We start from the raw sequence: 56,388 nt of genomic DNA, 5'->3' as shown, positions 1-56,388 counted from the left end.
CCTAGTCTGCGTCTGCGACAGAAAACCCGAGCTCGGAAGAGTGGAGACGTCCCTTTGACGCACACCGACCCCATCGATGTGAGTGTGTTCGGCGACCTGCACCAAGGCACGCTCTCGGACCGGATGGGCATCCAGTTCCTCGAGGCGGCGCCGGAGCGGGTCGTGGGCCGGATGCCGGTCGCGGGGAACACGCAGCCGTACGGGCTGCTGCACGGCGGGGCGTCCGCGGTGCTCGCCGAGACGCTGGGCTCCGTGGGGGCGGCCCTGCACGCCGGTTCCGGCCGCATCGCCGTGGGCATCGAGCTGAACGCCACCCATCACCGCTCCGCGACCTCCGGCTGGGTCACGGGCGTGGCGACCCGGGTGCACGGGGGCCGGACGCTGGCGACGTACGAGATCGAGATCACCGACGAACAGGGGCGGCGCGTGTGCACCTCCCGTCTCACCTGCATGTTGCGTGACCGCTGACCCTTCGTCACATCCGTCACTTTCGCCGACCCTTTGCGCATGGCCCCCGTGGGTCGATACGGTGGTCTGAACAGAGCCCGCGGGGTGGCCCAGTAGAAAACGTGTTCGGCCCCCACGTACGCGGGGGTGCTTCCGTGTCCGCCAGGGAGCCGTTCATGGCCCCAAAGGCCACCCCCGCGGGCTCGTCAACTTCTTCCACGCGATCGTTATCGATCCGTTTTCTCCCGACGCCAGGCGTCAAGCCTCATTTAGCCCCTGACCTGGCTTGTTGGTTCCTCACATGAGTGACACACACATGTCACTAATTGGTGACGAACGATACTGAACCGGGCGTAGCCGGAATAAGCTCCCGCCATTGCATCCCAGTTGTGCCTGTGATGCGCGCGTGTCGAGATGGAGGGGTCCTGACCCCGCCTTTGACTTACTTTTGAGGGAGCACCATTGCGCAGAGCCGTGATCGCGTTCACGGCCTTCCTGGGTGGACTCATCTTCCTGCTGGCAGGTCCCGCCCAAGCGGGCCCTGTCGATTGCCAGGGATTGAGGGGAACACTCAAACTCCAAGGCCAGGCAGTGAACGGCGCAAAGATCGCTGTGACCACCGAGGACGGCCAAGCCGTCGAGGAGGTCACGACAAACGCGGAAGGCTCCTGGACGGTTCAAGTCGACAAACCAGGCAAGTACAAGGTCACGCTGGATGTCAGCAGCCTTCCGCAGAATGCCGAGGTGCGCGGCGGCAGCAATGTCCGCACGCCGACGGTCTACGAGGGCAACTGCTCCGCGGTCCTGTACGCCCTGCAGCCCAAGGGCGCCGCGAACCAGGACCAGGCGGCGGGCGGCGGTGAGAGCCCGTTCTGGACCCAGGCCGCGCAGCTCACGTTCGAGGGCCTGAACCTCGGACTGATCATCGCCCTGGCCGCGCTCGGCCTGTCGCTCATCTACGGCACCACCGGCCTGACCAACTTCGCCCACGGCGAGCTGGTCACGCTAGGCGCCATCTTGGCCTACGCCTTCAACATCGGCTTCGGCCTGCATCTCATACCGGCCGCGGTGATCGCCGTCATCGTCGCCGGAATCCTGGGCTACCTGCAGGACCGCCTGTTCTGGGGCCAGCTCCGCAGGCGCGGCACCGGCACGATCGCCATGATGATCATCTCGATCGGCGTGGCGCTCTTCCTCCGGTACGTGTTCCTGATCTTCTTCGGCGGTCAGACCGAGGCGTACGCCCAGTACACGGCCCAGCCCGGCGTGGAGATCGGGCCGATCTCGGCAGCGCCCAAGAACTTCGTCGCCATGGGCATCGAACTCGCGGTGCTGATCATCGTCGGCTTCGCGCTGCTGCGCACCCGCACCGGCAAGGCGGCCCGCGCCGTGGCCGACAACCCGGCGCTCGCGGCCTCGTCCGGCATCAACGTCGACCGGGTGATCCGGATCATCTGGGCGGGCGGCGGCGCCATCGCCGCACTGTCCGGCATCCTGCTCGGCCTCTCCCAGAACCTGAAGTACACGATGGGCCAGGACATCCTGCTGCTCATCTTCGCCGGCGTCACGCTCGGCGGGCTGGGCACCGCCTTCGGCGCCCTGGTGGGCTCGCTCGCGGTCGGCCTGTTCATCCAGGTCTCCACCCTGTGGGTGCCACCGGAGCTCAAGAGCGTGGGCGCGCTCGCCGTACTCATCATCGTGCTCCTTGTCCGGCCGCAGGGCATTCTCGGCCGCCGAGAGCGAATCGGCTGATCGGGGGAGGATCAGAATGGACTGGATCACGATCATCAGTACCACCGTCAAGGCCGCGATCAACGTGGAGACGGTGCTGTACGCTCTGGCCGCCATCGGCATCAACGTGCACTTCGGATACACCGGCCTGCTCAACTTCGGCCAGGCCGCCTTCATGGGCGTGGCCGGGTACGGCCTGGCCGTCACGGTCACCGTCCTGGGCCTGCCGTTCTGGGTCGGCGTCATCGTCGGCCTGATCTCGGCTGTGATCATGGCGATCCTGCTGGGCATCCCGACCCTGCACCTGCGGGCCGACTACCTGGCCATCGTCACCATCGCCGCGGCCGAGATCGTCCGGCTCGTCTTCCGTTCGGTGCAGTTCAAGAGCGTCTTCGGCGGCTCCGACGGACGGCGCGGCTTCACCGACGGCTTCTACGCGCTCAACCCGTTCCCCGAAGGGAACTACGGGTTCAACCTCGGCCCCGTACCGCTGTTCTTCAACAGCCGCTCGATGTGGGTGCTGACCGTCGGCTGGCTGCTGATCGCGCTCTGCTGCGGTCTGGTCTACCTGCTGATGAAGAGCCCCTGGGGCCGCGTGCTCAAGGCCATCCGCGAGGACGAGGACGCGGTGCGCAGCCTGGGCAAGAGCGTGTTCTCGTACAAGATGCAGTCGCTCATCCTGGGCGGCGTCATCGGCTGCCTGGGCGGCTTCATCTACGGCCTGGCCTACGGCTCGGTGCAACCGGACGTGTTCGGCACCGAGACCACGTTCTACCTGTACACGATGGTCATCCTGGGCGGCGCCGCCCGAGTGCTCGGCCCCGTCGTGGGGGCGATGCTCTTCTGGGTGCTGCTGGTGCTGCTCAACGGCGTGCTCAGCGAGGCCGTCGGCGCGGGCGTCATCACCTTCATCGACACCAACCAGGCCGGCGCGCTGCGCTACGTCCTGGTGGGGCTCGGCCTCATCCTGTTGCTCATCTTCCGGCCACAGGGCATCTTCGGTGACAAGAGGGAGATAGCGATCGATGCACGCTGAGACCACAGAGAACACCGGACGCAAGGCGGCCGCCCTGGCCGTCTTCAAGGACCTGGCCCGCGACCCGGGTGTGCCCAAGCCGGACCCGATCCTCGTGGTGGACAACGTGGTGCGCCGCTTCGGCGGCCTGACCGCCGTCGAGGTGAACCACGTCGAGATCCAGCGCGGCTCCATCACCGCGCTGATCGGGCCCAACGGAGCCGGCAAGACCACGTTCTTCAACCAGCTCACCGGCTTCGACACGGCCGACTCCGGTTCGTGGACGTTCAACGGGCGGTCCATGAACGGGGTGCCGGCCCACAAGGTGGCGCGCGCCGGCATGGTGCGCACCTTCCAGCTCACCAAGGCGCTCTCGCGCCTGACGGTGCTGGAGAACATGCGCCTGGGCGCCCAGCAGCAGAAGGGCGAGAACTTCTGGCAGGCCCTCCTGCCGTCGCTCTGGCGCGGCCAGGAGGCGGAGATCACCGAGCGGGCCGAGGACCTGCTGGCGCGCTTCAAGCTCGACGCCAAGCGCGACGACTTCGCCGGCGCGCTGTCCGGCGGCCAGCGCAAGCTGCTGGAGATGGCCCGCGCGCTGATGGTCCAGCCCGAGCTGGTGATGCTCGACGAGCCCATGGCCGGGGTGAACCCGGCGCTGACGCAGTCGCTGCTGGGCCACGTCAAGGACCTGCGCGAGCAGGGCATGACCGTGCTGTTCGTGGAGCACGACATGGACATGGTCCGCGACATCAGCGACTGGGTGATCGTCATGGCGCAGGGCGCGGTCATCGCCGAGGGGCCGCCCTCGACGATCATGTCCGACGAGCGGGTGATCGACGCCTACCTCGGCGCCCATCACGACGCCCCGCTGTCGGAGGGCGAGCTGGAGGCCCAGCTCCAGGAGGCTGAGGCGGCCCTGGAGGCGGAGATCAGCGAGTCCGAGGGTTCCGGCGCCACCGCACCCGAGCCCGCGTCCGAGACCGCATCTGAGACCGCTGGGCCCGAACCTGAGCCCGCGACCGCCACCGAGGAGGAGAAGCAGAAGTGAGCGCCGACGAAGCGCCCGCCCAGTCGAAAGCCGCCGTCACCGACCGCAGCGCCCACCTGGAGGGCGCCAAGGACGCGGTGCTGCGCTGCGACGAGCTGATCGCGGGCTACCTCCCGGGCGTCAACATCCTCAACGGCTCCGACCTGTACGTGAAGGACGGCGAGCTGATCGGCATCATCGGCCCCAACGGCGCCGGTAAGTCGACCCTGCTCAAGGCCATGTTCGGCCTGGTCACCATCCGCACGGGCACGGTCGTGCTCAAGGGTGAGGACATCACGAACATGAAGGCCCACTCACTGGTCTCCCGCGGCGTCGGCTACGTGCCGCAGACCAACAACGTCTTCCCCAGCCTCACCATCGAGGAGAACCTCGAGATGGGCGCCTTCCAGGTGCCGGGGAAGTTCAAGGAGCGCTTCGAGTTCGTGGCCGACCTGTTCCCCGCGCTCAAGGAGCGGCGCAAGCAGCGCGCCGGCTCCCTGTCGGGCGGTGAGCGGCAGATGGTGGCGATGGCCAGGGCCCTGATGACCGAGCCCTCGGTGCTGCTGCTGGACGAGCCGTCCGCGGGCCTGTCGCCCAAGCTGCAGGACCTGGTCTTCATCCAGGCCCAGCAGATCAACAAGGCCGGCGTGACCGTGATCATGGTGGAGCAGAACGCGCGGCGCTGCCTGCAGATCTGCCACCGCGGTTACGTCCTCGACCAGGGCCGCAACGCCTACACCGGCACCGGCAGGCAGCTCGCCGACGACCCCAAGGTCATCGAGCTGTACCTCGGGACGCTGGCCAAGGCGTAACCCGGCGAAAGCGGAGAAGGGGCTCCCATCGGACCCCTTCTCCGTTTTTTAATGAGCGATGTGAAACGTTTAGCGACAATCGCGCTCATGCTGCCCGTCCTGCTCGTCGGCTGCCAGACCGGCTCGTCCTCCGCGGCGAAGTACAGCACCGGCGGCGACCCCACCGACAGCCCCTGCGACCGTGTGGTCTCCGCCATCGGGTACGCGGGCCTCATGCTGGAGCCCGAGGGCCAGGAGGAGCGGCAGAACTTCGAGGACGCCGTCATCGGCCGGCTGGCCGAGGCCAACGGCATAACGCTGGAGTTCGGCGACCGGCTGCCCGAGTCGCTGCGGGCCGCGGCCGACACCGTGAAGACCACCACCGCCTCCCTGTCCAGGAGCGACGTGCCCAGGGAGCGTCAGGTGGCGCTGCTGAAGCAGTACCGCGCCGCCGCCGACCAGATCGTGGCGGGGTGCGGCTGAACACGAAAAGGCCCGGCCGTGACGGCCGGGCCTTTCGGTCCGCTCAGCTCTGTGCTCAGCCCTCGATGTTGCCGCTGCGGTACTCCAGCGCCTTGACCGGGTACTTGTTGTTGTCCTCGAACTGGTAGATGCCGATGGTGGCGACCGCCGGGTCACCGGCGTCGTTGAACTCGACCGGGCCGCTGACGCCCTCGTAGTCGATGTCCGTGCCGGCCTTCAGCAGGTCCACGCACTCCTTGAAGTTCGTGCACTTCGTGCCGCCCTTGCTGACCTCGGCCAGCTTGGCCGCGATGTCCACGCCCGCGTCGCTCTTGGCGGCCTCGGCGGCCAGCGCGATCAGGTTCGCGGCGTCGTACGACTCGGGGGCGTAGGTGAAGTCCTCGAGCTTGGGGTTGACGCTCATCAGCTTCTCGCGGAACTCGTCCGGAGCGGCGGCGCCGGGGTAGGTGCCCTTGACGCCCGTCAGCGTGCCCTTGGGCATCTTGACGTAGTTGGTGTTCGACATGTTGCCGTCCACCATGTACCACTTGACCTTGCTGGCCGGGAGACCCTGCTTGATCAGCTCCTGGACGACCTTGGCGGTCTCCTCGAAGCCGATCAGGACGATGCCCTTGGGGCTCTTCGCCTTGATCTTGGCGACGTCGGCGGAGAAGTCGGCGGCCTTCGGGTCGTAGTCGACGCGCTCGACCACTTCGGCGCCGCCCTCGGTCACGGTCTTCTGCACCTGGTCGGCCAGGCCGGTGCCGTAGGAGTCCTGCATGGCCATGATGCCGACGGTGTCGTTGCCGTCGGAGATGACCAGGTCACCCAGCACGCGCCCCTGCAGCTTGTCCGGCGGCGCGGTGCGGAAGTACAGGCCGTTGTCCTGGATGGTGGTGAACTTGTCGGAGGTGTTGGCCGGCGAGAAGTGCACCACGCCGGCGCCCGTGATCTTGTCGATCACCGACTCCGACACCGACGACGAGGCCGCGCCGATGATGGCGTCGGCCGACTGCGCCAGCAGCTTGTCCACCGACTGCGAGGCGATGTTGGTGGTCGTGTCGCCCGAGTCGGTGTCGTGCTTGACGACGGGCTTGCCGAGCACGCCGCCCGCCTCGTTGATCTCCTTCAGCGCCAGGTCGACACCCGCGAACTCGGGCGGGCCGAGGAACGCCAGCGAACCGGTCTGAGGCAGCAGCGTGCCGAGGGTGAGGGTGCCGTCGCCCTTCGCGGCGGGCGCGGACGAGGCCGGCGCAGCACTCTGGGACGTCTGCGCGGCGGTGTCACCGCCGCCACCACCGCAGGCCGTCAAGGCGAGGCTGGTCGCAGCGACGACAGCCAGCGCCCGCCCCATGGGAGCAATGCGGATCATGAAGTGTCTCCTCCGATTCCAGGCACCGGGATCCTCAGCACCGCCGAGCGTTCCCGATCGAATGACGGAAACGTACAAAATTGCCGCCTGCTCCAACCAGATCCGCTGGAGAACTGTCGGCACTTGGATGCGGAGTCGTAATCACTCCTCAACTTACGAGAGCTGCGCACGGGCGCTTAATGTGCGACGGGTGAAGCGCAAAACGCTCATCTTCGCGATGGCCGTGATCGTCGCCGGTTGCGGTTCTCCCGGACCGGCGGCACCGGCGGCACCTCCGCCCACCTCCCCGCCCGCCGGGGTTTCCGTCTCGCTGGCCCAATATCGCTCCGATGAGGCGGTGCACGCGCTTCAAGTCGCTGTCCGAAATACCGGCGAAACACCGGTTTATTTCGCCGACATCCAGCTTGTCACGCCGTCCTTCAAAACGTTGCCGCCCGCGCGGGCCGACGCCGTCATCAGGAAGACCGAGCGTACGGACCTGCCCCTCGTCTACGGCGCCGCCAACTGCTCCCCCGACGGCCTGCCCCCGGTGCGGCCCGCGACCGTCGTGGCCCACGTGCGGACCGGCTCCGAGCAGCCCCGCAAGGTGGTCTTCACGGTGCCGCACCCCGATCCGCTGCTGACCAGGCTGCTGCGCGACGAGTGCGCGGCCCACCTCGTCACGCAGCGCGCCGACATCGCGTTCGGGACCGAGTGGACGGAGGCGGGGCCGGAGTCGGACCTGGTCATCCGCGGCAGCCTCGTGCTCACGCGGCGCGGGCCTGGCGTGGTCACGGTCAACGACATGGGCGGCACCACGCACTACATCGTCACCCCCAGGACCCGGCCCCTGGGCACGCTGCGGGCGGGGGAATCACGGCTGGAGGCGCCGATCGAGCTCAGCCCCGGCATCTGTTCGGGGCACGGGTTCGCGGAGGCCAAGAAGGCGTTCCTGTTCCCGGTGCGGGCCTCGGTGGACGGGGGCGAGGAGCGCGTGGTGATCGTCACACCGCCCAAGCCCCTCCAGGACCGCTTCCTGCGCTACGCCCAGCGCGCCTGCCACCTCGGCGGGTGAACACGGGCCGGGCGCCCTCCCCGGAAGGACAGGGAGGGCGCCCGGCGCGGTCCTCAGCCCTCGATCTTGCCGGTCCGGTACTCCAGCGCCTTGGTGGGGTACTTGTTGTCGTCCCCGTACTGGTAGACGCCGATCGTCGCCACCGCCGGGTCACCGTTGTCGTCGAACTCGACGGGCCCGCTGATCCCGTCGTAGTCGATGTCCTTGCCGTCCTTCAGCAGGTCGACGCACTCCTTGAAGCTCTTGCACTTCTCGCCGCCCTTGCTGACCTCGGCCAGCTTGGCCGCGATCGACGCGCCGCTGTCGTCCTTGGCCGCCTCGGCGGCCAGGGCGATCAGGTTCGCGGCGTCGTACGACTCGGCGGCGTAGGTGAAGTCGTCGAGCTTCGGGTTGAGCTTCTTGAGCTTCTCCCTGAACTCCTCGGGAGCCTCGGCCCCGGGGATGGTGCCCTTGACGCCCGCGAGCGTGCCCTTGGGCATCTTCAGGTAGTTGGAGTTCGACATGTTGCCGTCCACCATGTACCACTTGACCTTGTCGGCGGTCAGCCCCTGCTTGACCAGCTCGGCGACGACCTTGGCGCCCTCCTCGAAGCCGATCAGCACGACCGCCTTCGGGTTCGCCGCCTTGATCTTGGCGACGTCGGCGGAGAACTCCGCGGCCTTCGGGTCGTAGTCGACCCGCTCCACGACGCTCGCCCCGGCCGCCTCGGCCGTCTTGGTGACCTGGTCGGCCAGGCCGGAGCCGTAGGAGTCCTGCATGGCCAGGATGCCGATGGTGTCGTTGCCGTCGGCCGCGATCAGGTCGCCCAGGACGCGTCCCTGCAGCTTGTCCGGCGGCGCGGTGCGGAAGTACAGGCCGTTGTCCTGGATGGTGGTGAACTTGTCGGAGGTGTTGGCCGGCGAGAACTGCACGATGCCCGCGCCCGTGACCTTGTCGATGATCGACTCCGACACCGACGAGGAGGCCGCGCCGATGATGGCGTCGGCGCCCTGCGCGATGAGCTTGTCCACCGACTGCGAGGCGATGTTCGTGGTCGTGTCGCCGGAGTCGGTGTGCACCTTGGTCACCGGCTTGCCGAGCACGCCGCCCGCCTCGTTGATCTCCTTGATGGCCTGGTCCACGCCGGCGAACTCGGGCGGGCCGAGGAAGGCCAGCGAACCGGTCTGCGGCAGGACCGTGCCAATGGTGAGCGTGCCGTCGCCCTTCGCGGCCGGGGCGGCCCCGCTGGAGGACGCGGCGGACGGCGCGGTGGAGGCGGACTGCTCGGCCGTGTCGCCACCACCGCCACAGGCCGTCAGTGCCAGGCTCGCCGCGGCCGCGACGGCCAGCATGCGCCCCATCGGAGCAGTACGGTTCATATACGAGTCTCCCCCAATCACGGCGAAGAGACGATCTTCTTCGCCGGGTTTTCCGAGCTCAGCATGCCTGCCCGGCTCGACGTTGGGGAGTTCTTACGCGGCTTTTATGCCGATTTGTAATGTCCCAAACACCCGTAGTAATGGCCCGTTTCGGCAGAGTTACGGACACGGCCGGATATCAGAGCCTCCTGGCCCGATACTGCCGGGCCAGGATGCGGGTGGCCGGACCGTCCGGCCGGCGATGGAGACGGCTCAGGAGCGCTCCGCCGCGTCGTCGATAACGATCTGGGCAACCTCGCGCATGCTCAGCCGCCGGTCCATCGACGCCTTCTGGATCCACCTGAACGCCTGCGGCTCGCTCCAGCCGTGCTGCGTCATGAGCTGCCCCTTGGCCCGCTCCACCAGCTTCCTGGTCTCCAGCCGCTCCGACAGGCTGGACACCTCCGCCGCCAGCGCCACCATCTCCTCGTGCCTGCTGACCGCCATCTCGATCGCCGGCACTAGGTCCGCCTTCGTGAACGGCTTGACCAGGTAGGCCATCGCCCCCGCGTCCCTGGCCCGCTCGACCAGGTCGCGCTGGGAGAAGGCGGTCAGGATGAGGCAGGGGGCGATCCGATCGGACACGATCCGCTCGGCCGCCGAGATGCCGTCGAGCACGGGCATCTTCACGTCGAGGATGACGAGGTCGGGCTTCAGGTCGGCGGCCAGCCGGATCGCCTGCTCGCCGTCACCGGCCTCGCCCACGACGACGTAGCCGTCCTCCTGGAGCATCTCCTTGAGGTCGAGGCGGATCAGGGCCTCGTCTTCCGCGATCACTACTCGCCGCTGCGTACTCACGAGCAGAAGAGTACAGACGTCCGGTAGATTAGATCCACGCTGGCGTCCTTCCACCGACCGGGATCGACGGTAGGCTGCAGCATCAGTCCGGACAAGTCCGGATATTCCAGCCGGAATGATGGAATGGCAGACATGGACGCCTCAAAAGCGTCTGCTCGAAAGGGCGTGCGGGTTCGAATCCCGCTTCCGGCACCATCATGCCCCACCGGTCGGCTCCATCGCGTGCGGCGCGCAGGGCCGAAACCCTGCTCATCACCCCTTGCTACCAGGGCACCGGCCCCTCGTCATCATGGAAACCGCCCGTCGGCCCGTCGGGTCCCAGCGTGGCCAGGCGGACGATGACGGCCGCCCCGTCGGCCGCCGTACGCGTGATGGCGAAAGGCAGGTCCTTGGTGAAGTCGGTGGCGCAGGCTCCGGGGGCCGCCGCGTTGACGAGGATGCCGTCCGCGCGCAGCTCCTTGGCGTACTGGACGGTCAGGGAGTTGAGGGCGGTCTTGGAGGGCGGGTACGTCGCGGAGGCCGGCAGGGCCGCCAGGTAGTGGGCCGGGTCGGTGTGGTGGCGCAGGGAGCCGACGCCGCTGGAGACGTTCACGATACGGGCGGCGGGCGAGCGTCTGAGCAGCGGCAGCATCGCGTTGGTGACCATGAGGACGCCGACGACGTTGGTCTCGAAGACCTCGCGCAGGACCTCCGGCGGGGTGACGGCGGGCGTCAGGCCGACGGGGCCGGAGACGCCGGCGTTGTTGACGAGCACGTCCAGCCGGTCCAGTGAGGCGGCGGCGGCCGCGATGGTGGCGGGATCGGTGACGTCCAGGACGACGGCCCGCACCTCGGGCTTCCCGGCCAGCTCGGCACGCAGGCGGGCGGCGGCCCGCTCGCCGCGGTCGCGGTCCCGGGAGCCGAGCACGACGGCCAGGCCCCTGGCCGCGAGCCCGGCGGCGACCGCGTATCCGATGCCCTTGTTCGCCCCGGTCACCAGGGCGGTGGTGGTCTGTGTCATGCCTGGAAGCACACCATCGACCCCGGCCGCCGGGCCAACACCGGATGGGTCGCGGGCCATACCCTGACGGTATGGAGACGCGCGAGCTGACCTACTTCACGGCCGTCGCGGAGGAGCTGAACTTCGGGCGGGCGGCGCGGCGGCTGGGCATCGCGCAGCCGCCGCTGTCCAGGGCGATTCAGCAACTGGAGCGGCGGCTCGGGGTGCGGCTGTTCGAGCGCTCCAGCCGCGGGGTGTCGCTGACCCCGGCGGGCGAGGTGCTGGCCAGGGAGGCCGCCAAGATCCTCGGCGCGGTGACCGCGGCGACGGCCCGCACACGGCGGGCGGGCCTGGCCGAGCCACGGCTGGTGCTGGCGCTCAAGCCCGGCGGCGACGGCGGGCTGCTGCCGGACGTCCTGGCCGCCTACCGGACGCACCCCGACGCGGTGGCGGTGGAACTGGCGCTGTGCGGGGTGGCCGAGCGGGCCCGGCTCGTCCGTGACGGCACGGCGGACGTGGCGTTCCTGCACAGCCCGTACGAGGACCTGACGGGGTTCGACACCGAGCCGCTGCGGGTGGAGGCCGGCGTGGCGGTCATGACGTCCCGGCACCCGCTGGCCGGGCGGGAGCACGTCCGGCTGGCCGACCTCGACGCCGATCCGACGCCGCGCTGGCCGCGGGCCCACCCCGAGGTGACCGACCCGGCGACGCTGATGCAGCTCGCCGCCCTCGGGCGGGTGGTCGTGGTGGCGCCCGAGTCGGTGCGCGAGCAGGTGCGGCGCGACCTGGTGTGCGTGCCGGTGCTCGACGGGACGCCGACGACCGTGCTGCTGGCCTGGCCGGAGGGAACGCGGTCGCGGGCGCTGGCGGCGTTCGTGCGGACGGCGGCCGAGGTCGCGGCCCGCGTATCGGTCGGGGCCGGGACTTTTCGGGATCGCTCCCACCGGGAATAGCCGTTTCAAGATCGATGAATACGGGGGTGGGGCTATGCCGTTGAGCATGGCGGCGCGGGAGGCGTTCCTGGCGGAGGCACACATCGCGAGCCTGGCGGTGGAGGCGGGCGAGGGCCGCGCCCCGCTGACCGTACCGGTCTGGTACGACTACCTCCCCGGCGGCGACCTCCGGTTCCTGACGGACGGCGACTCGCACAAGGCCCGGCTGGTCGCCAAGGCGGGCCGCTTCTCGATCCTGGTGCAGCGCGACAGCCCGACCTACCGGTACGTGTCGGTGGAGGGCCCGGTGGTGTCCTCGGGGCCGACGACGCTCGACGACCTGACCCGCATCGCGGCCCGTTACCTGCCGCCCGACGCCGTGTCCGGCTACGTGCAGGGCTCCGACCTCAACGTGCTCGTGACGTTCAGGATGCGTCCCGAGCACTGGCTCTCGGCCGATCTGGGGGCTCTGGGCTGAGGCTCCCGGGCGGCCGGCCGGGCGTGCTGATGAGCTGGACCGACCTCGGAAACGGTATTTTTGGGGCCGTGACTGCTATCGATCCCATCTCGACCGGCGCGTTCGGCACCGGCCTCGCCACCATCGCCGCCGACGGCACCGTACTCGACACCTGGTTCCCCGCGCCCGAACTGGGCGACGCGCCCCTCTCGGGCACGCAGCGGCTCTCCGCCGGTGAGGCCGGGGAACTGGCCGAGCTGACCGGCCCCGACGCGGCGCGCGGCGTGGAGGTGGTGGCCGTGCGCACCGGCATCGCCAAGCTCTCCGAGGCTCCCGTGGACGCGCACGACGTCTACCTGCGCCTCCACCTGCTGTCGGCCCGCCTGGTCCAGCCGCACGGCGTCAACCTCGACGGCATCTTCGGCCTGCTGGCCAACGTGGTGTGGACCAGCCACGGCCCGTGCCCGGTGCCCGACTTCGAGCGCACCCGGCTGCGCCTGCGGGCCAGGGGCACGGTGACGGTGCACGGGGTCGACAAGTTCCCGCGGATGGTCGACTACGTATTGCCCTCGGGGGTCCGGATCGCCGACGCCGACCGGGTCCGGCTGGGCGCCCACCTGGCCAGTGGCACCACGGTCATGCACGAGGGCTTCGTGAACTACAACGCCGGCACGCTGGGCAGCTCGATGGTCGAGGGCCGGATCTCGGCCGGCGTGGTCGTCGGCGACGGCTCCGACGTGGGCGGCGGCGCCTCGATCATGGGCACGCTGTCGGGCGGCGGCAAGCACGTCATCTCGGTCGGCGAGCGCTGCCTGCTGGGCGCCAACTCGGGCGTGGGCATCTCGCTCGGCGACGACTGCGTGGTGGAGGCCGGCCTGTACGTCACGGCGGGCACCCGGGTCACGCTGCCGGACGGCACGGTCGTCAAGGCCGCCGAGCTGTCGGGCTCCGACGGCATCCTGCTCAGGCGCAACTCGCAGTCGGGCGCGGTGGAGGCCCTGCCGCGCAAGGGCGGCGGCATCGAGCTGAACGCCGCGCTGCACGCCAACGACTGACGAGGCGCACCGGCCCGATCACGCCGAAGGCCACCCGCCGCAACGCGGACGGGTGGCCTTCGACATGACGGCCCGGAGGACGTCACTGCGCGTGCGAGACCGCCGATCCGATCGTGTGGACGCGCAACGCGTTGGTGGAGCCGTGGGTGCCGGGAGGCGAGCCGGCCACGATGACGACCTTGTCGCCCTTCTCCAGCCGCCCCAGGGACAGCAGCGACGCCTCCACCTGCCGCACCATGTCGTCGGTGTGGTGCACGAACGGCACGTGGAAGGTCTCCACCCCCCAGGTCAGCGAGAGCTGCCCGCGCACGTGCGGCGAGGAGGTGAAGGCGAGCAGCGGGATCGGCGAGCGGTAGCGGGCCAGCCGGCGCGCCGTCTCCCCCGACATCGTGAACGCCACCAGCGCCTTGGCCCCCACGATGGCCCCGACCTCGGCCGCGGCGCGGGCGATGGCGCCGCCGGTGGTCTCGGGCATGCGCTCCAGCGTGTGGGTGGCCTGCAGATAGGACTTCTCCGCGGCGCAGGCGATGCGGTCCATGGTGGAGACGGATTCGATCGGGTAGTTGCCGACCGAGGTCTCGCCGGACAACATGATCGCGTCGGCGCCGTCCATGACGGCGTAGGCCACGTCGGAGGTCTCGGCGCGGGTGGGGCGCGGCGAGTTCATCATCGAGTCGAGCATCTGGGTGGCGACGATGACCGGGTGGGCCTTCTCGCGGCAGAGCTCGATGATGCGCCGCTGCACGATCGGGACCTGCTCCAGCGGCAGCTCCACGCCGAGGTCGCCGCGGGCGACCATGATGCCGTCGAAGGCGTCGACGATCTCGGGGAGGCGGTCGACGGCCTGCGGCTTCTCGATCTTGGCGAGCAGCGGGAGGCGGACGGCCTCCTGCTCCATGATGTTGCGCACCACGTCGGCGTCGGACGGGCGGCGGACGAACGACAGGGCGATCATGTCGCAGCCGGTGCGCAGGGCCCAGCGCAGGTCGGCCTCGTCCTTGTCGGTGAGCGCGGGGGCGCTGACGTTGACGCCCGGCAGGTTGAGGCCCTTGTTGTCGGAGATCATGCCGCCGATGACGACGCGGGTGGTGACGCGCTCGCCGTCGACCCGGGTGACCTCGAGCACGAGGCGGCCGTCGTCGACGAGGATGGTGTCACCGGAGCGGACGTCCTTCGGGAGGCCCTTGTAGGTGGTGGAGACCTGCTCGCGGTCGCCGGGCACGTCTTCGCCGGTGATGGTGAAGACGTCGCCGAAGCCCAGCCGGACGGGCCCTTCCTCGAACGTGCCGACGCGGATCTTCGGGCCCTGCAGGTCGGCGAGGACGCCTACGCCGCGGCCGAGGTCGGCCGCCACCTCCCTGACCCGGTCGTAAACCTCTCTGTGCAGGTCGTGATTGCCATGGCTGAGGTTGAACCGTGCCACGTCCATGCCCGCGGCGATCAGCTCGCGGAGACGTTCCTTGGAGGATGTGGCGGGGCCTAGAGTGCAGACGATTTTCGCGCGACGAGTCACGAGTCCTACCTTAATTGGTACAGACCACTTGGCAGTCACTGACGACGGAGAAGGTACCCGGCATAAGAGAACAGAACGAGAACGGCGACTCCCAGTCGCACCAAGTTCGTGTACTCCTCCGGATAGATCACGCCCTCGATGTAGTGGTCGATGAAGCCGCTGGCGGGCAACCCCGCCTCTCCGGCGTGCCGGCGCCCCCAGTCCTCCAGGAGGGTGAGGGGGCACTCGACGCCGATCGTCACCGAGAGCAGGCCCCAGGCGACGGCGGCGAGGTGCGCCCAGATAGTACGCCTCCAGCGCCAGGCGAGGAATCCACCCACGACCAAGTAGGCGAGGAAGGCGAAGTGCGCCACCATCGCGACGTCCGCGATGAGGCGGTACATCATGGTTCTACGGTGGCCGCCCGGTAGGCGTCCACGATGCCGTGGCCGTAGAACCCGTTGTCGGCCCGGTCGCCCTCGCACTGGTGCGTCTCCGACTGGCCGAACAGCTTGTAGACGTACTGGCGGGGCGTGGGGCAGGGTTTCTGCGTGGCCGTCTTGTAGAGCAGTTTCTCGACGGTGGCCGGATCGAGTTCCAGCCCGCCCTTGCCGGGCTTGCCGAAGCGGCTGACGATGATCGCGGCGACGCCGGCGGCGTGCGGCGAGGCCATGGAGGTGCCGTCGAGGTACTGGTAGTAGGCGCAGGTGCCGTCGGCGCAGTCCTTGACGACGTCGGCCCCCTTGGGCTCGCCCTTGGCGTCGATGCGGCCCGCCGCGCGCAGCACGTGCTCGGGCGCGGCGGCCAGGATCGACCGGGTGGCGGCGGCGGTGCCCTTGCCGTCGAGCGCGTCGCCGCCGGGCGCGGCCAGGTCGGTCTGCTCGACGCCGTAGTCGCTGTAGATGGCCTTGCGGCCGGAGGGGCCGACGGCGGAGACGGAGATCACGCCGTCGGACTCGGCGGGCACGTTGATGCAGGAGTTGTCGATCCGCCGCTCCTTCTCGTCGCCCTTGGGGTAGCCGGGGCTCTGCTTGTCGATCTGGGGGCGGCCCAGATCGGTCGAGCCGTTGCCGAGGGCGGAGACGAGCGTGACGCCCTTCTGGCGGGCGTAGTCGAGGGCGCGCTGCATGCCGGTGATGATGGCCTGCTGTTCGAGCTGCTGCTTCCTGCTGTCGGCCGGGTTGTTCGCACAGTTGAACAGCCACGGGTCGACGTAGTAGCTCATGTTCACGACGTCCACGCCGATGTCGCCGGCGTAGGTGAGGGCGTCGAGGCTGGGCTTGAGGAAGAAGAAGCCGGAGTCCTGGCCGGCTCTGAGGTTCACGATCTGGACGCCGGGTGCGACGCCCGCGATGCCCAGGCCGTTCAGGGGCGCGGCGATGGTGCTGGCCACGTGGGTGCCGTGGCCGTCGTCGTCCGCGTCCACGGGGTCCTTGCAGCCGGCGGCCTCGCAGGGGCCGTCGAGGGTCTCGCCGTACTCGTCCTTGGGTCTGTCGGTGACGAAGTTACGGCTGAGCTCACGGTTGAAGTTGGGGGCGATGTCGGGGTGCTTGCCGTCCACGCCGGTGTCGATGACGCCGACCAGGACCTGCTTGCTGCCGGGGGCCTTGGCGTGGGCGCGGTCGGCGCCGATCATGCGCATGTCCCACTGGCGGCCGGCGAGCGGCTCCCCCGTGGTCTTGGTGAACGCCTGCGCGTCCGGGAATCCCGCGCCGGAGGCGGGGCGGGAGGCGACGCGGCCGATGCTGCGGTCCGAGGTGACGCCGACGACGGCCGGGTCGGCGCCCACGGCCTCCTCGAACCCGTTCGGGGCGGCGGCGGCCATGAGGTAGCCCAGTTTGGTCTCGGCGGAGACGGTGGTGCCGCCCGCGCGGCTCACGGCGGCCTCGGCCCGGGACTGCCCGCCGTGCTCGTAGAAGACGAGGAACTCGGCCTGGGGCATGGCGGGGCGGCTGAATGCGGGGTGCGCGCAGGCGCCGAGGGTGGCCATGACGGCCAGTGCCGTCAAGCCGGAGGCGACCCGCCGCATTGTTCCCCCTTCGCCGGTTTCACCGCAGGAAATGAATCTTCCCGACAGCGATCCGGAGATGCAACTTAGTGGTGAAATTTCAGTCTATTCACGACGAAGCGGACTTTCGCCCGGACGCCCTGCCACGGCCGCCGGACCCCCGCCGGAACCGGCCCCATCGGAAATCCCGCCGCAACGGCGAACGCCCGCCCCTCCGAGACGGAAGGACGGGCGTTCGAGGTCAGCGGGCCCGGCTCGTCTCACACGGACGAGCCCGGCCGGCCACCGGGCGTCAGACCAGCGGACGGGCCGTCGGCAGGATCGGGTACGGCAGCGCCGTGTCCCCGGTCAGGAACCGGTCCACCCCGGAGGCGGCGGCCCGCCCCTCGGCGATGGCCCACACGATCAGCGACTGGCCCCGGCCCATGTCGCCCGCCACGAAGACGCCGTCCACCTTGGACATGTACGTCTTGTCGCGCGTCACGTTGCCCCTGGCGTCGTAGAAGCCGTCGCCGGCGACCTCGGCCAGGTCCTGCAGCAGCGCGCCCTTCTCCGGCCCGACGAAGCCCATGGACAGCGTCACCAGCTCGGCCGGGATCTCCCGCTCGGTGCCCGGGATCGGCTTGAAGCCGGCCTGCGGCCCCTCGACCTCCACCAGCCGCAGCGCGCGCACGTTGCCGTCCGCGTCGCCGACGAACTCGGTGGTGGAGACGGCGTACACGCGCTCGCCGCCGCCGTCGCGCAGCTCCTCGTGGGCGCTCTCCATCTTGAACAGGATCGGGAACGTCGGCCACGGCTGGCTGCCGGGACGGTCGCGCGGCGGCTGCGGCATGATCTCGAGCTGCGTCACGGACGTGGCGCCCTGCCTGATCGCGGTGCCGATGCAGTCGGCGCCGGTGTCACCGCCGCCGATCACGACCACGTGCTTGCCCTCGGCCGAGACGGGCGAGGTCTCGTAGTCGCCCTCCTGGACCTTGTTGGACAGCGGCAGGTACTCCATCGCCTGGTAGACGCCCTTGAGCTCGCGCCCGGTCGCCGGTAGGTCGCGCCACTGGGTGGCGCCGCCGGACAGCACCACGGCGTCGAACTGCTCGCGCAGCTCGGCGGCGGTGATGTCGACGCCGACGTTCACGCCGGTGCGGAACTCGGTGCCCTCGGCCCGCATCTGCTCCAGGCGGCGCTCGATGTGCCGCTTCTCCATCTTGAACTCGGGGATGCCGTAGCGCAGCAGCCCGCCGGGGCGGTCGGCCCGCTCGAACACGACCACGTCGTGCCCGGCGCGGGTGAGCTGCTGGGCGGCGGCGAGCCCCGCGGGGCCCGAGCCGACGACCGCGACCTTCTTGCCGGTCCTGACCGCCGGGGGCTGCGGGGTCACCCAGCCCTCGGCGAACGCCCGGTCGATGATCTCGACCTCGACCCGCTTGATCGCCACCGGGTCGGAGTTGATGCCGAGCACGCACGCCGCCTCACACGGAGCCGGGCAGAGCCGGCCGGTGAACTCCGGGAAGTTGTTGGTGGCGTGCAGCCGCTCGATCGCCTCGCGCCAGTCGGTGCGGTAGACGAGGTCGTTCCACTCGGGGATGAGGTTGCCCAGCGGGCAGCCGTTGTGGCAGAACGGGATGCCGCAGTCCATGCAGCGGGCCGCCTGCTTGGTCAGCTTCTCCTGCGAGAAGTCCTGGTAGACCTCACGCCAGTCGCTGATGCGGACATCCACGGGGCGGCGCGCCGGCAGCTCCCGGTCGTGCGTGAGAAAACCCTTCGGGTCAGCCATTCGGTACGCCTCCCTTAACCCTTGACCGCGGCCGCCATGACGGCCTCGTCGATGTCCCTGCCTTCGATGCGGGCGGCCTCGGCGGCCTCCAGCACCCTCTTGTAGTCGGTCGGCATGACCTTGCCGAACCTGGTCAGCGCCGCGTCCCAGTCGGCCAGCAGCGCCTTGGCGACCGGCGAGCCGGTCTCGGCGAAGTGCTTCTCGACCGTCTCCTTGAGGAACTCGGCGTCCTGCTCGGTGAGCGCCTCGATGGCGACCATCTCGCGGTTGACCCGCTCGGCCTTGAGGTCCAGCAGGTACGCGACGCCGCCCGACATGCCGGCCGCGAAGTTGCGCCCGGTCGGGCCGAGCACCACGGCCTTGCCGCCGGTCATGTACTCGCAGCCGTGGTCGCCCACGCCCTCGACGACCGCCGTGGCGCCGGAGTTGCGCACGCAGAACCGCTCGCCGACGACACCCCGGACGAACACCTCGCCGGACGTGGCGCCGTACAGGGCGACGTTGCCGGCGATGATGTGGCCGTCGAGCGGGGCCGCGTCGTGCGGCCGGACGGTGATCCGCCCGCCGGACAGGCCCTTGCCGAGATAGTCGTTGGCGTCGCCGGTCAGCCGCAGCGTGATCCCGCGCGGCACGAACGCGCCGAACGAGTTGCCCGCCGAGCCGGTGAACGAGATGTCGATCGTGTTGTCGGGCAGGCCCTTGCCGCCGTGCCGACTGGTGACCTGGTAGCCGAGCATGGTGCCGACCGTGCGGTTCACGTTGCGGATGGGCAGCTCCAGCGTGACCGGGGTGCCGTCGTCGATGGCGCCTTCGGCGAGCTGGATGAGGGTGTTGTCCAGGGCGTGCTGCAGCCCGTGGTCCTGCTCGACGGTCCGGCGCAGCGGGGTGCCCGCGGGCAGCTCCGGCCGGTGCAGGATCGGCGACAGGTCGAGCCCGCCGGCCTTCCAGTGCCGCTCGGCCGCCGACATGTCGAGCAGCTCGACGTGCCCGATCGCCTCGTCGAGCGAGCGGAAGCCCAGCTCGGCGAGGTACTCGCGGATCTCCTCGGCGATGAACTCGAAGAAGTTGACCACGAACTCGGGCTTGCCGCTGAAGCGCTTGCGCAGCTCCGGGTTCTGCGTGGCCACGCCCACCGGGCAGGTGTCGAGGTGACAGACGCGCATCATGACGCAGCCGGAGACGACCAGCGGAGCGGTGGCGAAGCCGTACTCCTCGGCGCCCAGCAGCGCGGCGATGACGACGTCGCGGCCGGTCTTGAGCTGGCCGTCCACCTGGACCACGATGCGGTCGCGCAGGTCGTTCAGCAGCAGCGTCTGCTGGGTCTCGGCCAGGCCGAGCTCCCACGGGGCGCCCGCGTGCTTGAGCGAGGTCAGCGGCGAGGCGCCGGTGCCGCCGTCGTGGCCGGAGATGAGCACCACGTCGGCGTGCGCCTTGGACACGCCCGCCGCGACCGTGCCGACCCCGACCTCGGCGACCAGCTTCACGTGGACCCTGGCCTCCGGGTTGGAGTTCTTCAGGTCGTGGATGAGCTGGGCCAGGTCCTCGATCGAGTAGATGTCGTGGTGCGGCGGCGGCGAGATGAGGCCGACGCCGGGCGTGGAGTGCCGGGTCTTGGCGACCCACGGGTAGACCTTGTGGCCGGGGAGCTGGCCGCCCTCGCCGGGCTTGGCGCCCTGGGCCATCTTGATCTGCAGGTCGCTGGCGTTGACCAGGTACTCGGAGGTGACGCCGAACCGGCCCGAGGCCACCTGCTTGATCGCCGACCGGCGGGCCGGGTCGTACAGGCGCTCGGGGTCCTCGCCGCCCTCGCCGGTGTTGGACTTGCCGCCGAGCTGGTTCATCGCGATGGCGAGGGTCTCGTGCGCCTCCATCGAGATGGAGCCGTACGACATCGCGCCGGTGGAGAACCGCTTGACGATCTCGGAGACCGGCTCGACCTCCTCGATCGGGATCGGGTCGCCCTGGCGCAGCTTGAACAGGCCGCGCAGGGTCATCAGCCGCTCCGACTGGGAGTCCACGAGGTTCGTGTACTCCTTGAAGATCTCGTAGCGGCGGGTCCTGGTGGCGTGCTGCAGCTTGAAGACGGTCTCGGGGTTGAACAGGTGCGGCTCGCCCTCGCGCCGCCACTGGTACTCGCCGCCGACCTTGAGCCCGCGGTGAGCGTTGTCCACGCGCGGGTAGGCGTGGCGGTGCCGCTGCGCGACCTCTTCGGCCAGCACGTCGAAGCCGACGCCGCCCAGGCGGGAGGTGGTCCCGGCGAAGCAGGCGTCGATGACCTCCTGGCTCAGGCCGAGCGCCTCGAAGATCTGCGCGCCGGTGTAGGAGGCCACCGTGGACACGCCCATCTTGGACATGACCTTGATGACGCCCTTGCCGTACGCCTTGATCAGGTTGCGCACGGCCTTGTGCTTGTCCATCGCCAGCGTGCCGGCGTCGACCAGGTCCTCGATCGTCTCGATCGCGAGGTACGGGTTGATCGCGGCGGCGCCGTAACCGATCAGCAGCGCCATGTGGTGGCACTCGCGGGCCTCGCCGGTCTCGATGACCAGGCCGATCTTGGTGCGGGTCTTCTCCTGGATCAGGTGGTGGTGCACCGAGCCGGTCAGCAGCAGCGACGGGATCGGGGCGAGCGCGTCGGAGGAGCCGCGGTCGGACAGCACGATGATGCGCGCGCCGTCGGCGATCGCCTTGGACGCCTCGGTCCTGATCTCCTCCAGGCGGCGCAGCAGCGCCCCGCCGCCGCCGCCGACCTCGTACAGGCCGCTGATGACGTACGGGTGGAAGCCCGGCAGGTCGTGCTCGTCGTTGATGTGGATGATCTTGGCGAGCTCGTCGTTGTCGATCACCGGGTACGGCAGCACGAGCTGGCGGCAGGAGCTCGGCCCCGGCTCCAGCAGATTGCCCTCCGGCCCGATGGTGGTGGCCAGGGAGGTGACCAGTTCCTCACGGATGGCGTCCAGCGGTGGGTTGGTGACCTGCGCGAACAGTTGCGTGAAGTAGTCGAACAGGAGCCGCGGCTTCTCGCTCAGGACGGCGACGGGCGTGTCGGTGCCCATGGAGCCGATCGGCTCTTGGCCGGCCTTCGCCATCGGCGACAGGATGATGCGCAGCTCTTCCTCGGAGTAGCCGAAGGTCTGCTGCCGCTTGACGAGCGCCTCGTGGGTGGGGATCTCGCGCTGGCGCGCCGGCAGCTCCTCGAAGCGGACGAGCCCGGCGTGCAGCCATTCGGTGTACGGCAGCTCGGCGGCGAGCTGGGCCTTGATCTCGTCGTCCTCGATGATCTTGCCGCGGGCGGTGTCGATGAGGAACATCCGACCCGGCTGCAGGCGGCCCTTGCGGACCACGTCCTCGGGCTTGAAGTCCAGCACGCCGGCCTCGGAGGCCAGCACGACCAGGCCGTCGGTGGTCACCCAGAAGCGTCCGGGGCGCAGGCCGTTGCGGTCGAGCACGGCGCCGGCGAGGGTGCCGTCGGTGAACGTGATCGAGGCGGGGCCGTCCCAGGCCTCCATCAGCGTGGAGTGGAACTCGTAGAAGGCCCGGCGAGCCGGGTCCATCTCCGTGTGGTTCTCCCACGCCTCCGGGATCATCATGAGCACGGCGTGCGGCAGGCTCCGGCCGCCCATGTGGAGCAGTTCCAGAGCCTCGTCGAAGCTGGCGGTGTCGCTCCCATCCGGGTCACAGATGGGGAAAAGTCGTGAAATTTCGCCCGGGATGTGGGCGGAGGCGAGCATCGCCTCACGAGCGCGCATCCAGTTGCGGTTGCCCTTGACCGTGTTGATCTCGCCGTTGTGGGCGACATAGCGGTAGGGGTGCGCCAGCGGCCAGCTCGGGAACGTGTTGGTGGAGAAACGCGAGTGCACCAGCGCGATCGCGGTCTCGTAACGCTCGTCGCTCAGGTCGGGGAAGAACGGCTCGACCTGGTCGGGCGTGAGCATGCCCTTGTAGACGATCGTCCTGGACGAGAGCGAGGGGAAGTACACGTCGGCCTCGTGCTCGGCCCGCTTGCGCAGGCAGAACGCGAGCCGGTCCAGCTCAAGACCCGAACGCCCCTCGGGGTCGGCCACGAAGAGCTGGGCGAAGTGCGGCATGACCGCCCGGGCGCTCGGCCCCGGCAGGTCGCGGTCGACCGGCAGTTCGCGCCAGCCGAGCACGGTGAGACCCTCCTCGGCCGCGATCTCCTCGATCAGGCCCTTGGCCACACCCCTGGCCTCGCCGTCGAACGGCAGGAAGCCGATGCCGGTGGCGTACGCACCGGCCGCGGGCAGCGTGAACGGCACGCTCGCCCGGTAGAACCCGTCGGGGACCTGCGTCAGGATCCCGGCTCCGTCGCCGGTGTCCGGCTCGCTACCCTTGGCCCCCCGGTGATCGAGATTGCACAGCGCCGTCAGTGCCTTGACCACGATGCCGTGACCACGCCGCCCGGCGACGTCGGCAACCATGGCGACACCGCAGGCATCATGCTCGTTGGCGGGGTGGTAGAGGCCCTGAGGCTCGGGGAATCCGAGGTGGGCAGCAGGCATTGAATCCCTCCCGTCGTCTTCGTCTGTCTCAAACTGCGCTACAGGCGGGGACGACGTTGGCCCTGCTGCATATCGTGGGTAGAGGTTACCTCACCCTGTCGGAATGGTGCCCGCCGAGTCCGCATTGCGAACATTCGCACCTATCTCGACATCCGAACTCTCTATCCCAAACCCTGAGCGAGGCCGGTGAAATTCCCGATCCGTACGGGGATTTCCGTCAGGAGGAGCGAGTCGCCGCGAGCCGATAGGGTTCGACCATGGAGCGTGACGGGGTCGAACGCCTGCTCAGCGAGGCCGGAGCCGACAGCAGGCGGCTGAGACACGCCCTGACCCTGCTCTGCGACGGCCGCTGGTGGGCCCTGTCCGACCTGGTCAGAGACACCGCCACGTCCCGGCGCACGATCGAGGCGCTGCTGCGCGAGCTCGTCATCGAACATGAGAGCGAAACCGAAGCGCCCGGAGACGAGTCCGAGCGCGAAGCGGCGCGGACACGTGAAAGCGCGCCCGCACCGGCAGCCGCAGGGGCACGCGAGAGCGAGCCCGAGCCCGAGGCCGCTCCGGAGCGGGCAGGTGTGTGGCGGCGCGGGGGCGGCCGTTTCCGGATCCCGCTCGCCGACGCCCCCGCCTACCAGGACCTCATCGCCCTGGCCCCGCCACCCGAGGACCCGGTGGCCCGCCTCCTGCCCCACTACGGCCCGGCGCTCGACCGGCTCACCGCGCTCATCGCCAAGGCCCCGCGCGCCCGTCACGTGCTCGACCACGTCTCGGCCACGCCGGAGACCGTGCTGCGCCGGGCGCTGCTGCTCGGGGCCCGCTTCTGGCTCCCCGGATCCCGCCTGCTCTGCGTGGGCGACCACGACCTGACCTCGCTGGCCGTCAAGCTCGTCCACCCCGAGACCGACGTCACGGTGGTCGACGTCGACGAGCGCATCCTGGCCTACATCGACGACCAGCACCTCGGCGTCCGCACCCGCTGGGCCGACCTGCGGCTCGGCCTGCCCGCCTCGGCCCGGGAGCACGACCTCGCGCTCACCGACCCGCCGTACACGCCGGAGGGCACGGGCCTGTTCGTGGCCCGCGCCGTCGAGGGCCTGAAAGACGGAGGGCGGGTACTTCTGGCGTACGGGGCGAGCGAGCGCACGCCGCTGCTGGCCGTCAAGGTGCAGCACGAGTTGTCGGAGCTCAACCTCGCCTACGAGGCCATCTATCCCGATTTCAACCGCTATTTCGGCGCGGAAGCCATCGGCTCCGCCGCCGACCTGTACCTCCTGCGCCCCACCACCAAGACCCGTCCCGCCGTGCAGTCCCGCCTGTCCCGCCAGAGCACCGCCATCTACACCCAGGGCCCGCAGTCGGTGGAGAGCACCGGACACGCGCAGGCACCCGCTGGACCCGTTCCGGAGCCGGAGCAGCCGCTGGGGCTCCGTGAAGCGCTGACGGGCTTCGAGGCCGACCTCCTGGTGGGCGACTGGCCCAAGTCCTGCTCCCAGCCTCGGGTCAAGCTCTCGACCTGGCTCGCGAAGCCGTACGCCGCCGCCGCGGACCGCGTGGCCGTGGCCGTCCCGCCCGGCTTGGAGGCCGCGCTCCCCCGTCTGCTGCTGGCCGCCCGCGCCGCCCGCGTCCGCGCGGTCGGCCCGGGCCTCACCCCGCGCCTGCCCGTGGCGCTTTCGCCCGTGTACGCGGTCGAGGAGGCCCGCGAAGGCATCCTCGACGTCGTACGCCTCCCGCAACCGGACGGCGACGCGGACACCGTGCTGCGCAGGATCCTCGACAACGCGCACGCCAAGCTGGCCAACACCTGGCGCGAGGCCCTGATCGCGCTGGCCAGATCGCAGGGCACGTCGTTGACCAAGAACGAGGCCCGCGCCCTGATCCGGGAGGCGGCCGGCTGGTCCGACGACCTCACCCCGCTGGAAGCCCCGCTCCACCGCCTGTCGGCACTGCGGACCGCGGTGGCCACGACGGTCACGGCCCTGACCGCCACCACCCCCTGACCCACCACCACTTTCCCACCCTCGCCAGGAGCCACCGGCTCCCCCTCTGCCCCGCCCAGTCATCCGCCGGGATCCCACGTGCGGTCTCAGACGGCGAGCTGAGGTGACGAACCCGGCTTCAGGTGGCGGACCCAGGTGACGGGGCTCCCACGGCGCTTCAGACGGCGTCGACGAGGCGGCCCTGGACGACGCGGCCGAGGCCGTCGAGCGCGACGAGAGCCGTGAGCAGGTCCTGCTCGGCGATCGCCTTGCCGCCGGCCCAGCTCACCGTCACGTAGTGCCCCATGGCACGGGCCTGGGCCTGGCTGCCGGCGGCCTCGAAGGCGACGTCCTGCCGTACGAACCCGTCCTTGCGCAGCGCCGCCACCAGCGCGTCGGCGGCGCGCCCGTCACCGAGGTTGAAGATGACGAACTGCCCCGCCATGCCCCCGCCCTCGTACGTGGCCTGGAGGGCCTGCGTGCATCCGGCGGCCGTCACGCCCCAGAGTGCCTCGTCGCACTCGGCGTACTCCCGCGTGCCGGCCAGGCCCAGCTTGCCCAGGGTCTGGGTGGCCGAGGTGAAGACCTCCTGGAGGGTCAGCGGGGACGCGTCGTTCTGGCGGTTGTCGATGGCCGCGTAGAAGGCGGAGGTGGACTCGGCGTGGAACGTGGCGGGACGCGGCAACTCACGCCCCAACCACAACCACCCGCCCACCCCGGCCGCGGCGACCATGACGACGATCACACCGATGACGACGAGACGCCGCCACCTGGGACGGTCGTCGTCATAGTCGTCGAAAGCGTCTTCCGATCCCGGCACGAAGCCCTCCGAGGAACGCGAGAAGCCGGGCCCCTTCGAGGAACCCGAGGATGCCGGGGAACCCGCAGCACCCGAGAACCTCGGAGAAGAGGACTCCGAGGGCCGGGTGGCGTCCGAGGGTGAAGTGACCTCGGAAGACCCCGTGGCTGCCGGGTCCCCTGCGGCACCCGGCCGCCCCGACGAGTCCGAGGAGTCGAGAAAGCCCTTTCCAGCGTCAGAGCTGGTCCGTGCCATCATGACGCCGGCCCCGTGACCGAGACGACGCGGCGATAGACGGCCTTCTCCGCCCCGCGCATCGCCAGGGTGAGCGAGACGAAGTCGTCCTTGGCGGTGGGTTCGCCGCCGTCCGTCTTGGCGATCCACACCAGCCCGACGTAGTGGCCCAGCGCGTACGCGCCCGCCTCGGAGTAGCCGCCTCCGGGGAAGGCCGCCTTGGTGGAGGTCAGGGGACGCACCCAGGCGCCACGGTAAAGGATCTCCATGGACTCGACCAGTTCGGCGGCCGACTCGCCGTCGTTGAGGTTGAGTAGCGTGTACTGGCCGACGTACCGGCCGTCGGAGCTGGTGTAGAGGCCGCGCGCGGCCTGGCTGCAACCGGCGTCCGCGACCTGTTCGAGGAGGTTTTCGCCCCAGAGCGCCGCCGAGCAGTCGCCGTCGAGCTTCTTGGTGACCAGCTTGAGCTTGAGCTTCTTGGACACGACGAACTCGTTCTCGGTGAACACCTCCTTCTCGGTCAGCGGCTTGGCGTCCTTGGCCCTGTCTGCGAGGGGTTCGAACAGCTTGGGCGAGCCCCAGCCGTGGAACACCTGGGGCACGGCCGCGTCCGGGCCGAGCACCGCGGCGCTGGCCTCCTGCTCAGGTGAGTACGTGCCCAGGTTGACGATCGCCGTCACCAGCCCGGCCCCGCCCACCAGCACGCCCACCACCGTGGCGATGATGACGATCAGCCGCTGCTGCTCCGGGCGGAAGCCCCAGTCGGTGAGCAGCGGGAACTGCCAGTCCGACGGAGGGGTGCGGCCCCGCTTGCGCGAGGCGGTCGTGTCGTGCCCGCCGCCGTCCGCGCCGTTGTGGTCCTGGTCCGACCGGCCGTCGGCTTCGGCGTTCTTCTTCGGCCGGATGCGGGGCAGGTCCAGCGGCGGCCAGGTGCCGTCCTCGGCGTTCTCCTGCGAGCGCCTGCCGCGGCTGCCGCCGCCGTCGTCATGAGCGGCCCGACGGCCACCCTCGCCATGAACCGCCCTGCGACCGCCGTCGTCATGAGCGGCCCTGCGGCCACCCTCGTCATGAGCGGCCCTGCGGCCGCCGTCGTCAGGGGCAGCCGCCCGGCGCCCCCGCTTGCCGCGCCCGGCCAGCCGGGCCGCCTCATCCGCGCCGCCGCCCGGCCTGCCACCGGCGGCCGAACCCGCGACCGGCCAGCCGCTGACGTCCGTGCCGGCCGCCGACCGGCCACCATCCGGACCAGCCACAGCCCAACCGCCGACATCCGTGCCAGCCGCCGACCGGCCACCATCCGGACCAGCCACAGCCCAACCGCCGACATCCGTACCGGCCGCCGACCGGCCACCATCCGGACCGGCGGCAGACCAGCCGCTGCTGTCCGTGCCGCCCGCAGAACGGCCGCCACCCTGCGGACCGGCGATCAGCCAGCCGCTGACGTCGGTTCCGGCCGCCGACCGGCCACCGTCCGGACCGGCGACAGGCCGGCCCCCGACGTCTGTTCCGGCCGCGGGCCTGCCGCCGTCGGTGTCGGCGAAGGGCCAGCCATGGCCGTCGGTGCCGGCGCCGGGGCTGCCGCCAGGCCCCGATCCCGGGATGGGCCAGCCACTGATGTCCGTGCCGGCCGCGGATCTGCCGCCGTCCGGACCAGCGACGGCCCAGCCGCTGACGTCCGTGCCGGCCGCGGGCCTGTCGTCGTTGAGCGGATCGGCGGCATGCCCGCCACGCGCTCGGGCCGCCCGCCGGCCGCTGCGGCTCCCGGACGACCGTCTGCCGCCCTCCGTGTCAGCCCCAGAACGCCCGCCGCCGGCTGCCTGCCAGCCACCACCGTCGGTGCCTCCCGTAACCGGGCCACCACCGCCGTGCGCGCCATGAGCCGCGGGCCAACCGCCGCCGGAGGACGTGCCCACGCCATCGGCCCCGGACGGGGCCCGGCCCGGCCCGTCAGCGCCCGCCCTGGACCGGCCGTCACCGGCCGGCCAGCCGCCTTGACCGCCTTGACCGCCTTGACCGCCCGAAGCCTGCCACCCGGTACCGGCACCACCGGCACCGGTCTGCCAACCGCCATCGGCGCCGGACCAGCCACCCCGATCACCGGAGCCGGCCTGCCCATCACCACTGGCCGGCCAGTCGCCCGTACCTGTCCCGGTCTCCTGCCAGCCGCCCCCACCGGCCGCGGGCCAGCCGCCGCCGTCGGTTCCGCCGGTCTGCGGCCCGTGATCGTCGGCGGGTGTCGAGGACCGGCTGCCCCGGCCGCGGCCCGTGCGGTCGCCGCCTGCCCGCCCGCCACCGGACGGGCCTCTTCTCCGGGCCATCACAGGCCCGCCGCCCCGATCAGGTTGCCGACGGCGAACGTGACCGTGGCCGCCACCGCCCCCACCAGGAGCTGCCGCAGCCCCGAATACCACCAGCTTCGCGCCGTCACGACCGACACCAGCGCCCCCGCGGCGAACAGCGCCAGGCACGAGAGCACCCCGGACACCGCCAGGCCCTCGGCTCCGAACAGGTACGGCATCAGCGGCACCAACGCCCCCACCGCGAACGACAGGAACGACGAGACCGAGGCGACGATCGGCGACGGCAACTCACCGGGCACGACGCCCAGTTCGTTGCGGGAGTGCACCTCCAGGGCCCGGTCGGGGTTCTGCGAGATCTGCCTGGCCACCTCGGCGGCCAGGTCGGGCGGCACGCCCTTGTCGACGAAGGTCTGGGCCAGCTCGGCCAGTTCGTCCTCCGGGTGGTGGATCAGCTCGCGCCGTTCGACGGCGATCTCGGCCTGGGCCAGCTCGCGCTGGCTGGCCACCGAGACGTACTCGCCGCCCGCCATGGACAGCGCGCCCGCGGCGAGCCCGGCAACGCCGCTGAGCGCGACGACCCTGGTGTTGGAGGTGCCGCCCGCGACGCCCGCGATGAGCGCGAAGTTCGACACCAGGCCGTCCATCGCGCCGAACACCGATGGCCGTAGCCAGCCTCCGGTGACGTCGCGATGCCGGTGGTGGATCTCCGCGCGCTCACTCATCGGGAGTTCTTCTCCTTCGTCACGGTTTCGGCGTCGGCTGGCTCCGCACGCTCGTCGCCTCCGGCGGAGACGTCTGAGGCGGCGTCTTCCGCCTTCGGGCCGTCACCCGTGGCGGCGCTGCCTTCCGGTTCCGCCGCTCCGGACGACTCCGCCGGGTCGGCCTTGGACGACTCGCCCGTGCCCGGGTCGGCCTGGCCGGATTCGTGCTCCGGATCGGCGGACGCCGCTTCGGGACCGTCGGAGGACGTCGGCGACACGACGATCTCCTCGCCCGTCTTGTTCCTGGTCGCCCAGAAGTACACCAGTGCGGCGACGAACAGCACGATCGAGGTCCACTGGTTGATCCGCAACCCGAGGAACAGCACGGCGTGGTCGACCCCGCCGACCGGGTCGATGCGCAGCCCTTCGATCCAGAAGCGGCCGAGCGTGTAACCGGCGACGTAGAGGGCGAACAACCGCCCGTGGTGCAGCGCCAGGCGGCGGCCCAGGAAGATGAGCAGGAAGCCGAGCGCGACGTCCCACAGCGACTCGTACAGGAAGGTCGGGTGGTACAGGACGCCGGGCTCGCCGCCGTGGTCGACGTCGATCTCCAGGCCCCACGGCAGCGTGGTGGGCGAGCCGTAGAGCTCCTGGTTGAACCAGTTGCCCCAGCGGCCGATGGCCTGGGCGAAGGCGATGCCGGGCGCGATCGTGTCGGCGAGGGCCGTCATGGACAGGCCGCGTCTGCGCGCGGCGAACCAGACGCCGACCCCGCCGAGGGCGACCGCGCCCCAGATGCCGAGCCCGCCCTCCCAGATGAACAGGGCCTGGATGGGCTCCTTGATCGCACGGCTGCCGAAGTAGGTCTGCCAGTCGGTGATGACGTGGTAGAGACGACCGCCGATGAGGCCGAAGATGACCGCGGGGACCGCGATGTCGATGATCGTCCCCTGCTGGCCGCCGCGAGCGCGCCAGCGGCGCTCGCTCAGCCAGACCGCGACGATGACACCGAGCACGATGCATAGCGCATAAGCCCGGATCGGGATGATTCCGAGATACCAGACCCCTTGAGAAGGGCTGGGAATCGAGGCAAGGGGCATGTCAGGTGAGGGTAGCGGAAGCGAGCCTACTTAGCCGCCTCCGAAATCTCTTTACGGAGTTGCGACGGGCTGAACAGTACCGGATTGTCGATTTCCTTACCGTTCAATTTCACTGTCGGCGTGTGCGTGAGCTTCTGCTCGTCACTGATCTTCTTGCTGTACGCGAGGTGCGCCTCGGCGTTCTTGTTCGAGGTCACGCACTGCTCGAAGCCGGGGGCGGTGACCCCGGCGTCCGTGCCCCACTGCAGGAGTTGGTCGGGCTTGAAGCCCTCCACGGTCTCCGAGGGCTGGTTCTTGAAGAGCAGGTCGTGGAAGGCCAGCCACTGCTTGCCGTCGGCGACACACCGGGCGGCGTTGGCCGCGCGCACCGAGTTCGACTTGGTCGGCTCCTGCGAGAAGATCGTGATGGGGTGGAAGACGACCTTGGCCTTGCCCTCGGCGGCGAGGTTCTTGAAGGTCTGGCCGCTGACGCGCTCGAGCTCCTTGCAGGCCGGGCACTGGAAGTCCTCGTAGATGTCCACGACCGGCTTGGTGACGCCGCTCTGGGCCATCACGGCGGTGCCGTCGGGCTGGACGGTGATCGGCGCGAGCGCGCCGGTGGCCTCCTCCGAGCGGGAGATGCTGGCGGCGTACCACCAGCCGAGCCCGACCGCGGCGACCGCGACCGCGCCCGCGGTCACGTACGTCACCGTCTTGCGGCGCTTGTCGCGGGTGCGTTGCGCGGCCTGCTGCGCCTTGATCTTCTCGCGCGCCGACTGCGTCTGTGTCTTCGTACGCTCGCCCTTGCCCATCAGTCGTCCCCCTCGTCACCGTCGTGGTGTGTGTCGCCCCCGAGACCGAGGGCCCCGTCGAGCGCGAACCGGCCCGGCGGGAAGCGCGCGGTCCACGCCCCGAGCAGCACGAGGCCGAAGTCGCGCAGGATGTCGAGCAGGTAGGTCGGCTCCTGCCCCGCCCCGAGCTGGCCCCCGCCGCCGAAGCAGCCGCAGTCGATCCGCAGGCCCTTCGCCCACGCCCAGGCGATGCCGAAGACGAACGCGAACATGAGCAGCCCGGCGATCACCGCGGCCACTCGGGTCAGCAGGCCGACGACCAGCAGCACACCGACCACGATCTCCAGGATCGGCAGGGCGTAGCCCACCGCGACGGCGATCGACTCGGGCAGCAACTGGTAGGCCTTGACCGCCACGACGGAGTCGGCCGGGTTGCCGATCTTGAGCGCACCCGCCGCGATCAGCACCCCGCCCAGCACCAGCCGGGCGACGGTCGTCACCCAGGGTATCGCTGTTCTCGCCCATGGTGACGTCGGTGACGCGGCCACAAGTATCTCCTCTGTCTCTGCGCCAGGAAGGCGCACAGTACCCGGCCTACATACGATCACGCTGCGGATAAGCGTCAGCTAAGCGAGTTTTCCGCCGCCGACCTGGGAGAGTTGCGACATTTACCCACCCAAGTTAAAAATTACTCATGCCAGTAAAGCGGGACGAGTCCTTCACAAGTTCCGCGAGACGGGCACAGATCGTGGCCGCCACCGTGGCGACGATCGCCGAGCTGGGCTACCACCAGGCGTCCTTCGCCCGGATCGCCGAGCGGGCCGGGCTGAGCAGCACGCGGATGATCTCGTACCACTTCGACGGCAAGGACGAGCTGATCGGCCAGGCGATCGTCACCGTCCACGGCGACCTGAGCAGGTTCATGCACGAGCGCGTGAGCGCCCAGCAGAGCGCCTCGGCCGCGCTGGAGAGCTACATCCGCTCGCTGGTGGAGTACCTCGGCGCCCACCGCGCCGAGATGCGCGCGGCCACGGAGATCTTCCTCAACTTCCGCCCCGAGGGCGGCTCTCCGGCGCGGGACGCGGCCACCGGCCTGTCGGCGCTGTCCCACCTGGAACGCCTCCTGACCTGGGGGCAGGAAAGCGGCGAGTTCGGGAGATTCAGCACCCGGGTGATGGCGATGACGGTCCAGCGGTCGCTGGACGGGCTGCCGCTCCTGCTGGCGGCCGATCCGGACGCCGACCTGGCCGGGTACGCCGACGAACTGGCGGCGCTGTTCGCACGGGCGACCCGCGCATGAGCGTCCGGCGGAGCGGGCCGCTGACGCCGGCGGCTCAGGGCCGCCCCGACCGCACCGGCCCGCTGACGGCGAAAGCGCGGCCCCCGTCCGGGGAACCGCGCTCCGTGACACCGCCCGCGCGGCTCAGCGGCGCACGCCGGTGGCCATGTCCGTGGCCAGCTCCGTGACGGACGCGCGCCCGGCCGCCTCGTCGGGCGCGTCGAGGATGCGGCGGATGAACGCCGAGCCGACGATGACGCCGTCGGCGTAGGACGCCACCTCGGCCGCCTGCGCGCCCGTGCCGACGCCCAGGCCCACGCACACGGGCAGGTCGGTGTGTGCCTTCGTCCGCTTGACCAGGCCCTCCGCGGCGACGTTGACGCTCTCCCTGGCGCCCGTGACGCCCATGAGGGAGGCCGCGTACACGAAACCGGTGCAGCAGTCGACCACGGCCTTGATGCGCGCCTCGGTGGAGCTGGGCGCGACCAGGAACACCGTGTCGATGCCGGCCGCCGCGGACGCCGCCCGCCACGGCTCGGACTCCTCAGGCGTCAGGTCGGGCGTGATCGTGCCCACGCCGCCCGCGTTGGCCAGGTCGCGCGCGAACCGGTCGGCGCCGTACTTGTCGATCGGGTTCCAGTACGTCATGACGAGCGTGGCCGCGCCGGTGGCGGCCACCCCCTCGACCGTCCGCATGACGTCGGCGATGCGCGTGCCGTTGACCAGCGACCTGTGCACGGCGTCCTGGATCGTCGGCCCGTCCATGAGCGGGTCGGAGTAGGGCAGGCCGATCTCGATGACGTCGCAGCCGGCCTCCACCAGGGCCGCGGCGGCGGCGACGTCGCCACCCTTGGAGGGGAAGCCCGCGGGCAGGTAGCCGACGAGCGCGGCCCGGTTGTCCGCCTTCGCCTTGGCGAAAACCGTCTGAAGAGTCGTCATGTCTGTCCGTTTCGAAGGTCGAGTCTTCCCATGATGCCCTGCCGCGGGCCCGTGTCAGAATCCCCCGCGCCGCGCGGACGCCGGCCCGGCGCAGGCCGTCTGCCACTACCGGGGCGATGCCGGAGGGCTCAGAGGTCGAAGTACTTCATCGCCGTGCCCATGTCCTTGTCGCCGCGGCCGGAGAGGTTGACCAGGATGGTCGCCTCGGGGCCGAGCTCGCGGCCCAGCTCCAGCGCACCCGCCAGGGCGTGGGAGGACTCGATGGCCGGGATGATGCCCTCGCTCCTGGACAACAGCGCGAACGCGGCCATCGCCTGGTCGTCGGTGACGCCGTGGTAGGTGGCGCGGCCGGAGTCCTTGAGCCAGGCGTGCTCGGGGCCGACGCCCGGGTAGTCGAGGCCGGCGGAGATCGAGTGGGACTCGATCGTCTGGCCCTCGTCGTCCTGCAGCACGTAGGTGCGCGAGCCGTGCAGCACGCCCACCGAGCCGGCGGTGAGCGTGAGCGCGTGCTCGCCGCTCTCCAGGCCGTGGCCGGCGGCCTCGTAGCCGTGCAACCGGACGTCCTGGTCGCCGAGGAAGGCGTGGAAGATGCCGATCGCGTTGCTGCCGCCGCCGACCGCCGCGCACACGGCGTCGGGCAGCCCGCCGGTCAGCTCCAGCATCTGGCGGCGCGCCTCGACGCCGATGATGCGCGCGAAGTCGCGCACGATCTCGGGGAACGGGTGCGGCCCCGCCACGGTGCCGAACAGGTAGTGGGTGGTGTCGACGTTGGTCACCCAGTCGCGAAAGGCCTCGTTGATGGCGTCCTTGAGGGTCTGGGAGCCGTTGGTCACCGGGACCACGGTGGCGCCGAGCAGCTTCATCCTGGCGACGTTGAGCGCCTGGCGCTCGCAGTCGACGGCGCCCATGTAGATGACGCACTCCAGGCCGAGCAGGGCCGCGGCGGTGGCGGTGGCGACACCGTGCTGGCCCGCGCCGGTCTCGGCGATCACCCGCTGCTTGCCCAGCCGCTTGGTCAGCAGGGCCTGGCCCAGCACGTTGTTGATCTTGTGGGCGCCGGTGTGCGTGAGGTCCTCGCGCTTGAGCACGATCCGGGCGCCGCCGGCGTGCTCGCTGAAGCGCGGCACGTCGGTCAGCGTGGTGGGGCGGCCCGCGTAGGTGCGCAGCAGGTGGTCGAACTCGCGCAGGAACTCCGCGTCGTTCTTGGCCTTCTCGTAGACCGCGGCCACCTCGTCGAGCGCGGGGATGAGCGCCTCGGGCACGTATCGGCCGCCGAAGATGCCGAACTTGCCGTGCACGTCGGGGTCGTCGCCGTACGCGCCGTTGCCCGCCAGGTCGGCGGCGGTGAGGATGGTGCCTTCGTTTGCCACTGCTATCCCTCTGCTGAGTGGTCGGGGCGCGTCGACGGATGAGCGCCGGCCGTCACCAGCGCCTCCACTGCCTTGCGCGGGTCCTTGCCGGTGACCAGGCTCTCCCCCACGAGGACGGCGTCGGCGCCGCCACGGGCATAGGCGAGCAGGTCGTGCGGGCCGCGCACGCCCGACTCGGCAATCTTGAGCACATTATCGGGGATCTTCGGCGCCAGCTTCGTGAAGACGTCGCGATCGACCTCGAGTGTCTTCAGGTTGCGCGCGTTGATCCCGATGACCCGGGCCCCGGCGGCCACCGCCCGCTCGAGCTCGTCGTCGGTGTGCACCTCGACCAGCGGGGTGAGCCCGATCGACTCGGCCCGCTCGATGAGCGACACCAGCGCCTCCTGCTCCAGGCACACGACCATGAGCAGGGCGAGGTCGGCGCCGTGGGCGCGGGCCTCCCAGAGCTGGTAGGAGGTGAGGATGAAGTCTTTGCGCAGGATCGGGATGTCGACCCGGGCGCGCACCGCGGCCAGGTCGTCGAGGCTGCCGCCGAACTTGCGCCGCTCGGTCAGCACGCTGATGACGTGGGCGCCGCCCGCTTCGTAGTCGGCCGCCAGCGCGGCCGGGTCGGCGATCGCGGCGAGCGCGCCCTTCGACGGGCTGGACCGCTTGACCTCGGCGATCACCGAGACGCGGTCGCCGCCCAGCGCGGCCATGGCGTCCCTGGGCGCCTGCGCCCGCTCGGCCCGCTGCTTGAGCTCGTCAATCGAGACGGCCTGCTGACGTGCGGCGAGGTCGGCGCGCACCCCTTCGAGGATGTCGTCAAGGACGCTCGGCCCTTCCGTCCGCTCACTCACGCGCTTGAGGTCCCTCCGGTCGGCTTCTGGGGGCGGCGGAGAGTTCGCGTCGCGTCCGCTCTCTGCCTTGTCCTGCGATGGTATCGGCCCCTGCGGGGTCACCTCACCACCGGTCCCCGTGTCGAGGCCGGTCAAGGCGCGAGGAACGCCCCGAAGGGCAGGTTACGGACGACCCAGTAGATCATGACGATCGCGAGGAACGCCCACAGCCACGCCGGGTGCGCCAGCGTGGTGCGCCGCGGCCTGCCCTGCCACGCCCGGACCACCCATCGGCCCCACCAGAACACCAGGAGCGGGATCATGGCGACGGCGAGGGGGTTGAGGCCGAGGGCGGCGACCGGGTCGAGGTGGGCCAGCGCGTGAATGGTGCGCAGCGAGCCGCAACCCGGGCAGTACAGGCCGGTGAGCCACAGGAACGGGCAGGTCGGGTAGTGACCCGGCTCGTTGGGGTCGACCATGCCGACGACCGCGAACACGGCTCCGGTGGCGGCCGCAACACCGAGCGGCGCGAGCAGCTCCTTGACGCGACGCGTCCCTTGCCGCCCGGTTGTTGCGAGGCTCATGGTCCCAGTATCCGCCTTCCGGTGCGTACGCTGATCCGTGGTGCGGTCTGAGCGGCCGGATCAGTACGTCGACGTGGACACGCTGGCGGCCAGGATCACGAAGAACAGCACGTAGGCGATGACGATCAGGCCGAGGCCGATGGCGCCCACGATCAGGCTGCGCTTCCACCACGTCTTGGCCTCGTCGGCCGCCTGCTGGGCGCCGGCGTAGTCGCCGATCTGCCACTTCTGGTTCACCTGCGACGACTTGATGATCGCCACGATGCCCAGGGGTAGGCAGCAGAGCAGGGTGGTGAGGATGGCCGGGACGAGCTGGTTGTCCGGCGGGTTGCCACCGCCGCCGGGCGCGCCGTAACCGCCGCCGTAGCCACCGCCGGACGGAGGCTGCTGGCCGTAACCGCCGCCGTAGCCGCCGCCGCTCGGGGGCTGCTGGCCGTAACCGCCGCCACCGGACGGAGGCTGCTGACCGTAGCCACCGCCGTAGCCGCCACCGCCGGACGGGGGCTGCTGGCCGTAACCGCCACCGCCGGACGGAGGCTGCTGACCGTAGCCACCGCCGCTCGGCGGCTGCTGGCCGTAACCGCCGCCAGGTGGCTGCGCGCCGTAGCCGCCGTCGCCCTGGTTTCCGTAACTCATGCTAATGACCCCTCATGTCGTCATCTTTGAGTTCGAGTTGCGCGCGGCAGCCTAGCGATAAAGCATCTTCTACGTGGACGAACGTCCATTTTGCGGACAATTCGTAATCGGACCGCAAGCGGCTCGTCACGGTCCGGCTACGCGCGTCTCACGTTACCGGCGGGTTAATACTCGTACGTGGACGACGTCGCGGCGGCGCTCAGACCGAGCATCCACAGGAAGAAGCCGCCGAAGAACACCCAGCACAACACCCAGATGACCACGGTGATGTACGACGTGACCAGGCCGCCCATGGCCAGGCCCGAGCCGTCCTCGCCGGTCTTCTTGATCCGGTTGAGCGCGATGTGCCCGAGGATCACGCCCGGGATGCTGGTGAGCCCGCAGAAGGCCAGCCCGATGATCCCGAGGACGAGCGAGGCCACCGCCATGCCGTTGGTCGGACGCGAGGGCTGCGGCGGGCCGTACGGCCCGTAGCCCGGCTGACCGTAACCGGGCTGCCCGTAGCTCTGCTGGCCATAACCCTGCTGCCCGTAACCCTGCTGGCCGAAGCCGCCGCTCGGGGGGAGCTGGCCGTAGCCGAGGTTCTGCGGGTGGCTGGGCGGCTGATCGCCGTACCCGCCGCCGTAGCTCGGCGGCTGCTGCCCGTAACCGGGCTGCTGGCCGCCCCCGCTCTGAGGCTGCTGACCGTAGCCGCCGCCGTAGCCGGGGGGCTGCTGGCCGTAGCCGCCGTCCCCGCTCGGCGGCTGCTGGCCGTAACCGCCATTGGCGCCCTGATCCCCGTAGGTCATGAGCTGGCTCCTCAAAGGTTCGTCGCGAGTTGCAACGGCAGCTTATTGAGGAAACGTTTGCCAAGCAGACAAGGCTTCAGAACAGTGGAGGATTCGCCAGCGCCGCGCCTCAGCGGCGATCGGTCGGGTCGTCTCCCCTGTCGAGCGCGTCCCAGAGCGCCTTGTCGTCCTTGACCTGCGCTTGCGCGCCCTGGGCGGGGTCGCGCTCGTACCGGGCCGACATGCCGGCCCATCCCGGGCCGCGCACGATCGCGACGACGCCGCCCGCCACCATCAGCACGGCCCCGGCCGCCGCGACGACCGGCCAGACGGGCACGACCTCCCACGGGACGTCGGTGACGCCGCGCAGCGCGTTCTGCTCGCTCAGCCAGCCGGTGACGTTCGCGCCGCGCAGCGCCGTCCAGGTCGCCACCGCCGCGCCCGCGCCGCACAGCGCGACCAGCGCGCCGACGAGACGGCGGCCCACTCCTTGCGTGGCCAGCACCGCCACCACCCCGGCCAGTCCGGCCAGCGCCACGGGCGTCAGCGCGGGGCTCAGGTCTCCTCCCGTGGGCGCCGCCGACTCCCCCTGCGTGACCCGCACCCAGGCGCTGCCCGCGGCGATCAGCACCAGGAGGCAGCCGAGCGCGGTCGCCGCCACCCAGCCCCACAGCTCCCGGCGCGCGGCGGCCGGCCTCTCGGCACTCGTACGCGTGTCCACGACCTAGCCGAGCGCGATCTCGAGCCGGTCGGCGTCGAAGCAGGTGCGCTCGCCCGTGTGGCACGCCGCGCCCACCTGGTCCACCTTGACCAGGACGGTGTCGCCGTCGCAGTCGAGCGCCACCGACTTGACGTGCTGGACGTGCCCGGAGGTGTCACCCTTGACCCAGAACTCCCCCCGGCTGCGGGACCAGTAGGTGGCCCTGCCGGTGGTGAGGGTCCGGTGCAGCGCCTCGTCGTTCATCCAGGCCAGCATGAGCACCTCGCCGGTGTCGTACTGCTGGGCGACGGCGGGCACCAGGCCCTCGGGGTTGCGCTTCAACCGGGCGGCGATCTTGGGGTCAAGGGACATGCCATCCATTCAACCAGCCATCCCCTCCGCCCCGCCCACCGCGCGCCGGTCAGGCGGTCAGGGCCGCCGACAGCGTGTCGTAGATGGGGAACAGCGGCGCCAGGTTGGTCCGCCGCAGGCGGCGCAGCACCTGCCCGTCCTGCGCCACCAGCGCCATGGTCCCGTTCCGGTCGCGCAGCGAGGCGAGCATCCGCACGAGCACCCCCAGCCCCGTGGTGTCGATGAAGGTCAGCCCGCTCAGATCGACCACCAGCCGGGGTTCGGGCGTGGCCACCGCCTCGTCCAGGCACCTGCGCACCTGTGACACGTTGTCCAGGTCCATCTCGCCCGTCAGGCTGACCACCACGAGTTCCCCGTGTCGGCGCCTCGACATCTCCAGCACATCCACGCCCATGCTCCTCATTACCCCTCCCGTGGGCGGCCCCGCCGGAAAAGGTACACCTGTCTGCATCGCGTCACAGTAGGTTTTGCAGAGAATGCGCTACGTGATGGCGGGGATCAGGGTAATTTCGTCCGGACGAGTGCTTGGGGGAAGGTCATCGTGGTGCACGTCGCGGGCTCCGTCCTCGATCCCGATCTCGGTGATCACGTCTGCCTGCCGTTCGACGGCGAGCGGGAGCGGATGACGGCGACCCGGCTGTTCACGATGAACGGGCTGCGCCGGCGGACCAGAGTGGTGATCATCACGCACACCGACAGCCCCGAGCGGACGCGCGGCTGGCTGGCGCCGCTGGTGCCCGGGTTCGCCGACGCCGAGTCCGCGGGCCGGATCGAGATCCTGGCCAGCGCCGAGACCCACTTCACCGGCGGCAGCCTCGACCCCGGGCGGGTGTGCGCCGGGCTGGCCGACGCCTACGACCGGGCCCGCAAGCACGGCCAGCACGGCGTGTACGCGCTGGTCGACGCGTCCTGGGGAGTGGACGACGCCCCCGGGCAGGCGGCGTTCGAGGCCGCGACGAACGAGCTGTTCGGGCAGCGCTGGCTGGCCGCGGTCTGCCAGTACGACCGGGCCCTGTTCCCCCGCGAGGCCATCGACCGGGTCTCCGCCGTGCACCCGATCTCGCCCGAGCAGGCGCAGTTGCGTTTCGCCGGCTCGTGCCGGCCGCCGGGCCTGCGGGTGTGGGGCGACATCGACCTCACCAACCGGCCGGCGTTCGCCTCGCTGCTGGCGCGGCTGGAGAAGGAGCCCGGGCCGGTCGTGATCGACGCGTCCGGGCTGGACTTCATCGACGCCGGTTCGGCGCGGCTGCTGACCGCCACGGCGATGGCCCGGCCACGCGGGGCCACCGAAGTCGTGTGCCGCGACCCCGTCGCCCGGGTGCTCCGGCTGATCAGGGCGGACGAGTTCGTCACCGTGCGCCGGGTGGGCGATGTGTAGACAGGTGCTCTGCGCCGCCTTCGCGCGGGGGCGCATCACGTCGCTGCGCCGCACGGTCGCCGAGCACGCCGGCCACGAGGGGGTGACCGGCAGGCGGCTGGAGGACTTCGTGCTGGCGGTCAACGAGCTCACCACCAACGCGGTCGTGCACGGCGGCGGGCACGGGCGGTTGCGGCTGTGGTCGACCGGCGGGCGGCTGTGGTGCGAGATCAGCGACGAGGGCCCCGGGCTGCCCGCCGGCTGGATGGGCGACATGCGCCCGCCCGGCGGGTTCGAGTCCCGCGGGCGGGGCCTGTGGCTGACCAGCATGTTGTGCGAGCACATCACGATCGTGTCCGGGCCCGCGGGCACGACCGTGACCTTCGCCGCCGTGCGCGGATGACGTGCCTACGAGCGGGCCGCCGAGACCCACGAGGCGTGCAGGTCGGCGTACACGCCCGGCTGCCCGACGAGTTCCGCGTGCGAGCCCCGCTGCGCCAGCCGGCCGCCGTCGAAGACCAGGACCTCGTCGGCGTTCTCCGCCGTGGACAGGCGGTGCGCGATGGAGACCGCCGTGCGGCCCCGGGTGACGCCTTCGAGGGCGCGCGCCAGCCGTACCTCGGTGGCGGGGTCCACCGCCGAGGTGGCCTCGTCCAGCAGGAGCAGGTCGGGGTCGGCGAGGTAGGCGCGGGCGAGCGCGACGAGCTGGCGCTCGCCGGCCGACAGGGACTCGCCGCGCTGGCCGACCGGCGTGTCGAGGCCGGCGGGCAGGCCCTCCAGCCAGTCGGCCAGGCCCAGCTCGGTCAGCGCCAGCTCGATCTCCTCGGCGGTGGCCGCGGGCTTGCCGTAGCGGACGTTGTCGGCCAGGGTGCCGTCGAACAGGAAGCCGTCCTGCGGGACCATGACGATCCGCTCGCGCAGCGAGGAGAAGCGCACGTCGCGCAGGTCGTGGCCGTCCACGGTGACACGTCCGGCGGCGGGGTCCATCAGCCTGGTCAGGAGCTTGGCGAACGTGGTCTTGCCCGAGCCGGTCTCCCCCACGACGGCGACGCGGGAGCGGGGCGGGATGTCCACGGTGACCTCGCGCAGCACGGGCGCGCTGCCGGGGTAGGAGAAGTGCACGTTCTCGAAGGCGACCTCGATGGGGCCGCGCGGCAGCTCGACGCCGGCCTCGCCGGGATCGGACACGTCGGCCGGGGTGTCGAGGACGCCGAGGATGCGCCGCCAGCCGGCGACCGCGTTCTGGGCCTCGTTCAGCACCTCGGTGGCGGTCTGCAGCGGCGCGACGAACAGCGTGACGAGGAACAGGAACGCCACCAGCCGCCCCTGCGTGATGTCGCCCGACAGGCCCAGCCGCACGCCGAGCAGCACGATCCCGGCGATGGTGACGGCGGCCGCGATCTCGGTCAGCGGGAAGACGATCCCGACGATGGTCTGCGCCCTGGTCTGGGCCTTCCTGTTGGCGTTCACGGCCTCGTCGATGCGTTCGGCGGTGCGCCGCTCGGAGGCGTAGGCCCTGATGACGGTGGCGCCGACGACGGACTCGCTGACCGCGGCGAGCATGTCGCCGGTGCGCTCGCGCACGATCGTGTACGCCCGCGACAGCAGCCGCTGGAAGCGCGGCAGCGCGATCATCAGCGGGACGAAGCAGAGCCAGACCAGCAGCGTGAGCTGCCAGGAGTAGACGACCATCAGCACCGTGGCCACCAGAAGCTGGCCGAACGCCACGATGATCATCAGCCCGCCCCATTGCATGAAGGTGCTGATCTGGTCGATGTCGTTGGTGACGCGGGAGACCAGGGCGCCGCGGCGTTCGGTGTTCTGGGTGAGCACCGACAGGTCGTGGACGTGGCGGAAGCCGCGTACGCGCAGGGTGGCGAGCGAGGACTCGGTGGCCCTGTACAGGCGGACGTTCATCACGTACCCGGCCAGGGCGGTCAGCACGACCGCCGCCGCGCAGACCAGCACGGCCTGGGTGATGTACGGAAGGTCGGGCGTGCCGCCCTTGAGCCCGGTGTCGATCGTCTGCTGGACGGCGATCGGCACGATGATCTTGCCGATGGTGGCGACGACGGCCAGCGCCAGCGTGCCCGCCAGCCCCTTGCGGAACTCAGGGGTGAGCGAGAGGCCGTGGCGGATGACGTCCAGGGCGGAGCGTTCGGAGTCGCGCCGGATGCTCTGCGCCGTCATGCGCTGACCTCCTCGATGTCGATGTCGATGGCGGCGCGTTCGGCCTCTTCGCGCTCGTAGGCGGTGACCAGGTTGCGGTAGCCGGCGCAGCGCACGATCAGCTCCTCGTGCGTGCCGCGGTCGGCGACGCGGCCCTTGTCCAGGTAGACGATCTCGTCGGCCAGCGCGATGGTGGCCATGCGGTAGGCGACGACCACGACGGTGGACGCCTCGGCCGCGTCGCGCAGGCCGTGCAGGATCTTGGCCTCGACCTGCGGGTCCACGCTGGAGGTGGCGTCGTCGAGGATGAGCAGGCGGGGGCGGCGCACGACCGCGCGGGCCAGGGCCAGGCGCTGGCGCTGGCCGCCCGACAGGGAGGCGCCGCGCTCGCCGACGCGGGTGTCCAGGCCGTCGGCCAGGCGGCCGACGAAGCCGTCGGCCTGCGCCAGGCGCAGGGCGGCCCGCACGTCCTCGTCGGGGGTCTCGCCGCCGAGCGCGACGTTGCCGCGCACGGTGTCGTCGAACAGGAACGTCTGCTGCGGCACCAGCGCCACCGAGCCGGCCACGCCGCCGTACGGGAGCTCGCGCAGGTCCACGCCGTCGAGCAGCACCCGGCCCGAGCCGGGGTCCACGAGGCGGACCAGGAGCTGGACCAGGGTGGACTTGCCGGACCCGGTGGGCCCGACGAGGGCGACGGTGCGGCCCGCGGGCACCTCGAAGGTGACGTCGTGCAGCACCTCGGCCTCGCCGTAGGCGTAGGAGACGTCCTCGACGGCCAGCCCGGCCGGGCCCGTGGCGGTGTTGGCGGCGGAGCCGTACTCCATGGAGCCGGTCGCCTCCAGCACCGACTGCACCCGCTGCCAGCCGACGACGCTGCGCGGCAGTTCGGCCAGCACCCAGCCGAGCGCCCTGATGGGGAAGGAGAGCAGCGTGAACAGGTAGGCCACCTGCACCAGCCCGCCGGCGTCGATCGCGCCGGCCGACATCCGGGCCGCGCCGACGGCCAGCACCGCGAGCACGCCGAGCGTGGGCAGCGCCTCCAGCATGGGGTCGAACAGCCCGCGTACCCGGCCCACGGCGATGTTGGCGTCGCGCAGTTCGTGGGCGCGGCGCTGGAAGCGCTCGGTCTCCAGGTCCTCCCGGCCGAGCGTCTTGACGACGAGCGCGCCGTCGAAGCTCTCGTGCGCGATCTCGCTGACCTCCGCGCGCAGTTGCTGCGCGCGGGTGGCCAGGGGGCTGAGCCGGCGCTGGTAGACCAGGTTCAGCACGGCGATGGCGGGGAAGATCAGGAATCCCACGAGGGCGAGCACGACATCGGTGAGCAGCATCGCGACGGCCGCGGTGAACAGCATGACGATCACGCCCACGGCCATCGGCAGCGGCGCGAGCGGCGCCCAGGCGGCCTCGGCGTCGGCGGAGGCGTTCGACAGGAGCTGGCCGGTGGGGTGGCGGTGGTGCCACGACAGCGGCAGGCGCAGGTACTGCTTGGTGACGTCGCGGCGGGAGCGGGCCTGCATGCGGTACTGCATGACGCCGGCCAGGATGCGCCGGCCCGCGACGCCGAGCGCCTTGAGCAGCGCGGTGCCGAGGATCAGCAGCGCGCCGGTCCACATCGCGCCCGCCGTGACCCGGCCGTCGGCGAACGACGTCAGCACCAGGTTCTGGGTCGCCCACCCCAGTGCCCAGGCGGAGGCGACGGTCATGCCGCCGTAGACGGCACTGGCCAGGACGGCCAGCGTGAACACCGCCTTCTCCGTACGAATGGCCACCCCAAGGACACGAAGCCCTTGACGCATCACGGCCGAGGTGACCTTCGTCGCCACTCGGGGGGTTCCTCTCTAATTCTGATGTATCTCCGTATGTCAGTATCACTCCCGATCATGCGGTTATTCCCGACGGTAGGGTTGGGACGTGACTCATGCTCGTGACGAACGCTCCGCGCTCTGCGACCTGCTCGACCGGCTCGGCCCGGACGCGCCGACCTTGTGCACGGGCTGGACCACCTACGACCTGGCGGCCCATCTGGCGCTGCGCGAGCGCCGTCCCGACGCCATGGGCGGCATCGGGATCAAGGCCCTGGCCGGCTACACCGCCTCCGTGCAGAACCGGCTCAAGGCCCGCCACCCCTACCCCGATCTGGTCTCCGTCGTCCGCCGGCCGGGCGGCGTGTACGGCCTGCTGCCCGCGCTCGACGAGGCCGTCAACACGCTGGAGATGTTCGTCCACCACGAGGACGTGCGCCGCGCGCAGCCGTCGTGGGAGCCGCGCGAGCTGCCGCCCGAGCTGGAGGCGGTCATCTGGAAGCGGGTCGCCACCGGCGCCCGGCTGATGCTGCGCAAGTCACCGGTGGGCGTGGTGCTGCACCGGCTCGGCGGCGGCGTGGTGCTCGGCGGCCCGCGCGGGGGCGACCGGGTCGAGGTCACCGGCCGGGCGGCCGAACTGCTGATGTTCTGCTTCGGCCGGCAGGCGCACGCCCGCGTGGAGCTCACCGGCGACCCCGCCGCCGTCACCCGCCTGCGCGAGGCGGCACTCGGCCTCTGACGTTCTCCTGGATTGCGCGGCACCGCGGAAAACCCATGCCGGAAGTCACTCGTGGGCAAACTCCTGCCCGTACGATGGCATGAGTAAGAAGCCCCCCGGTTAGGATCATGTACATCTTCACAGAAGATGCCTAAGGATCGCCCAGATCCGGGTATATACGGCTGGGAATGGACTGCAGGAGGCCCCCCATGCAGGTCAAGAAGGTGATCACCTACGTGGCTGTCGCGTTCGTGGTCTTCTACCTGTTCACCCGGCCGGCCCAAGCCGCCGCCGCGGTCAACGGTGTGTTCGACGGAATCATTCAAGGAGCTAATCAGTTGGCCGTGTTCTTCTCAAGTGTTCTGACCTGACCGACGGCACTGTCTGCGGCGGGTGCTTCCCCGCGCTGCCAGATCGTGTTACGCAGGCAGGATGAGAGATCGCCCCAGCGGTACCACACCTCATCAGCTCGACCCGCACGCGCGGCGCATCCTCGAGCGAGCCGAGCTCGAGGGCATCGAGCTGATCCGATTCCTGTACGCCGACCACGCAGGCGTCATCCGCGGCAAGGCGGCGTCCCGGTCGCGGCTGGCCGAACGGCTGGGTACGGGCATCGGGCACACGGTGGCGATGATGGCGATGAACATGCTCGACCAGCTCCAGGAGGTCGAGCAGATGGGCCCGGTGGGCGAGGTGCGCATCGTCCCCGACCCGGCGACGTATGTACCACTGCCGCACGCCCCTGGCGCAGCCGCCATGCTGTCGGACCTGCGCCTGCCGGACGGAACCCCCTGGGGGGCGTGCGCGCGGACCTTCCTGAAGGACGCCATCGCCGAGCTCAGGACCGAAGGGTACACGCTGGTGGCCGCGTTCGAGCCCGAGTTCACGCTCGGCCGGCGACTGCCCGACCCGGCCGGCGGCTACGACCGGCTCGTGCCGCTCGACGACTCACTGTGCTACGCCACCACGGGCTTCGACGCCGCACACGACTACACGATCAAACTGGTCCGCGCCCTGGAGACGCAGGGGCTGCGCGTCGAGCACTACCACCCCGAACTCGGCCCCGGCCAGCAGGAGCTGTCGGTACGCCACGCGCCCGCCCTGCGCGCCGCCGACAACCACGTCATCTACCGCGAGACCGTGCGCGGCGTGGCCACGCGCATGCAGATGTGGGCCTCGCTGGCCCCCAAACCACTGGCCGACCAGGCCGGCAACGGCGCCCACCTGCACCTGTCGCTGTGGCACGACACGCGCAACGTCTTCGCCGAGGACACCGAGGTCCGCGACGGCTTCATCGGCGGCCTGCTCGCCCACCTGCCCGCCCTCACCGCGCTCACCTGCGGCAGCGTCAACAGCTTCCGCCGCCTGGCGCCGCGCACGTGGGCCGGCGCCTACGCCGTGTACGGGCCCGACAACCGCGAGGCCGCGATCCGGGTGTGCTCGCCGCTCGGCGAGACCGGGGAGCCGAACCTGGAGCTGAAGCCCTCCGACTCCTCCGCCAACCCCTACCTGTCGCTGGGGGCCGTCATCCACGCCGGGCTCGACGGCATCCGGCGCAAGCTCGACCCGGGAGAGGCCGTGGACGTCGATCCCGACACCCGGCCCGGCCGCTACCCGCGCCTGCCCGGCTCGCTCGACGAGGCCCTGGACGCGCTGGAGGCCGACGAGGTGCTCATGGAGGCGCTCGGGCCGCTGCGGCGCAGCGCGTACCTGGCGGTCAAGCGGTCGGAGGCGGCGGCGTTCGCCGCCAGGGACGCCTCCTACGAGCTCTTTCACCACCTGCGGGTGTTCTGAACACCCCCGGCAGGCGGACCGGCCGCGCCCCGGACCGCCGAAGCGGGCCCGGGACGCGACCGCGAGCAGGCCGGGTCAGCGGACCGGGTGGCCCGCCATCCGGAGCGTGTCCTTGACCTCGGAGATCTTCAGCGTGCCGAAGTGGAACACGCTGGCCGCCAGCACCGCGTCGGCGCCCGCCGCGACCGCCGGAGGGAAGTCCTCCAGCCGGCCCGCGCCGCCGCTGGCGATCACCGGCACCCGCACCGCCGCCCGGACCGCGCGCAACATCTCCAGGTCGTAACCGTCGAGCGTGCCGTCGCCGTCCATCGAGTTGAGCAGGATCTCGCCCACCCCGAGCTCCTCGCCCCGGGCCGCCCACTCCACGGCGTCGATCCCGGTGCCGCGCCGCCCGCCGTGCGTGGTGACCTCGAAGCCGCTGGCCGTGCCGGCGGCCCGGCGCGCGTCCACCGACAGCACCATGCACTGCGCCCCGAACCGCCTGGACGTCTCGGTGAGCAGTTCGGGCCGGGCGATGGCGGCCGTGTTGAGCGAGACCTTGTCGGCCCCGGCCCGCAGCAGCCGGTCGACGTCGTCGACCGAACGCACTCCCCCGCCGACGGTGAGCGGGATGAACACCTGCTCGGCTGTCCTGCGCACCACGTCGAGCATCGTCTCGCGCTCGCCCGAGGACGCCGTGATGTCGAGGAAGGTCAGCTCGTCGGCGCCCTCCTCGTCGTAGCGCCTGGCCAGCTCGACCGGGTCGCCCGCGTCGCGCAGGTTCTCGAAGTTGACGCCCTTCACCACTCGCCCGGCGTCCACGTCGAGACAGGGGATGACTCTTACCGCTACGGTCATGTTCGCAGTGCCTCGATTTCGATCTCGACCAGCATTCTTGGGTCGACCAGCCCGGCCACCCGCACCCCGGTGCAGGCGGGGCGGACCTTGCCGAAGACCTCGTTGATGGCTCGCCCGACGGGGTCGAAGTGGCGCTGCTCCACCACATAGTAACGGACCATGACGACGTCCTCGCTGGTCAGGCCACCCATCAGGACGGCCTCCAGCGCGATGCCGAGTGCCGTCAGGCTCTGCTGGTAGGCGTCGCCGACATGGCGTACCTCTCCGTGGACCGTGGCCGTGCAGCCGGACACGATCACCCGCTCACCCGCGACCACCGCGCGGGCGTAGCCGTACTTCTCCTCCCAGATGCCGCCAGAGAACACTCTGTAGCCGGTGCTCTCCATGCCGATGCTGCTTGCGCTCATCTCGCCCCCTCCCGGCAAGAATCACACGCGTACCGCGGAAAGCGCCTCTTCCAGCGTGAACGCGTGAGCGTAGAGGGCTCTTCCCACGATGGCGCCCTCCACTCCGGCCGGGACGAGAGAAGACAGAGCCCGCAGGTCATCGAGGCTGGAAACACCGCCGCTGGCGATGACGGGCCGGTCGGTACGGGCGCAGATCCGGCGGTACAGGTCGAGGTTCGGGCCCTGGAGCATGCCGTCCTTGGTCACGTCGGTGACCACGTAGCGGGGGCAGCCGTCGGCCTCGAGCCGGTCGAGCACCTCCCACAGGTCGCCGGCGTCCTGGGTCCAGCCGCGCGCGGCCAGGGTGGTGCCGCGCACGTCGAGCCCGACCGCGATCCGGTCGCCGTGCTCGGCGATGATCTTCCGGCACCATTCGGGGTTCTCCAGCGCGGCGGTGCCGATGTTGACCCGGCGGCAGCCCGTGGCCAGCGCGGCGGCCAGGGTGTCGTCGTCGCGGATGCCGCCCGACAGCTCCACGTCCACGTCGAGCCGGCCGATCACGTCGGCGATCAGCTCCCGGTTGCCGCCCCGGCCGAAGGCGGCGTCGAGGTCGACCATGTGGATCCACTCGGCGCCCGCCTTCTGCCAGGCCAGCGCGGCGTCCAGGGGCGTGCCGTGGACGGTCTCGGTGCCGGCCTCACCCTGCGTCAGGCGGACGGCCTGGCCGTCCACGATGTCCACGGCGGGCAGCAAAACGAGCGACATTCAGGTCCTCCGGTCGAAAGCGAGGGTCACGACAACGGGCGCGAGCAGCAGCGAGAAGACGAAGACGGCGAAACTGAGCGGGAACGACCCCCAGACCAGCCAGACGATCACCTGGACGAGCAGGAACCCGAGCGCCACCACCGCGTTCTGGGCGCGGTGGCGGCGGGCGAGCACACCGCCCTGGCGGTAGAACCGCACCGGGCGCGGGACCAGGCGGGCCAGCAGGGTGCGGCGGCGCGCCCGGCGGGTCTGCCGCTCCTCGTTGGCGCGCATCGCGCGCGCCCGCTCGGCCTCCCGCTCGGCCCTGCGGCGCGCGCGTTCCTTGCTCATGGCATGTTCACCGCACTCATCAGGGTCACCGGGCTCGTCGGGGTCACCGGGCTCATCGGGGTCAGGCTGCGCTCACAACGTGCGCAGCCAGTTCCGCAGCAGCGCGGCCCCGGCGTCGCCCGACTTCTCGGGGTGGAACTGGGTGGCCATGAGCGGGCCGTTCTCCACGGCGGCCACGAACGGCACGCCGTGCTCGGCCCACGTGACGACGGGCTCGGCGAACCCCTCGCCGGTGCGCAGCTCCCACTCGCGCACCCCGTAGGAGTGCACGAAGTAGAAGCGGGTGGCCGCGTCGAGCCCGTCGAACAGCACGCTGTCCCCGGGCACCTTGACGGTGTTCCACCCCATGTGCGGCAGCACCGGCGCGTCGAGCCGCTCGACCGTGCCCGGCCACTCGCCGCAGCCCTCGGTCTCGACGCCGTGCTCGACGCCCCTGGCGAACAGGATCTGCATGCCGACGCAGATGCCCAGCACCGGACGGCCACCGGACAGCCGGCGGCCGACGATCTGCTCGCCGCGCACGGCCCTGAGGCCCTTCATGCACGCCTCGAACGCGCCCACGCCCGGCACGACGAGCCCGTCGCACTCCAGCGCCGCCTCGAAGTCGGGCGTGACGGTCACCTCGGCGCCCGCCCTGGCCAGGGCGCGCTCCGCCGAGCGCAGGTTGCCCGAACCGTAGTCGAGCACCACGACGTTCTTCCCGCTCACCGCCACAACACCCCCGCCGTGATCGCCATCGCCGCGCCGAGCGCGCAGACGGCCGCACCGATCTTGAGACCCTGCCTGATGAGGGAGATCACGCCACCGACCAGGAACAACCCCAGGAAGATCATCACGATGGCGAGCACGTTGTCGGTCATAGCACGCCCTTGGTGCTGGGCACCCCGGTCGCCCGCGGGTCGCGCTCGGACGCCGCGCGCAACGCCCTGGCCAGCGCCTTGAACTGGGCCTCGACGATGTGGTGGGCGTTGCGGCCGTAGGGGACGCGCACGTGCAGGCACACGGCGGCCTGCGCGACGAACGACTCCAGGATGTGGCGGGTCATCGTGGTGTCGTACTCGGGGCCGATCATCGGGGCCATGCCCTCGGGCTCGGAGTGCACGAGGTAGGGACGGCCGGACAGATCGACGGTGACCTCCGCGAGCGACTCGTCGAGCGGGCACGACGCGTTGCCGAACCGCCGGATGCCCGACTTGTCGCCCAGCGCCTCGCGGAACGCCCCGCCCAGCGCGAGCGCGGTGTCCTCGATCGTGTGGTGCGAGTCGATGTGCAGGTCGCCCTCGGTCTTCACGGTCAGGTCGAACAGCCCGTGCTTGCCGAGCTGGGCCAGCATGTGGTCGAAGAAGCCGACCCCGGTGGCCACCTCCACCCGCCCGGTGCCGTCGAGATCCACCTCGACCAGCACCGAGGTCTCCTTGGTGACACGCTCAACGCGCCCTACGCGGCTCACAGCACTCCTTCCAGGGCGGCGCGGAAGGCCGCCATCTCCTCGCCCGTGCCGATCGAGACACGCAGCCACTCCGGCGGGCCCACCTCGCGGATGAGCACCCCGCGCTCCAGCATCCCCTCCCACACCGCGCGCCGATCGGGGAAGCGCCCGAACAGCACGAAGTTGGCGTCGGAGTCGGCCACCTCCAGGCCCTTGGCGCGCAGCCACGCCACCGTGCCGTCGCGCTCGCGCCGCAGCTCGTCGACCGTGCCGAGCAACTCCTCGCGGTGCCGCAGCGCCACCCGCGCCGCCACCTGGGTGAGCGTGGACAGATGGTACGGCAGCCGCACCAGCAGCAGCGCCTGCACCACGGCCGGGTGCGCGGCCAGGTAACCCAGCCGGGTGCCGGCCATCGCGAACGCCTTGGACATCGTCCGGGTGACGATCAGCCTCGGGTGCGCGGGCAGCAGCGTGAGCGCCGACGGCGTGCCCTCGCGGGCGAACTCGGCGTAGGCCTCGTCGACCACCACGATGCCGGGCGCCGCCGCCGCGACCGCCTCGATCGTCTCCAGGGGCAGCGCGGTGCCGGTCGGGTTGTTCGGCGAGGTGACGAAGACGACGTCGGGACGGTGCTCGTCGATCGCCGCCACGGCCTTGCCGGGGTCGAGCGAGAAGTCGTCCTCGCGGCTGGCCCTGACCCACTCGGTGCTGGTGCCGCCGGTGATGATCGGGTGCATGGAGTAGGACGGCTCGAACCCCATGGCGGAGCGACCGTGGCCGCCGAACGCCTGCAGGATCTGCTGGAGCACCTCGTTGGAGCCGTTGGCGGCCCACACCTGCTCGGTGCTCAGCCCGTGGCCGAGGTAGGCGGCCAGGCCGGCGCGCAGCTCCACAGCGTCGCGGTCGGGGTAGCGGTTGAGCTCGCCCGCCTGCGCCCCGATCTCGGCGGCCAGGTCGGCGACCAGTTCGGCGGAGGGCGGGTACGGGTTCTCGTTGGTGTTGAGCCGGTACGGGACGTCGATCTGGGGCGCGCCGTACGGCGTCTTGCCCCGCAGGTCGTCGCGGATGGGCAGATCGTCGAGGTTCACTCGGGCACTCGCCAGTCGAATCGGGCGCGGATCGCCGCGCCGTGTGCGGGCAGGTCTTCGGCGTCGGCCAGGACCGACACGTGGGCCGCCGCGCCCGCGAGGGCCTCGCGGCTGTAGTCGACGACGTGGATGCCGCGCAGGAACGACTGCACCGACAGGCCGCCGGAGTGGCAGGCGCAGCCGCCCGTGGGCAGCACGTGGTTGGAGCCGGCGAGGTAGTCGCCGAGCGAGACCGGCGCGTAGGCGCCCACGAAGATCGCTCCGGCGTTGCGCACCCGGGCCGCGACGGCCGCCGCGTCGGCGGTGTGGATCTCGAGGTGCTCGGCGGCGTAGGCGTCGACCACCTTGAGGCCGTCGTCGATCGAGCTCACCAGCACGATGCCGGACTGCCGGCCGCTCAGCGCCTCGGTGATGCGCTCGGAGTGCTTGGTGGCCGAGACCTGGCCGGGCAGCTCCTTCTCGACCGCGTCGGCCAGCTCGGCGCTGGTGGTGACCAGCACGGCGGCGGCAATCGTGTCGTGCTCGGCCTGGCTGATCAGGTCGGCGGCGATGTGCACCGGGTCGGCCGTCTCGTCGGCCAGCACGGCGATCTCGGTCGGGCCCGCCTCGGAGTCGATGCCGATGCGCCCCTTGAGCAGCCGCTTGGCCGCCACCACCCAGATGTTGCCCGGCCCGGTGACCAGGGTGGCCGGCGCGCACTCCTCGGTGCCGTACGCGAACATGGCCACGGCCTGCGCCCCGCCCACGGAGTAGACCTCGTCGACGCCGAGCAGCTCGCACGCGGCCAGGATCGTGGGGTGCGGCAGCCCGCCGAACGCCTTCTGCGCCGGGCTGGTCACGGCCAGCGAGCCGACGCCCGCCTCCTGGGCCGGCACCACGTTCATCACCACGCTGGACGGATAGACCGCGCGCCCGCCGGGGACGTAGAGGCCCACCCGCTCGACCGGCACCCAGCGCTCGGTCACCGTGCCGCCGGGCACCACCTGGGTGGTGACGTCGGTGCGCCGCTGGGCGCGGTGGACCAGCCTGGCCCGCCTGATGGACTCCTCCAGCGCCGCCCTGACCCTCGGGTCGAGCTCGGCCAGCGCCCGGCTCAGGGCCTCGGCGGGGACACGGGCGGAGGCGTTGTCGACGCCGTCGAACCTGGCGGTCAGCTCCCGTACGGCCGCCGCCCCGCGATGGCGCACGTCGTCGCAGATGGGCCGCACCTTCTCCAGGGCGGCCTCGACGTCGATGTCGGCGCGGGGCAGCACGTCGCGCAGGCTCTCGGGCAGAGAACCGCGCATGTCAATACGGGAAATCACGCAGACAGTCTACGGAGTCCAGGCCCTGAATCTGGTTCTGTCCAACATCCGGACACGTTCCCGGCGTGTCACGCGAGCCCGGCGAAGCCGCGGGGCGGGCGCTCGCCGACGCGCGCCCCGCGGCCGTCATCGCCCCGGACCGGGCCTGCCGAGGCGGACGCGCCGTGGCCGTCACGGGGGCACGGCCACAGCAGGGGAACGTTCAACCGGTCCGGCCACTTCTGCCCGAGAGAGACGGTTCCTAACGCTTTTCACCAAGAAAAACGGGGCCTGACCAAAACCCACGTCAAGATGTTCCCGCGACGGGGCGCGGGCCGTCCCCCCGCAGCGCGACGGCGTCATGGCGGGGTTCGCGCCGCCCCGGGCGCGGGGTCAGGCGCGGCCCCGGGGGGCCCGTGCATTACGTGTCCATTATGTCCGGGCCTCTACGCTTACCGGCATGGGACAGTGGCGCGGCCCCGACGGGATCCTGGTCGAGGCGATCATCCTCGATGATCGTCCGCTGCTGCGTGTCTCCCATCGGGTCAACGGCCGTACCTACCTGCGCGGTTACTGCGCCACGGTCTCCGAGCTCGGGCAGCACGGCGTTGATCTGGCCGAACTGGTAGAAGACAGACCTCTTGACCATCTGTAGACCCCTGCCCGGCGCTGCCGTCCAGGCGGACCGGGTACGGCATGCACCATGGTGCGGCTGCCGGCCTACGCGCCGATGCTCGCCCAGCTCGGCACCCTGACCTCCGTCCAGGGCGCGGACTGGGCCGTGGAGATGAAGTGGGACGGCGTCCGCGCCCTGGCCTACGTCGAGGGCGGAGCCGTCCGCCTGACCTCGCGCAACGGCAAGGACATCACCCCCGCCTACCCCGAACTGCAGCTCATGGCCGGCGCGACCGACGGGCACGCGGCCGTGCTCGACGGCGAGATCGTCGCCTTCGACGAGGCCGGACGGCCCAGCTTCGAGGCGCTGCAACCCCGGATGCACCAGCGCAACCCGGCGGCCGTGGCCGAACTGTCCAGGGCCGTGCCGGTGACGTACATGGCCTTCGACATCCTGCACCTCGACGACGACCCCGTGATCGCGCGGCCGTACACCGAGCGGCGGGAACTGCTGGAGGGCACGCTGCGGCCCGGGTTCCGGTGGCAGGTGCCCGTCTGGTTCCCCGACCACGCCTCGCGGGCGTTCGAGTCCTCACGGCAACTCGGGCTCGAAGGGGTCGTGTGCAAGCGGATCGGCTCGCCGTACCGGCCCGGCCGGCGCAGCGGCGAGTGGACCAAGGTCAAGAACGTCCGCACCGCCGAGGTCGTCATCGGCGGCTGGCAGCCCGGCGGCGGACGGCGGACGGGGACGATCGGCTCACTGCTGCTCGGCGCGTACGACCCGGGCGGGCGGCTGCGCTACGTCGGCCACGTCGGCACCGGGTTCACCGAGGCCATGCTGCGCGACCTGCGCGAACGCCTGACCCCCCTGGAACGGCCCGACCCGCCGTTCGACGAGACCGTGCCGCGCGAGCACGCCCGCGCCGCCCACTGGGTGGCCCCCCGGCTGGTCGGCGAGGTGCAGTACGCCGAGGTCACCGGCGACGGGCGGCTGCGCCATCCCTCGTGGCGCGGACTGCGGCCCGACCGCGAGCCCTCCGAGGCGAGCACCGCCGGGATCCTGCGCGGCGAGGACGGCGCCGTCGCGGGCTGATCGACCCGACACACCACCCCGGACTACTCTTCGTTTCCTTATGGTGACTTACAGTAATCAGAAGGTTATCGAGCCGTTCGGGGGACAACTGTGCAGAAAACTCTGGTCACCACCCTCACCACGCTGGCCGGCGTCACCCCGCAGCCTCCCAGACCGCCGCCTCCCAGACAGCGCCATCCTCCCAGACCGCCGCCTCCCAGACCCTGCTCGCCGGGCTGCTCGCCGACAAGACCGTACCCGCCGGCCAGGTGCCGCTCGCCGTCCAGCCCGACGCGCCGCCCGCGCGGCAGGAACGGTCCTGGGGCGCGGCGGCGTCCCCGCTCATGCGCCCGGCGCGGGCCGTACGCTACTGGACCGCCGACAAGCAGGCCAAGGCCACCACCACCGACCTGCCGATGAGCGTGCCGACCCCGGGCAAGGACAAGGACGCCGACACGGACACCGGCGACCGCCGGGGAGCGGCGGCCCGGCTGCTCAGCGTCCCCGCCGCCAAACGCATCACCCCCGACGGCGACGCCAACGGCTACGCCCGTGTGGCGCGGCCCTACACGGCCACCGCCTACAGCCGGATCAGCGGCCGGCTCTTCTTCGTCAACGCGGCCGGGCACGGCGACTCCTGCAGCGCCTCCGTGATCCGCTCGGCCGCCAGGCTGCTCGTCGTCACCGCGGCCCACTGCGTGTACGGCCTGCCGGAAGGCGCGGCGACCGGCCGCTGGCACACCAACTTCGCCTTCGTCCCCGCCTACGACGGGCGAGCCTCCGGCGTGCGCCGCCGCGAGCCGTACGGACGCTGGGGCGGACGCCAGGCGTGGAAGCCCGACAACTACACCGGCGCGCCCGGCGGCGACTGGAACTCGATCTACGACATCGCCCTCATCGAGGTCGGCCGGCGCAACCGCACCCTCCAGGACGCCGTCGGCGCCTTCACCCCCATGCTCAACCAGGGCGGCCGGCACACCATCACCACCACCGGCTACCCGGGGCTGCTCGGCAGGAAGCCGTACGACGGCCGCGACCAGCTCTGGTGCCTCGGCAGGACCAGGCAGGCCCAGGGCATCGCCCACACCGGCACCATGCTGGCCGCCCGCGCCGCCGACCTGGCGTCCGTGGCCGGACGGCTGGAGACCGACAACTGCCACCTGTTCAAGGGGCACAGCGGCGGGCCCTGGATCCTCAAGGGCACCGGCGACCTGGTCGGCGTGCTGTCCGCGGGCAAGGAGGACGGCGAGAGCGACGGCAACTCCGTCGCCAACGCGCTCAACGTCGAAGGCTACGGCGCGATCGTCAAGCGGGCCGATCCGCGCGGGGTGTACGACTCGCTGTCGGTCAGCCTGTCCCGCCTCGACCGGCCGGCCCGGCGCGGCGGCACCGCCACCGTCACCGGCACCGTCACCATGCGGGGCCTGATGGCCGCCTCGCAGGTGCCCGTCACGTTCAGCCTGCCGCGCGGCGTCAGCCTCGTCTCCATCAGCGGAGCCACCTGCCGCACCGGCGAGCGGGCGGCCGCCTGCGTGATCGGCTCCATCCGCCCCGGCAGGCCGGTACGGCTCCAGGCACGGGTCCGCGTGGCCGACGACGCGCCCGCCCGGCTGCCCATCGTGGCCCGCGTCGTCTCCACCCGCCTGGACCCGACACAACGCGACAACACCAGCACCCTGCGCCTCCCGGCCACCGGCTGACCCGGCGCGGACACCTTCTCCAGGAACAACCACCCGCCAGGGGCCGGGGCCTCCGAACCGGAACGGCCATCCGTCCAGGGGCCGGGGCCCGGAACAGGAACGGCCGCCCGTTCAGGGCCGGGCCTCCGGACAGGGACCGCCACCGAGTCAGGGGCCCCGGCCCTCGGGGCGGGGACCACTGGCCGTCAGGGGCCCGGCTTCCGGGCGCGGAAGGGGCCTCACGCGGCGGCCGGGGCCGGTTCGCGGAGGGTGCGGGCCAGCAACCAGGCCAGCACCGGGAACACGATCAGGCACGCCAGCGCCGTCCGCAGCGAGGCCGCCTCGGCCACCGCGCCCACCAGCGGGCTGGCCAGACCGCCCACACTCACCGCCAGCCCCAGGGTGACGCCGCCG

The 56,388-nt window shown here is 71.1% G+C and carries 54 protein-coding genes, 1 tRNA gene and 1 pseudogene; 21 read left to right on the top strand and 35 right to left on the bottom strand.

The window, feature by feature from the left end:
• Window positions 1–123: 123 nt before the first annotated feature.
• From FAF44_RS12050 to FAF44_RS12025, 6 genes and pseudogenes are all read left to right on the top strand, one after another.
• Window positions 124–468 (top strand): PaaI family thioesterase, encoded by a 345-nt coding sequence (locus FAF44_RS12050; protein WP_237103181.1) that lies wholly within the window; start codon window positions 124–126, stop codon window positions 466–468.
• A gap of 453 nt (window positions 469–921) precedes the next feature.
• Window positions 922–2,199 carry a branched-chain amino acid ABC transporter permease gene (locus FAF44_RS12045; protein WP_237103173.1) on the top strand — a complete coding sequence of 426 codons (1,278 nt, stop codon included), beginning with the start codon at window positions 922–924 and terminating at the stop codon, window positions 2,197–2,199.
• A 16-nt stretch (window positions 2,200–2,215) separates the two neighbouring features.
• A complete protein-coding gene (locus FAF44_RS12040; protein ID WP_237103172.1) occupies window positions 2,216–3,214 on the top strand; it encodes a branched-chain amino acid ABC transporter permease in 999 nt (332 codons plus the stop codon).
• Window positions 3,204–4,061 (top strand): annotated as a pseudogene (locus tag FAF44_RS12035) (ABC transporter ATP-binding protein); the annotation flags it as partial. The gene FAF44_RS12040 and the pseudogene FAF44_RS12035, both read left to right, overlap by 11 nt.
• Before the next feature lie 176 nt (window positions 4,062–4,237).
• Window positions 4,238–5,032: an ABC transporter ATP-binding protein gene (locus tag FAF44_RS12030; protein ID WP_237103171.1), complete on the top strand. Its 795-nt coding sequence runs from the start codon at window positions 4,238–4,240 to the stop codon at window positions 5,030–5,032.
• Window positions 5,033–5,119: 87 nt separating this feature from the next.
• Window positions 5,120–5,494 carry a hypothetical protein gene (locus FAF44_RS12025; protein WP_237103170.1) on the top strand — a complete coding sequence of 125 codons (375 nt, stop codon included), beginning with the start codon at window positions 5,120–5,122 and terminating at the stop codon, window positions 5,492–5,494.
• 55 nt (window positions 5,495–5,549) lie between these two features.
• Here the strand turns inward: FAF44_RS12025 and FAF44_RS12020 are convergent, their stop codons facing one another.
• A complete protein-coding gene (locus FAF44_RS12020) occupies window positions 5,550–6,845 on the bottom strand; it encodes an ABC transporter substrate-binding protein (RefSeq protein WP_237103169.1) in 1,296 nt (431 codons plus the stop codon).
• A 427-nt stretch (window positions 6,846–7,272) separates the two neighbouring features.
• On the opposite strand from FAF44_RS12020, the gene FAF44_RS12015 reads away from it, so the two are divergent.
• Window positions 7,273–7,899: a hypothetical protein gene (locus FAF44_RS12015; protein WP_237103168.1), complete on the top strand. Its 627-nt coding sequence runs from the start codon at window positions 7,273–7,275 to the stop codon at window positions 7,897–7,899.
• A gap of 53 nt (window positions 7,900–7,952) precedes the next feature.
• On the opposite strand, the gene FAF44_RS12010 is transcribed toward FAF44_RS12015, so the two are convergent.
• The gene (locus FAF44_RS12010) at window positions 7,953–9,257 is read right to left on the bottom strand and encodes an ABC transporter substrate-binding protein (RefSeq protein ID WP_237103167.1); all 1,305 of its coding nucleotides are present in this window, start codon (window positions 9,255–9,257) and stop codon (window positions 7,953–7,955) included.
• A 252-nt stretch (window positions 9,258–9,509) separates the two neighbouring features.
• A complete protein-coding gene (locus FAF44_RS12005; protein WP_237103166.1) occupies window positions 9,510–10,094 on the bottom strand; it encodes an ANTAR domain-containing response regulator in 585 nt (194 codons plus the stop codon).
• Between the two features lie 109 nt (window positions 10,095–10,203).
• Between FAF44_RS12005 and FAF44_RS12000 the strand changes: the two genes are divergently transcribed.
• A tRNA-Leu gene (locus tag FAF44_RS12000) sits at window positions 10,204–10,289 on the top strand.
• Window positions 10,290–10,356: 67 nt separating this feature from the next.
• Here the strand turns inward: FAF44_RS12000 and FAF44_RS11995 are convergent.
• Complete coding sequence (locus FAF44_RS11995; RefSeq protein WP_237103165.1) at window positions 10,357–11,094, bottom strand: SDR family NAD(P)-dependent oxidoreductase; 738 nt, start codon at window positions 11,092–11,094, stop codon at window positions 10,357–10,359.
• A 71-nt stretch (window positions 11,095–11,165) separates the two neighbouring features.
• On the opposite strand from FAF44_RS11995, the gene FAF44_RS11990 reads away from it, so the two are divergent.
• The 3 genes from FAF44_RS11990 (at window position 11,166) to dapD (ending at window position 13,517) form a co-directional block, all read left to right on the top strand.
• Window positions 11,166–12,026, top strand: a complete 861-nt coding sequence (locus tag FAF44_RS11990; protein WP_237103164.1) for a LysR family transcriptional regulator — start codon at window positions 11,166–11,168, stop codon at window positions 12,024–12,026.
• Window positions 12,027–12,060: 34 nt separating this feature from the next.
• A complete protein-coding gene (locus FAF44_RS11985) occupies window positions 12,061–12,483 on the top strand; it encodes a pyridoxamine 5'-phosphate oxidase family protein (RefSeq protein ID WP_237103163.1) in 423 nt (140 codons plus the stop codon).
• A 68-nt stretch (window positions 12,484–12,551) separates the two neighbouring features.
• Entirely contained in the window at window positions 12,552–13,517 is a 966-nt protein-coding gene (gene dapD / locus FAF44_RS11980) for a 2,3,4,5-tetrahydropyridine-2,6-dicarboxylate N-succinyltransferase (protein WP_237103162.1), read from the top strand.
• 82 nt (window positions 13,518–13,599) lie between these two features.
• Here the strand turns inward: dapD and pyk are convergent, their stop codons facing one another.
• The 5 genes from pyk to gltB all read right to left on the bottom strand — a co-directional run bounded on the left by pyk (window position 13,600) and on the right by gltB (window position 23,308).
• Window positions 13,600–15,030, bottom strand: a complete 1,431-nt coding sequence (pyk, locus tag FAF44_RS11975; RefSeq protein ID WP_237103161.1) for a pyruvate kinase — start codon at window positions 15,028–15,030, stop codon at window positions 13,600–13,602.
• Between the two features lie 35 nt (window positions 15,031–15,065).
• Window positions 15,066–15,416 carry a DUF2784 domain-containing protein gene (locus FAF44_RS11970; protein WP_237103160.1) on the bottom strand — a complete coding sequence of 117 codons (351 nt, stop codon included), beginning with the start codon at window positions 15,414–15,416 and terminating at the stop codon, window positions 15,066–15,068.
• The gene (locus FAF44_RS11965; RefSeq protein ID WP_237103159.1) at window positions 15,413–17,038 is read right to left on the bottom strand and encodes a S8 family serine peptidase; all 1,626 of its coding nucleotides are present in this window, start codon (window positions 17,036–17,038) and stop codon (window positions 15,413–15,415) included. Before FAF44_RS11965 ends, FAF44_RS11970 begins: the two co-directional genes overlap by 4 nt.
• Window positions 17,039–17,309: 271 nt before the next feature.
• Window positions 17,310–18,788: a glutamate synthase subunit beta gene (locus FAF44_RS11960; protein ID WP_237103158.1), complete on the bottom strand. Its 1,479-nt coding sequence runs from the start codon at window positions 18,786–18,788 to the stop codon at window positions 17,310–17,312.
• 14 nt (window positions 18,789–18,802) lie between these two features.
• A complete protein-coding gene (gltB, locus tag FAF44_RS11955; RefSeq protein WP_237103157.1) occupies window positions 18,803–23,308 on the bottom strand; it encodes a glutamate synthase large subunit in 4,506 nt (1,501 codons plus the stop codon).
• A 257-nt stretch (window positions 23,309–23,565) separates the two neighbouring features.
• Between gltB and FAF44_RS11950 the strand changes: the two genes are divergently transcribed.
• On the top strand, window positions 23,566–25,302 hold the full coding sequence (locus tag FAF44_RS11950; RefSeq protein WP_237103156.1) for a bis-aminopropyl spermidine synthase family protein: 1,737 nt from the start codon (window positions 23,566–23,568) through the stop codon (window positions 25,300–25,302).
• 157 nt (window positions 25,303–25,459) lie between these two features.
• Here FAF44_RS11950 and FAF44_RS11945 read toward each other — a convergent pair whose 3' ends face one another.
• The 6 genes from FAF44_RS11945 to FAF44_RS11920 all read right to left on the bottom strand — a co-directional run bounded on the left by FAF44_RS11945 (window position 25,460) and on the right by FAF44_RS11920 (window position 31,682).
• On the bottom strand, window positions 25,460–26,101 hold the full coding sequence (locus FAF44_RS11945; protein WP_237103155.1) for a hypothetical protein: 642 nt from the start codon (window positions 26,099–26,101) through the stop codon (window positions 25,460–25,462).
• Between the two features lie 233 nt (window positions 26,102–26,334).
• Window positions 26,335–27,564, bottom strand: coding sequence for a hypothetical protein (locus FAF44_RS11940; protein ID WP_237103154.1), 1,230 nt, complete (start codon window positions 27,562–27,564; stop codon window positions 26,335–26,337).
• Window positions 27,565–28,628: 1,064 nt separating this feature from the next.
• Complete coding sequence (locus FAF44_RS11935; protein ID WP_237103153.1) at window positions 28,629–29,333, bottom strand: VIT1/CCC1 transporter family protein; 705 nt, start codon at window positions 29,331–29,333, stop codon at window positions 28,629–28,631.
• The gene (gene lgt, locus FAF44_RS11930; protein WP_272894390.1) at window positions 29,330–30,412 is read right to left on the bottom strand and encodes a prolipoprotein diacylglyceryl transferase; all 1,083 of its coding nucleotides are present in this window, start codon (window positions 30,410–30,412) and stop codon (window positions 29,330–29,332) included. The genes FAF44_RS11935 and lgt overlap by 4 nt, the downstream gene beginning before the upstream one ends.
• Window positions 30,413–30,438: 26 nt before the next feature.
• Window positions 30,439–31,203 carry a thioredoxin domain-containing protein gene (locus FAF44_RS11925; RefSeq protein WP_237103151.1) on the bottom strand — a complete coding sequence of 255 codons (765 nt, stop codon included), beginning with the start codon at window positions 31,201–31,203 and terminating at the stop codon, window positions 30,439–30,441.
• Window positions 31,203–31,682, bottom strand: coding sequence for a MauE/DoxX family redox-associated membrane protein (locus tag FAF44_RS11920; RefSeq protein ID WP_237103150.1), 480 nt, complete (start codon window positions 31,680–31,682; stop codon window positions 31,203–31,205). Before FAF44_RS11920 ends, FAF44_RS11925 begins: the two co-directional genes overlap by 1 nt.
• Window positions 31,683–31,876: 194 nt before the next feature.
• Between FAF44_RS11920 and FAF44_RS11915 the strand changes: the two genes are divergently transcribed.
• Window positions 31,877–32,482 carry a TetR/AcrR family transcriptional regulator gene (locus tag FAF44_RS11915; RefSeq protein ID WP_237103149.1) on the top strand — a complete coding sequence of 202 codons (606 nt, stop codon included), beginning with the start codon at window positions 31,877–31,879 and terminating at the stop codon, window positions 32,480–32,482.
• Between the two features lie 123 nt (window positions 32,483–32,605).
• On the opposite strand, the gene trpA is transcribed toward FAF44_RS11915, so the two are convergent.
• From trpA to FAF44_RS11870, 9 genes are all read right to left on the bottom strand, one after another.
• Window positions 32,606–33,400 (bottom strand): tryptophan synthase subunit alpha, encoded by a 795-nt coding sequence (gene trpA / locus FAF44_RS11910; protein ID WP_237103148.1) that lies wholly within the window; start codon window positions 33,398–33,400, stop codon window positions 32,606–32,608.
• A 128-nt stretch (window positions 33,401–33,528) separates the two neighbouring features.
• Window positions 33,529–34,734, bottom strand: coding sequence for a tryptophan synthase subunit beta (trpB, locus tag FAF44_RS11905; protein ID WP_237103180.1), 1,206 nt, complete (start codon window positions 34,732–34,734; stop codon window positions 33,529–33,531).
• Window positions 34,735–34,772: 38 nt separating this feature from the next.
• Window positions 34,773–35,612 (bottom strand): indole-3-glycerol phosphate synthase TrpC, encoded by an 840-nt coding sequence (gene trpC, locus FAF44_RS11900; RefSeq protein ID WP_237103147.1) that lies wholly within the window; start codon window positions 35,610–35,612, stop codon window positions 34,773–34,775.
• Between the two features lie 131 nt (window positions 35,613–35,743).
• On the bottom strand, window positions 35,744–36,175 hold the full coding sequence (locus tag FAF44_RS11895) for a DUF2752 domain-containing protein (protein ID WP_237103146.1): 432 nt from the start codon (window positions 36,173–36,175) through the stop codon (window positions 35,744–35,746).
• A 60-nt stretch (window positions 36,176–36,235) separates the two neighbouring features.
• Window positions 36,236–36,811 (bottom strand): CD225/dispanin family protein, encoded by a 576-nt coding sequence (locus tag FAF44_RS11890; RefSeq protein WP_237103145.1) that lies wholly within the window; start codon window positions 36,809–36,811, stop codon window positions 36,236–36,238.
• A 164-nt stretch (window positions 36,812–36,975) separates the two neighbouring features.
• Window positions 36,976–37,599 (bottom strand): DUF4190 domain-containing protein, encoded by a 624-nt coding sequence (locus FAF44_RS11885; protein ID WP_237103144.1) that lies wholly within the window; start codon window positions 37,597–37,599, stop codon window positions 36,976–36,978.
• 109 nt (window positions 37,600–37,708) lie between these two features.
• Complete coding sequence (locus FAF44_RS11880) at window positions 37,709–38,299, bottom strand: Trp biosynthesis-associated membrane protein (RefSeq protein WP_237103143.1); 591 nt, start codon at window positions 38,297–38,299, stop codon at window positions 37,709–37,711.
• Window positions 38,300–38,302: 3 nt separating this feature from the next.
• A complete protein-coding gene (gene hisI, locus FAF44_RS11875; RefSeq protein WP_237103142.1) occupies window positions 38,303–38,659 on the bottom strand; it encodes a phosphoribosyl-AMP cyclohydrolase in 357 nt (118 codons plus the stop codon).
• Between the two features lie 40 nt (window positions 38,660–38,699).
• Entirely contained in the window at window positions 38,700–39,038 is a 339-nt protein-coding gene (locus FAF44_RS11870) for an STAS domain-containing protein (RefSeq protein WP_237103141.1), read from the bottom strand.
• A 153-nt stretch (window positions 39,039–39,191) separates the two neighbouring features.
• Here FAF44_RS11870 and FAF44_RS11865 point away from each other — a divergent pair, with 153 nt between their 5' ends.
• Window positions 39,192–40,028: an MEDS domain-containing protein gene (locus FAF44_RS11865; protein ID WP_237103140.1), complete on the top strand. Its 837-nt coding sequence runs from the start codon at window positions 39,192–39,194 to the stop codon at window positions 40,026–40,028.
• Complete coding sequence (locus FAF44_RS11860; RefSeq protein ID WP_237103139.1) at window positions 40,021–40,410, top strand: ATP-binding protein; 390 nt, start codon at window positions 40,021–40,023, stop codon at window positions 40,408–40,410. Before FAF44_RS11865 ends, FAF44_RS11860 begins: the two co-directional genes overlap by 8 nt.
• 5 nt (window positions 40,411–40,415) lie before the next feature.
• On the opposite strand, the gene FAF44_RS11855 is transcribed toward FAF44_RS11860, so the two are convergent.
• Window positions 40,416–42,197: an ABC transporter ATP-binding protein gene (locus FAF44_RS11855; protein ID WP_237103138.1), complete on the bottom strand. Its 1,782-nt coding sequence runs from the start codon at window positions 42,195–42,197 to the stop codon at window positions 40,416–40,418.
• Window positions 42,194–43,972 carry an ABC transporter ATP-binding protein gene (locus FAF44_RS11850; RefSeq protein ID WP_237103179.1) on the bottom strand — a complete coding sequence of 593 codons (1,779 nt, stop codon included), beginning with the start codon at window positions 43,970–43,972 and terminating at the stop codon, window positions 42,194–42,196. Before FAF44_RS11850 ends, FAF44_RS11855 begins: the two co-directional genes overlap by 4 nt.
• Window positions 43,973–44,087: 115 nt before the next feature.
• Between FAF44_RS11850 and FAF44_RS11845 the strand changes: the two genes are divergently transcribed.
• The 3 genes from FAF44_RS11845 (at window position 44,088) to FAF44_RS11835 (ending at window position 46,490) form a co-directional block, all read left to right on the top strand.
• Window positions 44,088–44,717 carry a TIGR03085 family metal-binding protein gene (locus FAF44_RS11845; protein ID WP_237103137.1) on the top strand — a complete coding sequence of 210 codons (630 nt, stop codon included), beginning with the start codon at window positions 44,088–44,090 and terminating at the stop codon, window positions 44,715–44,717.
• A gap of 188 nt (window positions 44,718–44,905) precedes the next feature.
• Entirely contained in the window at window positions 44,906–45,067 is a 162-nt protein-coding gene (locus FAF44_RS11840) for a hypothetical protein (protein WP_169789240.1), read from the top strand.
• Window positions 45,068–45,128: 61 nt separating this feature from the next.
• Window positions 45,129–46,490 (top strand): glutamine synthetase family protein, encoded by a 1,362-nt coding sequence (locus FAF44_RS11835; RefSeq protein WP_237103136.1) that lies wholly within the window; start codon window positions 45,129–45,131, stop codon window positions 46,488–46,490.
• A gap of 75 nt (window positions 46,491–46,565) precedes the next feature.
• On the opposite strand, the gene hisF is transcribed toward FAF44_RS11835, so the two are convergent.
• The 9 genes from hisF to hisD form a co-directional block, all read right to left on the bottom strand.
• Entirely contained in the window at window positions 46,566–47,327 is a 762-nt protein-coding gene (hisF, locus tag FAF44_RS11830) for an imidazole glycerol phosphate synthase subunit HisF (protein ID WP_237103135.1), read from the bottom strand.
• Entirely contained in the window at window positions 47,324–47,734 is a 411-nt protein-coding gene (locus tag FAF44_RS11825) for a Rid family hydrolase (RefSeq protein ID WP_237103134.1), read from the bottom strand. Before FAF44_RS11825 ends, hisF begins: the two co-directional genes overlap by 4 nt.
• A 21-nt stretch (window positions 47,735–47,755) precedes the next feature.
• Window positions 47,756–48,478 carry a bifunctional 1-(5-phosphoribosyl)-5-((5-phosphoribosylamino)methylideneamino)imidazole-4-carboxamide isomerase/phosphoribosylanthranilate isomerase PriA gene (gene priA, locus FAF44_RS11820; protein ID WP_237103133.1) on the bottom strand — a complete coding sequence of 241 codons (723 nt, stop codon included), beginning with the start codon at window positions 48,476–48,478 and terminating at the stop codon, window positions 47,756–47,758.
• The gene (locus tag FAF44_RS11815; RefSeq protein WP_237103132.1) at window positions 48,479–48,808 is read right to left on the bottom strand and encodes a hypothetical protein; all 330 of its coding nucleotides are present in this window, start codon (window positions 48,806–48,808) and stop codon (window positions 48,479–48,481) included.
• A 72-nt stretch (window positions 48,809–48,880) separates the two neighbouring features.
• The gene (hisH, locus tag FAF44_RS11810; RefSeq protein WP_237103131.1) at window positions 48,881–49,516 is read right to left on the bottom strand and encodes an imidazole glycerol phosphate synthase subunit HisH; all 636 of its coding nucleotides are present in this window, start codon (window positions 49,514–49,516) and stop codon (window positions 48,881–48,883) included.
• The gene (locus FAF44_RS11805) at window positions 49,513–49,668 is read right to left on the bottom strand and encodes a hypothetical protein (protein WP_237103130.1); all 156 of its coding nucleotides are present in this window, start codon (window positions 49,666–49,668) and stop codon (window positions 49,513–49,515) included. Before FAF44_RS11805 ends, hisH begins: the two co-directional genes overlap by 4 nt.
• Complete coding sequence (gene hisB, locus FAF44_RS11800) at window positions 49,665–50,258, bottom strand: imidazoleglycerol-phosphate dehydratase HisB (RefSeq protein ID WP_237103129.1); 594 nt, start codon at window positions 50,256–50,258, stop codon at window positions 49,665–49,667. Before hisB ends, FAF44_RS11805 begins: the two co-directional genes overlap by 4 nt.
• On the bottom strand, window positions 50,255–51,325 hold the full coding sequence (locus tag FAF44_RS11795; RefSeq protein ID WP_237103128.1) for a histidinol-phosphate transaminase: 1,071 nt from the start codon (window positions 51,323–51,325) through the stop codon (window positions 50,255–50,257). Before FAF44_RS11795 ends, hisB begins: the two co-directional genes overlap by 4 nt.
• Window positions 51,322–52,629, bottom strand: coding sequence for a histidinol dehydrogenase (gene hisD / locus FAF44_RS11790; RefSeq protein WP_237103127.1), 1,308 nt, complete (start codon window positions 52,627–52,629; stop codon window positions 51,322–51,324). The genes FAF44_RS11795 and hisD overlap by 4 nt, the downstream gene beginning before the upstream one ends.
• 439 nt (window positions 52,630–53,068) lie before the next feature.
• On the opposite strand from hisD, the gene FAF44_RS11785 reads away from it, so the two are divergent.
• The 3 genes from FAF44_RS11785 (at window position 53,069) to FAF44_RS11775 (ending at window position 55,995) form a co-directional block, all read left to right on the top strand.
• Window positions 53,069–53,263: a hypothetical protein gene (locus FAF44_RS11785; protein WP_237103126.1), complete on the top strand. Its 195-nt coding sequence runs from the start codon at window positions 53,069–53,071 to the stop codon at window positions 53,261–53,263.
• Between the two features lie 48 nt (window positions 53,264–53,311).
• Complete coding sequence (gene ligD / locus FAF44_RS11780) at window positions 53,312–54,316, top strand: non-homologous end-joining DNA ligase (protein WP_237103125.1); 1,005 nt, start codon at window positions 53,312–53,314, stop codon at window positions 54,314–54,316.
• Between the two features lie 248 nt (window positions 54,317–54,564).
• Window positions 54,565–55,995: a serine protease gene (locus FAF44_RS11775; RefSeq protein WP_237103124.1), complete on the top strand. Its 1,431-nt coding sequence runs from the start codon at window positions 54,565–54,567 to the stop codon at window positions 55,993–55,995.
• Window positions 55,996–56,388 lie beyond the last annotated feature (393 nt).

Origin of the sequence: Nonomuraea sp. MG754425 (assembly GCF_021699195.1) — a bacterium.
Classification (GTDB): Bacteria; Actinomycetota; Actinomycetes; order Streptosporangiales; family Streptosporangiaceae; genus Nonomuraea.
This window is presented reverse-complemented; position numbering and strand designations above follow the sequence as displayed.

Bases quoted from the DNA above. Each gene is read 5' to 3' on its own strand.
- FAF44_RS12010 (WP_237103167.1), bottom strand. From the start codon at position 9,257: ATGAACCGTACTGCTCCGATGGGGCGCATGCTGGCCGTCGCGGCCGCG.
- gltB (WP_237103157.1), bottom strand. From the start codon at position 23,308: ATGCCTGCTGCCCACCTCGGATTCCCCGAGCCTCAGGGCCTCTACCAC.
- trpA (WP_237103148.1), bottom strand. From the start codon at position 33,400: ATGACGACTCTTCAGACGGTTTTCGCCAAGGCGAAGGCGGACAACCGG.
- FAF44_RS11825 (WP_237103134.1), bottom strand. From the start codon at position 47,734: ATGAGCGCAAGCAGCATCGGCATGGAGAGCACCGGCTACAGAGTGTTC.
- FAF44_RS11850 (WP_237103179.1), bottom strand. From the start codon at position 43,972: ATGCGTCAAGGGCTTCGTGTCCTTGGGGTGGCCATTCGTACGGAGAAG.
- hisI (WP_237103142.1), bottom strand. From the start codon at position 38,659: ATGGATGGCATGTCCCTTGACCCCAAGATCGCCGCCCGGTTGAAGCGC.
- FAF44_RS11960 (WP_237103158.1), bottom strand. From the start codon at position 18,788: ATGGCTGACCCGAAGGGTTTTCTCACGCACGACCGGGAGCTGCCGGCG.
- FAF44_RS12050 (WP_237103181.1), top strand. From the start codon at position 124: ATGGGCATCCAGTTCCTCGAGGCGGCGCCGGAGCGGGTCGTGGGCCGG.
- FAF44_RS11935 (WP_237103153.1), bottom strand. From the start codon at position 29,333: ATGAGTGAGCGCGCGGAGATCCACCACCGGCATCGCGACGTCACCGGA.
- FAF44_RS11785 (WP_237103126.1), top strand. From the start codon at position 53,069: ATGGGACAGTGGCGCGGCCCCGACGGGATCCTGGTCGAGGCGATCATC.
- FAF44_RS11895 (WP_237103146.1), bottom strand. From the start codon at position 36,175: ATGAGCCTCGCAACAACCGGGCGGCAAGGGACGCGTCGCGTCAAGGAG.
- FAF44_RS12040 (WP_237103172.1), top strand. From the start codon at position 2,216: ATGGACTGGATCACGATCATCAGTACCACCGTCAAGGCCGCGATCAAC.
- lgt (WP_272894390.1), bottom strand. From the start codon at position 30,412: ATGCCCCTTGCCTCGATTCCCAGCCCTTCTCAAGGGGTCTGGTATCTC.
- FAF44_RS11965 (WP_237103159.1), bottom strand. From the start codon at position 17,038: ATGCGGCGGGTCGCCTCCGGCTTGACGGCACTGGCCGTCATGGCCACC.
- FAF44_RS11915 (WP_237103149.1), top strand. From the start codon at position 31,877: ATGCCAGTAAAGCGGGACGAGTCCTTCACAAGTTCCGCGAGACGGGCA.
- FAF44_RS11885 (WP_237103144.1), bottom strand. From the start codon at position 37,599: ATGACCTACGGGGATCAGGGCGCCAATGGCGGTTACGGCCAGCAGCCG.
- FAF44_RS11860 (WP_237103139.1), top strand. From the start codon at position 40,021: ATGTGTAGACAGGTGCTCTGCGCCGCCTTCGCGCGGGGGCGCATCACG.
- FAF44_RS11950 (WP_237103156.1), top strand. From the start codon at position 23,566: ATGGAGCGTGACGGGGTCGAACGCCTGCTCAGCGAGGCCGGAGCCGAC.
- FAF44_RS11925 (WP_237103151.1), bottom strand. From the start codon at position 31,203: ATGGGCAAGGGCGAGCGTACGAAGACACAGACGCAGTCGGCGCGCGAG.
- FAF44_RS11890 (WP_237103145.1), bottom strand. From the start codon at position 36,811: ATGAGTTACGGAAACCAGGGCGACGGCGGCTACGGCGCGCAGCCACCT.
- FAF44_RS11805 (WP_237103130.1), bottom strand. From the start codon at position 49,668: ATGACCGACAACGTGCTCGCCATCGTGATGATCTTCCTGGGGTTGTTC.
- FAF44_RS12020 (WP_237103169.1), bottom strand. From the start codon at position 6,845: ATGATCCGCATTGCTCCCATGGGGCGGGCGCTGGCTGTCGTCGCTGCG.
- FAF44_RS11970 (WP_237103160.1), bottom strand. From the start codon at position 15,416: ATGATGTACCGCCTCATCGCGGACGTCGCGATGGTGGCGCACTTCGCC.
- FAF44_RS11990 (WP_237103164.1), top strand. From the start codon at position 11,166: ATGGAGACGCGCGAGCTGACCTACTTCACGGCCGTCGCGGAGGAGCTG.
- FAF44_RS11840 (WP_169789240.1), top strand. From the start codon at position 44,906: ATGCAGGTCAAGAAGGTGATCACCTACGTGGCTGTCGCGTTCGTGGTC.
- priA (WP_237103133.1), bottom strand. From the start codon at position 48,478: ATGTCGCTCGTTTTGCTGCCCGCCGTGGACATCGTGGACGGCCAGGCC.
- FAF44_RS11835 (WP_237103136.1), top strand. From the start codon at position 45,129: ATGAGAGATCGCCCCAGCGGTACCACACCTCATCAGCTCGACCCGCAC.
- FAF44_RS11855 (WP_237103138.1), bottom strand. From the start codon at position 42,197: ATGACGGCGCAGAGCATCCGGCGCGACTCCGAACGCTCCGCCCTGGAC.
- FAF44_RS11985 (WP_237103163.1), top strand. From the start codon at position 12,061: ATGCCGTTGAGCATGGCGGCGCGGGAGGCGTTCCTGGCGGAGGCACAC.
- FAF44_RS12025 (WP_237103170.1), top strand. From the start codon at position 5,120: ATGCTGCCCGTCCTGCTCGTCGGCTGCCAGACCGGCTCGTCCTCCGCG.
- hisF (WP_237103135.1), bottom strand. From the start codon at position 47,327: ATGACCGTAGCGGTAAGAGTCATCCCCTGTCTCGACGTGGACGCCGGG.
- FAF44_RS11995 (WP_237103165.1), bottom strand. From the start codon at position 11,094: ATGACACAGACCACCACCGCCCTGGTGACCGGGGCGAACAAGGGCATC.
- ligD (WP_237103125.1), top strand. From the start codon at position 53,312: ATGGTGCGGCTGCCGGCCTACGCGCCGATGCTCGCCCAGCTCGGCACC.
- FAF44_RS11815 (WP_237103132.1), bottom strand. From the start codon at position 48,808: ATGAGCAAGGAACGCGCGCGCCGCAGGGCCGAGCGGGAGGCCGAGCGG.